The organism is Sporosarcina sp. G11-34, assembly GCF_026931025.1.
This window is the reverse complement of record NZ_JAHNZW010000007.1, coordinates 230,687-285,494: the sequence shown is the minus strand read 5'-3', so window position 1 is coordinate 285,494 and position 54,808 is coordinate 230,687. Positions and strand designations below refer to the sequence as shown.

The 54,808-nt window shown below is 41.7% G+C and carries 73 protein-coding genes, 5 tRNA genes and 1 pseudogene (2 of these 79 cut by a window edge); 16 read left to right on the top strand and 63 right to left on the bottom strand.

The genetic code is table 11. The features are described from left to right. Positions 1 to 634 carry the 5' portion of a phosphoribosylaminoimidazolesuccinocarboxamide synthase gene (locus KSU66_RS12595; protein ID WP_269051797.1) on the bottom strand. It extends 50 nt beyond the left edge of the window, so 634 of the gene's 684 nt are visible here — the first part of the coding sequence; it begins with the start codon at positions 632 to 634; its stop codon lies beyond the left edge, outside the window. Positions 635 to 810: 176 nt separating this feature from the next. Here KSU66_RS12595 and KSU66_RS12590 point away from each other — a divergent pair, with 176 nt between their 5' ends. From KSU66_RS12590 to KSU66_RS12575, 4 genes are all read left to right on the top strand, one after another. Beyond that, the gene (locus KSU66_RS12590; protein ID WP_269051796.1) at positions 811 to 1,032 is read left to right on the top strand and encodes a heavy-metal-associated domain-containing protein; all 222 of its coding nucleotides are present in this window, start codon (positions 811 to 813) and stop codon (positions 1,030 to 1,032) included. Positions 1,033 to 1,059: 27 nt separating this feature from the next. Then, the gene (locus KSU66_RS12585; protein ID WP_269051795.1) at positions 1,060 to 2,946 is read left to right on the top strand and encodes a heavy metal translocating P-type ATPase; all 1,887 of its coding nucleotides are present in this window, start codon (positions 1,060 to 1,062) and stop codon (positions 2,944 to 2,946) included. 6 nt (positions 2,947 to 2,952) lie between these two features. Further along, positions 2,953 to 3,666, top strand: a complete 714-nt coding sequence (locus tag KSU66_RS12580) for a Crp/Fnr family transcriptional regulator (RefSeq protein WP_443028970.1) — start codon at positions 2,953 to 2,955, stop codon at positions 3,664 to 3,666. Positions 3,667 to 4,013: 347 nt separating this feature from the next. After that, a complete protein-coding gene (locus KSU66_RS12575) occupies positions 4,014 to 4,880 on the top strand; it encodes a YitT family protein (RefSeq protein ID WP_269051793.1) in 867 nt (288 codons plus the stop codon). Between the two features lie 36 nt (positions 4,881 to 4,916). Here the strand turns inward: KSU66_RS12575 and KSU66_RS12570 are convergent, their stop codons facing one another. After that, entirely contained in the window at positions 4,917 to 5,285 is a 369-nt protein-coding gene (locus tag KSU66_RS12570) for a DUF4181 domain-containing protein (protein WP_269051792.1), read from the bottom strand. A gap of 199 nt (positions 5,286 to 5,484) precedes the next feature. On the opposite strand from KSU66_RS12570, the gene KSU66_RS12565 reads away from it, so the two are divergent. The 4 genes from KSU66_RS12565 to KSU66_RS12550 all read left to right on the top strand — a co-directional run bounded on the left by KSU66_RS12565 (position 5,485) and on the right by KSU66_RS12550 (position 7,890). Continuing rightward, the gene (locus KSU66_RS12565) at positions 5,485 to 6,204 is read left to right on the top strand and encodes an ABC transporter ATP-binding protein (RefSeq protein WP_269051791.1); all 720 of its coding nucleotides are present in this window, start codon (positions 5,485 to 5,487) and stop codon (positions 6,202 to 6,204) included. 15 nt (positions 6,205 to 6,219) lie between these two features. Next, positions 6,220 to 6,963, top strand: a complete 744-nt coding sequence (locus KSU66_RS12560; RefSeq protein WP_269051790.1) for an ABC transporter permease — start codon at positions 6,220 to 6,222, stop codon at positions 6,961 to 6,963. Positions 6,964 to 7,024: 61 nt separating this feature from the next. Beyond that, positions 7,025 to 7,483: a LytTR family DNA-binding domain-containing protein gene (locus tag KSU66_RS12555; RefSeq protein WP_269051789.1), complete on the top strand. Its 459-nt coding sequence runs from the start codon at positions 7,025 to 7,027 to the stop codon at positions 7,481 to 7,483. After that, complete coding sequence (locus tag KSU66_RS12550; protein ID WP_269051788.1) at positions 7,480 to 7,890, top strand: DUF3021 domain-containing protein; 411 nt, start codon at positions 7,480 to 7,482, stop codon at positions 7,888 to 7,890. Before KSU66_RS12555 ends, KSU66_RS12550 begins: the two co-directional genes overlap by 4 nt. A gap of 57 nt (positions 7,891 to 7,947) precedes the next feature. Here the strand turns inward: KSU66_RS12550 and KSU66_RS12545 are convergent, their stop codons facing one another. The 8 genes from KSU66_RS12545 to KSU66_RS12510 all read right to left on the bottom strand — a co-directional run bounded on the left by KSU66_RS12545 (position 7,948) and on the right by KSU66_RS12510 (position 15,268). Then, positions 7,948 to 9,144 carry a class I SAM-dependent rRNA methyltransferase gene (locus tag KSU66_RS12545; protein ID WP_269051827.1) on the bottom strand — a complete coding sequence of 399 codons (1,197 nt, stop codon included), beginning with the start codon at positions 9,142 to 9,144 and terminating at the stop codon, positions 7,948 to 7,950. A gap of 81 nt (positions 9,145 to 9,225) precedes the next feature. Further along, positions 9,226 to 9,825, bottom strand: a complete 600-nt coding sequence (locus KSU66_RS12540; protein ID WP_269051787.1) for a hypothetical protein — start codon at positions 9,823 to 9,825, stop codon at positions 9,226 to 9,228. A gap of 421 nt (positions 9,826 to 10,246) precedes the next feature. After that, on the bottom strand, positions 10,247 to 10,690 hold the full coding sequence (locus KSU66_RS12535) for a hypothetical protein (protein WP_269051786.1): 444 nt from the start codon (positions 10,688 to 10,690) through the stop codon (positions 10,247 to 10,249). Further along, positions 10,690 to 10,890, bottom strand: a complete 201-nt coding sequence (locus KSU66_RS12530; protein WP_269051785.1) for a helix-turn-helix transcriptional regulator — start codon at positions 10,888 to 10,890, stop codon at positions 10,690 to 10,692. The genes KSU66_RS12535 and KSU66_RS12530 overlap by 1 nt, the downstream gene beginning before the upstream one ends. Positions 10,891 to 11,140: 250 nt before the next feature. Beyond that, on the bottom strand, positions 11,141 to 11,659 hold the full coding sequence (locus tag KSU66_RS12525; RefSeq protein WP_269051784.1) for an MgtC/SapB family protein: 519 nt from the start codon (positions 11,657 to 11,659) through the stop codon (positions 11,141 to 11,143). Positions 11,660 to 11,903: 244 nt separating this feature from the next. After that, positions 11,904 to 13,157, bottom strand: coding sequence for an NAD(P)/FAD-dependent oxidoreductase (locus KSU66_RS12520; RefSeq protein WP_269051783.1), 1,254 nt, complete (start codon positions 13,155 to 13,157; stop codon positions 11,904 to 11,906). Positions 13,158 to 13,356: 199 nt separating this feature from the next. Then, on the bottom strand, positions 13,357 to 14,076 hold the full coding sequence (locus KSU66_RS12515; RefSeq protein ID WP_269051782.1) for a MerR family transcriptional regulator: 720 nt from the start codon (positions 14,074 to 14,076) through the stop codon (positions 13,357 to 13,359). Positions 14,077 to 14,650: 574 nt separating this feature from the next. Further along, on the bottom strand, positions 14,651 to 15,268 hold the full coding sequence (locus KSU66_RS12510) for an NAD(P)-dependent oxidoreductase (RefSeq protein WP_269051781.1): 618 nt from the start codon (positions 15,266 to 15,268) through the stop codon (positions 14,651 to 14,653). A gap of 270 nt (positions 15,269 to 15,538) precedes the next feature. On the opposite strand from KSU66_RS12510, the pseudogene KSU66_RS12505 reads away from it, so the two are divergent. Next, positions 15,539 to 15,820: pseudogene (locus tag KSU66_RS12505) on the top strand (putative sulfate exporter family transporter); the annotation flags it as partial. A gap of 17 nt (positions 15,821 to 15,837) precedes the next feature. Here the strand turns inward: KSU66_RS12505 and KSU66_RS12500 are convergent. From KSU66_RS12500 to KSU66_RS12480, 5 genes are all read right to left on the bottom strand, one after another. Next, entirely contained in the window at positions 15,838 to 16,719 is an 882-nt protein-coding gene (locus KSU66_RS12500) for a DMT family transporter (protein WP_269051826.1), read from the bottom strand. A gap of 41 nt (positions 16,720 to 16,760) precedes the next feature. Continuing rightward, a complete protein-coding gene (locus tag KSU66_RS12495; RefSeq protein WP_269051780.1) occupies positions 16,761 to 17,801 on the bottom strand; it encodes an NAD(P)H-dependent flavin oxidoreductase in 1,041 nt (346 codons plus the stop codon). A 142-nt stretch (positions 17,802 to 17,943) separates the two neighbouring features. Continuing rightward, positions 17,944 to 18,138, bottom strand: coding sequence for a YwbE family protein (locus KSU66_RS12490; protein WP_269051779.1), 195 nt, complete (start codon positions 18,136 to 18,138; stop codon positions 17,944 to 17,946). Positions 18,139 to 18,141: 3 nt separating this feature from the next. Beyond that, positions 18,142 to 18,747 carry a class I SAM-dependent methyltransferase gene (locus KSU66_RS12485; RefSeq protein WP_269051778.1) on the bottom strand — a complete coding sequence of 202 codons (606 nt, stop codon included), beginning with the start codon at positions 18,745 to 18,747 and terminating at the stop codon, positions 18,142 to 18,144. Between the two features lie 137 nt (positions 18,748 to 18,884). Continuing rightward, on the bottom strand, positions 18,885 to 20,453 hold the full coding sequence (locus tag KSU66_RS12480) for an amidohydrolase (protein WP_269051777.1): 1,569 nt from the start codon (positions 20,451 to 20,453) through the stop codon (positions 18,885 to 18,887). 86 nt (positions 20,454 to 20,539) lie between these two features. Here KSU66_RS12480 and KSU66_RS12475 point away from each other — a divergent pair, with 86 nt between their 5' ends. The 5 genes from KSU66_RS12475 to pstA all read left to right on the top strand — a co-directional run bounded on the left by KSU66_RS12475 (position 20,540) and on the right by pstA (position 24,987). Next, entirely contained in the window at positions 20,540 to 20,980 is a 441-nt protein-coding gene (locus KSU66_RS12475) for a YtoQ family protein (protein ID WP_269051776.1), read from the top strand. Positions 20,981 to 21,207: 227 nt separating this feature from the next. Beyond that, a complete protein-coding gene (pstB, locus tag KSU66_RS12470) occupies positions 21,208 to 21,981 on the top strand; it encodes a phosphate ABC transporter ATP-binding protein PstB (protein WP_269051825.1) in 774 nt (257 codons plus the stop codon). A gap of 117 nt (positions 21,982 to 22,098) precedes the next feature. Then, positions 22,099 to 23,076, top strand: a complete 978-nt coding sequence (locus tag KSU66_RS12465; protein ID WP_269051775.1) for a PstS family phosphate ABC transporter substrate-binding protein — start codon at positions 22,099 to 22,101, stop codon at positions 23,074 to 23,076. A gap of 85 nt (positions 23,077 to 23,161) precedes the next feature. After that, positions 23,162 to 24,100, top strand: coding sequence for a phosphate ABC transporter permease subunit PstC (gene pstC / locus KSU66_RS12460; protein ID WP_269051774.1), 939 nt, complete (start codon positions 23,162 to 23,164; stop codon positions 24,098 to 24,100). A gap of 2 nt (positions 24,101 to 24,102) precedes the next feature. Continuing rightward, the gene (pstA, locus tag KSU66_RS12455; protein ID WP_269051773.1) at positions 24,103 to 24,987 is read left to right on the top strand and encodes a phosphate ABC transporter permease PstA; all 885 of its coding nucleotides are present in this window, start codon (positions 24,103 to 24,105) and stop codon (positions 24,985 to 24,987) included. Positions 24,988 to 25,123: 136 nt separating this feature from the next. Here pstA and glmM read toward each other — a convergent pair whose 3' ends face one another. The 11 genes from glmM to KSU66_RS12400 form a co-directional block, all read right to left on the bottom strand. Further along, positions 25,124 to 26,473, bottom strand: a complete 1,350-nt coding sequence (gene glmM / locus KSU66_RS12450; protein WP_269051772.1) for a phosphoglucosamine mutase — start codon at positions 26,471 to 26,473, stop codon at positions 25,124 to 25,126. Between the two features lie 41 nt (positions 26,474 to 26,514). Continuing rightward, a complete protein-coding gene (locus KSU66_RS12445; RefSeq protein WP_269051771.1) occupies positions 26,515 to 27,837 on the bottom strand; it encodes a CdaR family protein in 1,323 nt (440 codons plus the stop codon). Continuing rightward, complete coding sequence (gene cdaA / locus KSU66_RS12440) at positions 27,830 to 28,669, bottom strand: diadenylate cyclase CdaA (protein WP_269051770.1); 840 nt, start codon at positions 28,667 to 28,669, stop codon at positions 27,830 to 27,832. The genes KSU66_RS12445 and cdaA overlap by 8 nt, the downstream gene beginning before the upstream one ends. A gap of 126 nt (positions 28,670 to 28,795) precedes the next feature. After that, positions 28,796 to 29,428 (bottom strand): anti-sigma factor family protein, encoded by a 633-nt coding sequence (locus KSU66_RS12435; protein WP_269051769.1) that lies wholly within the window; start codon positions 29,426 to 29,428, stop codon positions 28,796 to 28,798. 12 nt (positions 29,429 to 29,440) lie between these two features. After that, positions 29,441 to 30,004, bottom strand: coding sequence for an RNA polymerase sigma factor SigW (gene sigW, locus KSU66_RS12430; RefSeq protein ID WP_269051824.1), 564 nt, complete (start codon positions 30,002 to 30,004; stop codon positions 29,441 to 29,443). A gap of 466 nt (positions 30,005 to 30,470) precedes the next feature. Beyond that, positions 30,471 to 31,376: an arginase gene (gene rocF, locus KSU66_RS12425; RefSeq protein ID WP_269051768.1), complete on the bottom strand. Its 906-nt coding sequence runs from the start codon at positions 31,374 to 31,376 to the stop codon at positions 30,471 to 30,473. A gap of 189 nt (positions 31,377 to 31,565) precedes the next feature. Further along, positions 31,566 to 31,636: transfer RNA gene (locus tag KSU66_RS12420), tRNA-Gln, on the bottom strand. Between the two features lie 162 nt (positions 31,637 to 31,798). Continuing rightward, a tRNA-Tyr gene (locus tag KSU66_RS12415) sits at positions 31,799 to 31,880 on the bottom strand. A gap of 126 nt (positions 31,881 to 32,006) precedes the next feature. Then, positions 32,007 to 32,078 (bottom strand) — tRNA-Glu (locus KSU66_RS12410). A 61-nt stretch (positions 32,079 to 32,139) separates the two neighbouring features. Then, positions 32,140 to 32,215: transfer RNA gene (locus KSU66_RS12405), tRNA-Thr, on the bottom strand. 3 nt (positions 32,216 to 32,218) lie between these two features. Then, positions 32,219 to 32,293: transfer RNA gene (locus KSU66_RS12400), tRNA-Asn, on the bottom strand. Positions 32,294 to 32,509: 216 nt separating this feature from the next. Between KSU66_RS12400 and KSU66_RS12395 the strand changes: the two genes are divergently transcribed. After that, positions 32,510 to 33,172: a hypothetical protein gene (locus tag KSU66_RS12395; RefSeq protein WP_269051767.1), complete on the top strand. Its 663-nt coding sequence runs from the start codon at positions 32,510 to 32,512 to the stop codon at positions 33,170 to 33,172. A gap of 44 nt (positions 33,173 to 33,216) precedes the next feature. On the opposite strand, the gene KSU66_RS12390 is transcribed toward KSU66_RS12395, so the two are convergent. Continuing rightward, the gene (locus KSU66_RS12390; protein WP_269051766.1) at positions 33,217 to 33,900 is read right to left on the bottom strand and encodes a KinB-signaling pathway activation protein; all 684 of its coding nucleotides are present in this window, start codon (positions 33,898 to 33,900) and stop codon (positions 33,217 to 33,219) included. Positions 33,901 to 34,043: 143 nt separating this feature from the next. On the opposite strand from KSU66_RS12390, the gene gerD reads away from it, so the two are divergent. Next, entirely contained in the window at positions 34,044 to 34,646 is a 603-nt protein-coding gene (gene gerD / locus KSU66_RS12385; protein WP_269051765.1) for a spore germination lipoprotein GerD, read from the top strand. Positions 34,647 to 34,669: 23 nt separating this feature from the next. Here the strand turns inward: gerD and KSU66_RS12380 are convergent, their stop codons facing one another. From KSU66_RS12380 to rplW, 36 genes are all read right to left on the bottom strand, one after another. Continuing rightward, positions 34,670 to 35,728, bottom strand: coding sequence for an Mrp/NBP35 family ATP-binding protein (locus KSU66_RS12380; protein ID WP_269051764.1), 1,059 nt, complete (start codon positions 35,726 to 35,728; stop codon positions 34,670 to 34,672). A 79-nt stretch (positions 35,729 to 35,807) separates the two neighbouring features. Further along, positions 35,808 to 36,521, bottom strand: a complete 714-nt coding sequence (locus KSU66_RS12375) for an N-acetylmuramoyl-L-alanine amidase (RefSeq protein ID WP_269051763.1) — start codon at positions 36,519 to 36,521, stop codon at positions 35,808 to 35,810. Positions 36,522 to 36,641: 120 nt separating this feature from the next. After that, positions 36,642 to 36,938, bottom strand: a complete 297-nt coding sequence (locus tag KSU66_RS12370; RefSeq protein ID WP_269051762.1) for a rhodanese-like domain-containing protein — start codon at positions 36,936 to 36,938, stop codon at positions 36,642 to 36,644. 60 nt (positions 36,939 to 36,998) lie between these two features. Continuing rightward, positions 36,999 to 37,706: a YetF domain-containing protein gene (locus tag KSU66_RS12365; RefSeq protein WP_443028972.1), complete on the bottom strand. Its 708-nt coding sequence runs from the start codon at positions 37,704 to 37,706 to the stop codon at positions 36,999 to 37,001. A gap of 197 nt (positions 37,707 to 37,903) precedes the next feature. Then, a complete protein-coding gene (gene rpsI, locus KSU66_RS12360) occupies positions 37,904 to 38,296 on the bottom strand; it encodes a 30S ribosomal protein S9 (protein WP_269051761.1) in 393 nt (130 codons plus the stop codon). Between the two features lie 19 nt (positions 38,297 to 38,315). Beyond that, complete coding sequence (gene rplM, locus KSU66_RS12355) at positions 38,316 to 38,753, bottom strand: 50S ribosomal protein L13 (RefSeq protein ID WP_269051760.1); 438 nt, start codon at positions 38,751 to 38,753, stop codon at positions 38,316 to 38,318. Between the two features lie 169 nt (positions 38,754 to 38,922). Continuing rightward, positions 38,923 to 39,669 carry a tRNA pseudouridine(38-40) synthase TruA gene (gene truA / locus KSU66_RS12350; protein WP_269051759.1) on the bottom strand — a complete coding sequence of 249 codons (747 nt, stop codon included), beginning with the start codon at positions 39,667 to 39,669 and terminating at the stop codon, positions 38,923 to 38,925. 10 nt (positions 39,670 to 39,679) lie between these two features. Continuing rightward, the gene (locus KSU66_RS12345; protein WP_269051758.1) at positions 39,680 to 40,477 is read right to left on the bottom strand and encodes an energy-coupling factor transporter transmembrane component T family protein; all 798 of its coding nucleotides are present in this window, start codon (positions 40,475 to 40,477) and stop codon (positions 39,680 to 39,682) included. Further along, positions 40,477 to 41,346 carry an energy-coupling factor ABC transporter ATP-binding protein gene (locus KSU66_RS12340; protein WP_269051757.1) on the bottom strand — a complete coding sequence of 290 codons (870 nt, stop codon included), beginning with the start codon at positions 41,344 to 41,346 and terminating at the stop codon, positions 40,477 to 40,479. Before KSU66_RS12340 ends, KSU66_RS12345 begins: the two co-directional genes overlap by 1 nt. Beyond that, complete coding sequence (locus tag KSU66_RS12335; RefSeq protein ID WP_269051756.1) at positions 41,322 to 42,167, bottom strand: energy-coupling factor ABC transporter ATP-binding protein; 846 nt, start codon at positions 42,165 to 42,167, stop codon at positions 41,322 to 41,324. The genes KSU66_RS12340 and KSU66_RS12335 overlap by 25 nt, the downstream gene beginning before the upstream one ends. 280 nt (positions 42,168 to 42,447) lie before the next feature. Then, positions 42,448 to 42,828 carry a 50S ribosomal protein L17 gene (gene rplQ / locus KSU66_RS12330; RefSeq protein ID WP_269051755.1) on the bottom strand — a complete coding sequence of 127 codons (381 nt, stop codon included), beginning with the start codon at positions 42,826 to 42,828 and terminating at the stop codon, positions 42,448 to 42,450. Positions 42,829 to 42,860: 32 nt separating this feature from the next. After that, entirely contained in the window at positions 42,861 to 43,805 is a 945-nt protein-coding gene (locus KSU66_RS12325) for a DNA-directed RNA polymerase subunit alpha (RefSeq protein WP_269051754.1), read from the bottom strand. Between the two features lie 134 nt (positions 43,806 to 43,939). Next, the gene (gene rpsK / locus KSU66_RS12320) at positions 43,940 to 44,329 is read right to left on the bottom strand and encodes a 30S ribosomal protein S11 (RefSeq protein WP_269051753.1); all 390 of its coding nucleotides are present in this window, start codon (positions 44,327 to 44,329) and stop codon (positions 43,940 to 43,942) included. Between the two features lie 25 nt (positions 44,330 to 44,354). Further along, complete coding sequence (gene rpsM / locus KSU66_RS12315; RefSeq protein WP_269051752.1) at positions 44,355 to 44,720, bottom strand: 30S ribosomal protein S13; 366 nt, start codon at positions 44,718 to 44,720, stop codon at positions 44,355 to 44,357. A 24-nt stretch (positions 44,721 to 44,744) separates the two neighbouring features. Next, the gene (gene rpmJ / locus KSU66_RS12310) at positions 44,745 to 44,858 is read right to left on the bottom strand and encodes a 50S ribosomal protein L36 (RefSeq protein WP_075526647.1); all 114 of its coding nucleotides are present in this window, start codon (positions 44,856 to 44,858) and stop codon (positions 44,745 to 44,747) included. A gap of 37 nt (positions 44,859 to 44,895) precedes the next feature. Further along, complete coding sequence (gene infA, locus KSU66_RS12305; RefSeq protein ID WP_060203457.1) at positions 44,896 to 45,114, bottom strand: translation initiation factor IF-1; 219 nt, start codon at positions 45,112 to 45,114, stop codon at positions 44,896 to 44,898. Positions 45,115 to 45,497: 383 nt separating this feature from the next. Beyond that, entirely contained in the window at positions 45,498 to 46,148 is a 651-nt protein-coding gene (locus KSU66_RS12300; protein ID WP_269051751.1) for an adenylate kinase, read from the bottom strand. A 56-nt stretch (positions 46,149 to 46,204) separates the two neighbouring features. After that, positions 46,205 to 47,497 (bottom strand): preprotein translocase subunit SecY, encoded by a 1,293-nt coding sequence (gene secY / locus KSU66_RS12295; protein WP_269051750.1) that lies wholly within the window; start codon positions 47,495 to 47,497, stop codon positions 46,205 to 46,207. Next, positions 47,497 to 47,937, bottom strand: a complete 441-nt coding sequence (rplO, locus tag KSU66_RS12290) for a 50S ribosomal protein L15 (RefSeq protein WP_269051749.1) — start codon at positions 47,935 to 47,937, stop codon at positions 47,497 to 47,499. The genes secY and rplO overlap by 1 nt, the downstream gene beginning before the upstream one ends. Positions 47,938 to 47,971: 34 nt before the next feature. After that, a complete protein-coding gene (rpmD, locus tag KSU66_RS12285) occupies positions 47,972 to 48,154 on the bottom strand; it encodes a 50S ribosomal protein L30 (RefSeq protein WP_269051748.1) in 183 nt (60 codons plus the stop codon). A 13-nt stretch (positions 48,155 to 48,167) separates the two neighbouring features. Then, positions 48,168 to 48,668 carry a 30S ribosomal protein S5 gene (rpsE, locus tag KSU66_RS12280; RefSeq protein WP_269051747.1) on the bottom strand — a complete coding sequence of 167 codons (501 nt, stop codon included), beginning with the start codon at positions 48,666 to 48,668 and terminating at the stop codon, positions 48,168 to 48,170. 23 nt (positions 48,669 to 48,691) lie between these two features. Further along, the gene (gene rplR, locus KSU66_RS12275) at positions 48,692 to 49,054 is read right to left on the bottom strand and encodes a 50S ribosomal protein L18 (protein ID WP_269051746.1); all 363 of its coding nucleotides are present in this window, start codon (positions 49,052 to 49,054) and stop codon (positions 48,692 to 48,694) included. A gap of 34 nt (positions 49,055 to 49,088) precedes the next feature. Further along, positions 49,089 to 49,628 (bottom strand): 50S ribosomal protein L6, encoded by a 540-nt coding sequence (gene rplF / locus KSU66_RS12270; protein ID WP_269051745.1) that lies wholly within the window; start codon positions 49,626 to 49,628, stop codon positions 49,089 to 49,091. A 30-nt stretch (positions 49,629 to 49,658) separates the two neighbouring features. Then, entirely contained in the window at positions 49,659 to 50,057 is a 399-nt protein-coding gene (gene rpsH / locus KSU66_RS12265) for a 30S ribosomal protein S8 (RefSeq protein ID WP_269051744.1), read from the bottom strand. A gap of 30 nt (positions 50,058 to 50,087) precedes the next feature. Next, a complete protein-coding gene (locus tag KSU66_RS12260) occupies positions 50,088 to 50,273 on the bottom strand; it encodes a type Z 30S ribosomal protein S14 (RefSeq protein WP_269051743.1) in 186 nt (61 codons plus the stop codon). Between the two features lie 19 nt (positions 50,274 to 50,292). Continuing rightward, positions 50,293 to 50,832, bottom strand: a complete 540-nt coding sequence (gene rplE, locus KSU66_RS12255; protein ID WP_269051742.1) for a 50S ribosomal protein L5 — start codon at positions 50,830 to 50,832, stop codon at positions 50,293 to 50,295. A gap of 26 nt (positions 50,833 to 50,858) precedes the next feature. Continuing rightward, complete coding sequence (gene rplX, locus KSU66_RS12250; protein ID WP_269051741.1) at positions 50,859 to 51,170, bottom strand: 50S ribosomal protein L24; 312 nt, start codon at positions 51,168 to 51,170, stop codon at positions 50,859 to 50,861. Between the two features lie 36 nt (positions 51,171 to 51,206). Further along, complete coding sequence (gene rplN / locus KSU66_RS12245) at positions 51,207 to 51,575, bottom strand: 50S ribosomal protein L14 (RefSeq protein ID WP_269051740.1); 369 nt, start codon at positions 51,573 to 51,575, stop codon at positions 51,207 to 51,209. A gap of 40 nt (positions 51,576 to 51,615) precedes the next feature. Further along, positions 51,616 to 51,879 (bottom strand): 30S ribosomal protein S17, encoded by a 264-nt coding sequence (gene rpsQ, locus KSU66_RS12240; protein WP_269051739.1) that lies wholly within the window; start codon positions 51,877 to 51,879, stop codon positions 51,616 to 51,618. Positions 51,880 to 51,896: 17 nt separating this feature from the next. Then, positions 51,897 to 52,097, bottom strand: coding sequence for a 50S ribosomal protein L29 (gene rpmC / locus KSU66_RS12235; protein ID WP_172370534.1), 201 nt, complete (start codon positions 52,095 to 52,097; stop codon positions 51,897 to 51,899). Next, positions 52,087 to 52,521, bottom strand: a complete 435-nt coding sequence (gene rplP, locus KSU66_RS12230; protein ID WP_269051738.1) for a 50S ribosomal protein L16 — start codon at positions 52,519 to 52,521, stop codon at positions 52,087 to 52,089. Before rplP ends, rpmC begins: the two co-directional genes overlap by 11 nt. Before the next feature lies 1 nt (position 52,522). Beyond that, positions 52,523 to 53,182 (bottom strand): 30S ribosomal protein S3, encoded by a 660-nt coding sequence (gene rpsC / locus KSU66_RS12225; protein ID WP_269051737.1) that lies wholly within the window; start codon positions 53,180 to 53,182, stop codon positions 52,523 to 52,525. A 3-nt stretch (positions 53,183 to 53,185) separates the two neighbouring features. Then, on the bottom strand, positions 53,186 to 53,530 hold the full coding sequence (rplV, locus tag KSU66_RS12220) for a 50S ribosomal protein L22 (RefSeq protein WP_269051736.1): 345 nt from the start codon (positions 53,528 to 53,530) through the stop codon (positions 53,186 to 53,188). A gap of 19 nt (positions 53,531 to 53,549) precedes the next feature. Beyond that, positions 53,550 to 53,828: a 30S ribosomal protein S19 gene (gene rpsS / locus KSU66_RS12215; protein ID WP_269051735.1), complete on the bottom strand. Its 279-nt coding sequence runs from the start codon at positions 53,826 to 53,828 to the stop codon at positions 53,550 to 53,552. Between the two features lie 60 nt (positions 53,829 to 53,888). Next, on the bottom strand, positions 53,889 to 54,719 hold the full coding sequence (gene rplB / locus KSU66_RS12210; RefSeq protein WP_269051734.1) for a 50S ribosomal protein L2: 831 nt from the start codon (positions 54,717 to 54,719) through the stop codon (positions 53,889 to 53,891). 39 nt (positions 54,720 to 54,758) lie between these two features. Continuing rightward, on the bottom strand, positions 54,759 to 54,808 hold the end of the coding sequence (rplW, locus tag KSU66_RS12205; RefSeq protein WP_269051733.1) for a 50S ribosomal protein L23. The gene runs 235 nt beyond the window's last position; only the last 50 of its 285 coding nucleotides appear in the window; its start codon lies off the right edge, out of view; the stop codon is at positions 54,759 to 54,761.

Genomic DNA, 54,808 nt, shown 5'->3' with positions numbered 1-54,808 from the left:
TTTGATATACACGCATATTTCCACCAGATATTTCATCGATAAGCATGATTTCCCCTGATTCTCCGTCTCGGCCGAACTCAAGTTTAATGTCGTACAGTTCCAGTCCTTTCGCAGCGAGTTCGTCTTTTACGAAGCCTGACACTTCTTTTGTTAGCGCTTCAAGTATATTGAACTCTTCAGCCGACAACAGACCTAGTTGTGCAAGCGCGTCTTGATTGATTGGCGGGTCGTTTCGGTCATCGTCTTTAAGTGTTACTTCAACGAATGCGTCCAACGCTTGTCCTTCTTCACAATACGCGCCGTATCTACGCAAGAAACTTCCTACTGCGCGGTATCTACAAATTACTTCTAACCCTTTACCGAACATTTCTGCCGCTCGTACCGTCATCGTCGCTTCTTCAACATTCGCATCAACGAAATGCGTTGGAACTTTTTTCTCCGCCAATTTCTCAAAGAAATACGTCGTCATTCGAAGCCCTGATTGTCCAGCACCTTCAATTGTAAGTCCGACTGTATTGGCACCTGGATCGAAAACGCCATCTTCTCCAGTTACATCATCTTTAAACTTCAGCAGCACATTGCCGCCGGTTGCTTTGTATACATCTTTCGTCTTTCCTTTATATATAAGTTCCATGTCACATTTCCTTTCCGACCAAAATTAGTATCTTACTTACAGTATAAAGTACTTTTGCAAGAAGAAAAAGGATTGAAGCAAAGTTTTTTGAATTACTTGATACACGTCAAGGTTTCATTTTCACATCCATCCTATACTAAAGACAGAAGCAAAACATACTTAGGAGGATGAGGAAAATGAAAAAAGCAGTATTCGGTTTAGAGCCACTTAGTTGCCCGACATGTATTAAGAAGATTGAATCGACGGTATCAAAAATGAACGGTGTGGAAGATGTAAAAGTATTATTTAACTCAAACAAAGTACGTACACAGTTTAATAGTGATGTTGTCAATGCAGATCAAATCCAAGAGTCAATCGTCAAACTGGGCTATCCAGTTATTTCACAAAAAGTTTCGTAAGTTCATCCTAGGAAAGGCGTGAAAAAAATGAATGCGAAAAGAACTTCTCAAATCACTGCGCTAACCGGATTACTTTTAGCTGTAGCGATTGGACTTCACTTCTTAGGTTTCCATGAATGGCGACAAATCGTACTAATTACCGCTACTGTAATCGCCGGCATTCCAATTGCATGGAAAGCAATTCAAGCACTGCGGATGAAAGCCTTTAGCATCGAACTTCTTGTGACAATTGCCGTTATCGGCGCACTCTTCATAGGCGAATATGTAGAGTCCGCCGCTGTAACATTCCTTTTCTTATTCGGTGCCTATCTTGAAGTACGCACATTAGAAAAAACACGTTCTTCACTCAAATCACTTATTGACATGGCTCCCCTCGAAGCAACAGTTATTCGTGACGGGGAAACAATAACAATTTCTGTGGATGATGTGGAAAGTGGCGATCGAGTCATTATCCGTTCTGGAGAAAAAGTAGCGATTGACGGTGCAATTGTTTCCGGTCGGGCTACATTGAACGAATCCGCCATTACTGGCGAGTCCGTTCCGGCAGCAAAAACAATTGAAGACCGCGTATTTAGCGGAACGATTGTTGATAATGGATTCATTGAAGTCATTGCGGACCGCGTTGGCGATGACACGACATTCTCAAAAATTATCGAACTTGTGGAAGACGCACAAGAAGCGAAATCCAAAACACAAAAGTTTCTTGATCGCTTCGCCAATGTGTACACACCTTCAATTGTCATTTTATCAATCGTTGTCTACATCTTCACACGCAATATCGAAATGACACTTACATTCCTAGTTGTCGCTTGTCCGGGTGCCCTCGTTATTTCCGCTCCTGTGTCAATTGTTGCGGGTATCGGAAACGGCGCACGAAATGGTGTCCTTGTTAAGGGCGGAGAGATTATGGAAAGCCTCGCCAAAATCGACACAGTTGTTTTCGATAAAACAGGTACACTCACACGTGGACGCCCTGAAGTGACCGACATTCATACGTTTTCAGGAAACGAAGAAGAACTTTTACGGCTCGTTGCAGAAGCTGAAATGATTTCCGAACATCATCTCGGCCAAACAATTGTAAGAGAAGCGAACCTTCGAGAAATTCCTTTAGTGAATGATCCAGAAGAAGCGGAAATCATTGAAGGCAACGGAATTCGTGCGAAAATTGAAGGTAAACTACTAACAGTTGGCAATCGCAAATTGATGGCGGCAAACGGCATCACTATTGAAGACAAGGTAGAAAGATACGCAGTGGATCGTGAAAAGGCTGGTAATACAGCAATCTTCGCAGCAATTGACGGCGTCATCGAAGGAATTGTCTCAATTGCAGACCAGATTCGTCCTGAAGCAATGGGGGCTATCGAAGAACTTCGCAGCAATGGTGTCAAACAAATTATTATGTTAACAGGTGACAACCGCCACACTGCGGAACTCGTCGGAAAACAACTCGGACTCGACCAAATCCACGCAGAGCTTCTTCCGGAAGACAAAGTGGCATGGATTCAGAAACTAAAAGACGCGGGCCACATAGTTTCCATGGCCGGTGATGGCATTAATGACGCACCTGCGATTGCCACGGCTGATATTGGCCTTGCGATGGGTGAAGGCGGTACGGACGTTTCAATGGAAACTGCGGACGTTGTCTTAATGGCGGACCGATTGGATCAGTTCTCCCATGCACATGCGCTCGCAAAAGCAACAATTCGGAACATGAAACAAAACACATACTTCGCAGTCGGCACAGTCTTTCTTCTGCTTGCAGGTGTTCTGTTTGGAAAAGTGTTTCTTGCATCCGGTATGCTCATCCATGAATTGAGCGTTCTACTCGTTATCCTCAACGCTGTCAGGTTAATTCGGTATACTAAGAAAGAAGTCAAAATAAACGAACCGAATGCCATATTACAAACTGACTAAGGTGGGATGAACTTGTCGGAAAATAAATCTTGTGAACATCATACAGAAGGTGCTGTGGAGATGCAGAAAATGTGCATCTCCATCGTGCCGATTTTTAATCACTTAGATCCTGATGAAATGAGCGAAATTGTAAAAACAACGAACTCCGTAACACATCCGCGTGGGGATACAATTTATCATGCCGGTGATGAATCCGACGGGCTTTACATTGTCCATAAAGGTCGAGTTAAGATTTACAGATTATCGGAAACAGGAAAAGAACAACTCGTCCGAATTCTGGAACCTGGTGATTTTACAGGTGAACTTTCATTATTTAGCGAATCATTTCACGATGCGTATGCGGTAGCGATGGAACCTGTAGAGCTATGCGTCATGAGTCGAGATCATTTCCAAACATTCCTATTGAAATATCCGTCTATTTCACTTAAAGTGCTTTCCGAGTTTTCTAAAAGGCTTAGCAAAACTGAAAAACAAGCCGCGAGTATTGCAATGGAGTCTACGGAAACGCGCGTAGCTATGTATTTAGCCAACCAAGTGGAGGCGCATAAAAGTCATTCCATAACGTTACCAATGAGTCGAAAAGATATTGCCTCCCATCTAGGTACGACACCCGAAACGGTAAGCCGTAAACTGACCGAGTTTGAAGACGCCGGCTGGATTAGGCAAAAAACGCAGCGGGATATTGAGATTTTAGACTTGGATGCATTATTGTTGGCCTGATGGAAAAACCAGGTGATTATTATTCCAAGTAAAGATTTACACAATAAAAGGAGAATCCATTGAATTTGGATTCTCCTTTTTCGTTTGCTTATTGCCATTGTTCACTTAAGTAATGAATAAAGATACCATTACCTGAATGAATTAGGTACAATTAGACCCTAACACAGTTCGTAATATATGTTGAATTAAAGATTCTAACTTGAATAAGTCTAATGATGATCGCTTTACCGAGCCGTTGATTTCCACGTAATCTCCAGCGAAGGCATCCCCTAGCGCCCCGCGTTGTGAGAAAAGTTGTTTAGTTTAGCTTACCTAATATATTTAACACCATATAAAGGAGGGCCTTCATGTTCTTTTTAGAAGCAAAACGGATTATTGTTGTTATTCTTGGTTCATTATTAGTTGCCATTTCTTTAAACTTCTTTTTAATCAATGCAAATGTCTATGCCGGTGGTTTTGCGGGTGCCGCACAGCTTGTATCCAGTGTCTTTAAAGATTTTCTAGACATTGAAATCAGTACAGGTATTTTATTACTCTTATTCAATATTCCAGTCATTATATTAGGTTGGTACAAAGTAGGGAAAGGTTTTACCATCTATAGCATCGTTTCCGTTATTTTTGCAACAATTTTTTTGGAACTCTTGCCTGTTATCTCCTTGTCGGATGATATTATTCTAAATGCTGTAGTTGGCGGCGTAATTGCCGGGGTGGGTGTTGGTATGTCATTGAAACTAGGTGCCTCAACTGGCGGTATGGATATTGTCGCGATGGTCTTATCGCGCCTACAAGATAAACCCATCGGAACATATTTTTTACTACTGAACGGAGTTATTATCGTCATGGCGGGCATCGTGTATAAACCCGAAAACGCCTTATACACGATGTTGGCACTGTACGTTACTACGGCGGTTATCGATACAATTCATACGCGCCATGAAAAGGTAACCGCAATGATTATTACACGCAAAGCGGATGAATTACAACACGCCATTCATCAAAAAATGGTGCGAGGAATAACAATACTACCCGCAAAAGGTGCTTATTCGAAAGAAGACCAAAATATGATGTACTTAGTAATCACCCGCTATGAATTATATGACTTGGAAAAAGTAATTAACGAAACAGACCCAAGGGCCTTTACAAATATCGTTCAAACCGTAGGGGTTTTTGGATTCTTTAGGCGCGAAGGCGAAGTAATCGATAAAGAAAATTAAAATGAGGAGAATCCGATTTACTTGGATTCTCCTTTTTCATCGTATAGGAAACAGTAAAACAATGACTAAAAAAACGACAAGAAGAAGCAGACCAAAAAGATCCGTTATCCATATCTTTGCGCTTCGATTATAATTCCATTGCATGAATGCGCGGAGTAACGAATTTGCCAAAATAAAAGGAAGTAGCGTATACACTATATTAAATTCTTCATCTTTGGAAGCAACCACGAGGGAAGCGACCATATAAACAATGAAAATAACAGTCAAGGCAATAAACTGAACGCGCTTATTCACCTTACTCATCTCATTTATTTCCCTATTAATCTTGAATTTTCTTTTCAAAATTTGTTCGCTAATAATCATAATGACAACGAATATAAGGCCAATAATAATAAGATGTTTCATAATTAAACCCGCTTTCCTTTACACCTTCTATGGACAATTCGTTCTTGTACACTTTTTCCCCTTCGAAAGTGGATGGATTTCACTTTGGGATTTCTGCAAGTCACCTATCTTTTCATGCGCGTTACTGGAATAGCAAGGACAGTGGATGGAATAACTCATATACTTTGATTACAAAGAACAACTAATTGGAGGGGTTACAATGACAGTCGTCAACGTTCACAATTTGCATAAAGCGTATGGAACGAACGTCGTTTTAAAAGGGTTGAACTTTCAAGCATGCGAGGGAGAAGTTATTGGAGTCATTGGAAAAAACGGAGCAGGTAAATCAACATTTCTTGAAATTATTATGACACTTAAACAATACGATACCGGAACTGTCGTTGTTTTTGATGAAGACATTAAATCGCTTTCGACAAATCAGCTTGAACATATACGAAAACAAATCTCCATCGTTTTACAACCAACCCAATTTTACGCAACGCTAAAAGTCGAAGAGTTACTTCGGTTATTCAAAGCTTATTACAAATCACCAATTGACGTCAAAAAAATTATTGCCGATTTCAAATTAGAAGCACATCGCAAAAAGTATTTCGATAAGCTGTCTGGTGGATGGAAACAAATTGTCAGTTTGGCAATTGCTTTTTTATCCCAACCCAAACTTCTTATTTTGGATGAACCGACGACCGGATTAGATCCGCATATGCGTAATATTTTGTGGTCCTACATTACAAACTACAACAAAACGGTTGGCGGTACTGTTATTTTAACGACGCATAATATGGATGAAATCGAAATGTACTGCGACAAAGTGATGCTTATCGATAACGGCATAAATAAACGATTCGATACGACTAAGGATATTTTAGATTCAGGCTATACATCAATCAACGAATTTTATCTTGCAAAAGTAACGATCTAAAAGGGAGGAAATAATATGTTAGCAACTCAGTTGAAATACGATTTACTTATGTTTTCTAGAGAATTATTTTACTTGATTTTCACGATTGTCATACCGCCTGCCACGTATATTTTTATGGGCCGATTATTCGGGGATCACACATATGCAGGAAACTTAGATTATGCACAAACCTATACACCTTCGTTCATTTTACTTATTACGTTTACGACCGTCTTTTTCGCTTTCGGTTTCGACCAAGTGACGCATCGGTCAACGGGCGTAGAGAAAAGAATTAGCCTTTCACCCGTTTCCAAAAACACGCTTCTATTGTCTAGTATCATCCGCTCTACTATCATTACAAGCTTTGGCTATCTATTCATATATGGAATTGGCATCGCTATATACGACTTACAATTCCAGGCCCTTAACTTTCTAAGTTCTTACGGTTTTTTCATCATACTCAACGCAGTTCTGCTTGTCATTGCTTCTGCTATCTACTCATTTTTTAACGAGATGAAAAGCGCTTTAGTATTCTCCATCGTCATTTTTCAAGTTGTGATCTTTACAGGTGGTTTTGCATTGCCAGTCAACATGATGCCAAAATTCCTTCAAGTCATTGCCGAATTCAATCCGCTTTATCATATGAATAATTTGTTCATCGCTGTTTGGAACGACCAACTCACTTTTAGTAATAGTACGCTCATTTCCATCACTTATATTTCTTGCTTAGTCATCGTAGCATTGTTCATTCTCCGCTTTTCATATAAAAGACGCATTTGACTGACTACTTGCAGACAATGAGAAATGAAACGTATAAACTATTGTCAGGGGGTGTCTCGCAATGAAAGTATTATTAAATATTGATCGTGATTATGAAGAAACGAAAGTAATAATTGAATGTCCGGAATTGGATGATTCCGTACAAGGGGTTCTGGATTTTATCAAAGGGCAAGAAACAGAGTTTCTCGTTGGAAAAGATGGCGATATGCAGCATATTCTAAAACCGGGCGATATCCATTACTTCCATACTGAAAAAGAAGGCGTTGTCGCCGTAACAGCCGCAGGTTCATTTAGATTAAAAGAGAAGTTATACGAACTTGAAAAGATTCTTCCTACAAATAAATTCATACGGCTCTCAAAATCGGTCATTGCCAACCTTCATGAAATGAGCCGCTTTGAGGCCTCATTTAACGGAACACTTTGCGTGTATTTTAAATCGGGCGCGAAAGAATACGTTTCCCGAACGTACGTCAATAGTATTAAGGAAGCACTAAAGATGAATAGGAGGAAAAGCGAATGAAAGTGTTTTTATTCAGAAGCATGATTGGCATCTTTTTTGGCGCATTTATAGCTGTCGTCTTGACGAATTCGCTTGTTTATTTTGGTAGCCAAGAAGTGCTCGATGGAGAATTATTTATGAAAAATTCGCTTGGTTCCATCTTTTGTGGATGGTTTTTCACAGTCGGCCCACTCTATTTCGAAAATACAAATTTACGCCTATCCCAACAGACCGGACTCCATTTCATAACGGTTGTTGTTCTCTATTTCATTTTAGCGTTCGGCATTGGTTGGGTTCCGTTTACAGTGAAAAGCTTCTTGCTTGCTTTAGGATTATTCGTAATGACTTATTTAATATTTTGGACTTCGTTCTACCTCTATTTCAGAAACCAAGCGAAGAAATTAAATGCAGAACTTCAGGAACTTTGATTACACGCGAAAAATCCGCGCCCATTGCAAACTGGGCGCGGATTTTATAGTTCTATCTTATTTCGTTTTCTGTAAAACAACGACTTTCAAATAGTTAAACTCTTGGAAATCACGGTTCGTACGGAAATCCCTTGGCAATGTGGACTCTTCAAGTATTTTGTATCTTGATCCTGCATCTTTAAATGCAGTCTCTATGAATGTTTTGAATCGCTTCATGCCAAAACTCGCGTTGTTTGTAGAGGCAACAATGATCCCGTTTTTCTCTGTGATTGCGATTGCATCCATTAGAAGTGCCGGATAATCTTTTGCCGTGCTGAACGTATACTTTTTCGAACGTGCGAAACTCGGTGGATCAAGAATGACAAGGTCGAATTTCAACTCATTACGTTTTGCGTATCTGAAATAATCGAACACGTCCATCACTTTAATATCTTGTTGTTCATAATCAATATTATTGACACTAAACTGTTCAATCGTCTTCGCAAGGCTACGTTGCGCAAGGTCTACACTTGTTGTTTTGGCAGCTCCACCAAGCATCGCAGCGACAGAGAATGCACCTGTATACGAAAACGTATTCAGCACATTTCTTCCTTCTGAATACTTATCGCGAATTGCTTTACGCATATCACGCTGGTCCAAGAAAATACCCGTCATTGCACCATCATTTAAGTTAACCGCAAAATTCATGCCGCTTTCTTTCACGATAATCGGGAAATCACCTTGTTCTCCTTGAACGAAATCGTCTTGATCAATATATTGACCTTTCGTATCAAACCGCTTCTTCTCGTAAATCCCTTTGTAATTCATAATTTTATCGAACACACTATACACATAATGCTTCATCGAATAAATTCCTTCACTGTACCAGCTTACTAAAAAGAAACCATCGAAATAATCGATTGTTAACCCGCCGATACCGTCGCCTTCCCCGTTAAACACACGGAAAGCAGTCGTATTCGGGTTATCAAAAAGTTCCTGACGGCGAGCAAGTGCCGCTGCAATTCTTGACTCGAAAAAGTCGAAGTCGATTTCCTCGTCTTCTTTTCTCGTCAACACCCAGCCAAGCCCTTTGTTCTGCAAACCGTAATAGCCTTTTGCAACGAATCTACGATCCCTGTCGATTAGTCGTACAATGCTTCCCTCAACTTGCAGCACTTCTGGATTCAGAATCGCTTCTTTTAAAATTAAAGGATAGCCCTTTTTCATATCAGATATATTTCTTGCATTTACTTGTAAATCAATTGTTTTTGTCATATTGTCATCCATTCCATCGTTTTCTCCATTATCGCACGTTTCGCACTGAATAGCGAAAAGAACAAAACAAAAACGTTCCGTTTACGCAAGCAAACGGAACGCTAATGACTTCCATATACTCATAGGTACTGGACGACTTTCTTGCTTTCCTCTTTTCAAAAGCAAGTATGTTTGAAGATCACCTTCGTATATTTCACTTAAACATTCCACGTCGAAAAAGTGACGCGGTTGAACTAAGCTTGGCGAAATCGTAAACATTTGCAAATCACCTTCATTCATCACTGTTGCAACGAATTGAGAACAGAAAAATGCATGCTCCCGCTTAATAATATCTCTATTAACCGCAATACCAAATAACCCAATGAAATTATACCTATATTGCTCTTTATGTTTTTCAATATGTCGGATTTTATTTCGAATTCGATCAAATTCTTCTGCACTCACTTTGCAACTCAATATCGCGCATTGTGCTCCTTGAAAAATACCGTCCGCCGCATTCTCTTTCACAAAACCTGCTATGAATGGATTGCTTTGATATTTTCTACCGAAACTGTACATCTCTGTTAACTCTTTGTCAAAAGCAATTGACGCGTGATTCAAATCATTACGCGTATACATACCAATCATTTTTGAAAGTAGTGTACCAGTATTCGTCAATACAATATATATTGTTTTATCCATGGCAACCCCCTGCTTTCCCTTCGCGGGAGCCGGTGCCCCCTCATTCGCTATATTCTAAGTATGACTTCTACAATTAAATTGTAAACGTACCGTAGATGGAAACTGTCTAAGACCTTAGTTCGACTTTCCAAAAATATCGATAACGAATTTCTCTATACTGTATTATACGTTTTACCTTAGTTGTAAGTTTCATATTTTTATATAATTTGTCTACCGAATAAAAAAGCAGAGAGAATTTTGTAGTTCTCCCTGCACAACTGTTTGTATTTTTTGATTGTGTGATTCGCATTCGGCGATTAAGAAAGTTACATTATTTTACTCATTATCTCATATCCGATCAGAAATAGCTTTAGTTTCTTTCTTAAGGTTTTGTGACTTTTTGGGTTTTCGAATAAAGTACCCCCTTATAATAACGATGAATTCATTCTTCCTTTTCCAGCATCCGCCGATTAGCAGCCCTACGAATAAGCAATGCTACTGATATTCCTCCAGAAATAATTGCTACCAACAAGCCCATAATCCGATCGCTAAGTTGACCATTTTCAATGAGAGGAAAATCTTTATCTATAATGAATGGAACGGTTGAAAATAGGCCCATCAATGCAGCTAATGCTAATAAGACAATAAATGGACCCCGGTAATCGTTCCCATTAAAATAGGAATTCTTTGCAATTGACATGACAGCAAAATACATACCAGGAATCCAAACTAATACAAATGATTCCAGAAGAGGTGATGCCCATATTCCATAACTTGCTTTGAAATAACCGTTAAGGCCTATTAGCGACATTACCAAAATAAGTGTTTGAAACCCAACTCGATGCCTGTTTGCCAATTGAAATTCATCATACCGAGCATTTGTCATCATTCATTCCCCCAAAATAAATCATTCAATGTTACGTCCAACGCTTTGCAAATCGCTATGCAAAGATTCAACGACGGATTGTAATCGCCATTTTCAATCGCATTCATCGTCTGCCTCGTTACCCCGACTGCTTCCGCCAACTTAGCTTGTGATAAATCCTTTGTGGCACGTGCAACTTTTAAACGCATATTTTTCGCCATCGCACAACCCCCCCTGTTACTTACACCTTAATAAACACATTCTTATATGTCAAATATACATGACACATAGAATGTTATAAATGACAATGAAAACCCTTTAATGGAGCCGATAGCTACAGCGCTTATATTCTTGAGTTTTAAAATTGACAAAATAAAATCCCTTCAAGTCTTTTTTAGACTTAAAGGAATAACATCAACTTTCATAACCCCAATCTACCCGACTTAGCGTTATGAAATGGATTCACATAATTTAACCCGAACCTTTTTTAATTTCTTTTTTTAACACCATCCTCTTTTTTGATTTCTTTTCCCTCTCTTCAATTATATTGCTAATTTTCGTTAACGTAAACGTAATGATTACCGCAAAAAACACAATTCCATAAAAGCCGGCCCCTATCCCAATGCCTATACCTCCAGCAAAAAAAATCATCGCCGCACTCGTTAGTCCTTTCACGTGAAAGCCATCTTTCATAATCAAACCGGCCCCTAAAAAACCGAGTCCCGTTACGATTTGGGCAGCTAGACGCATTGGGTCCATTCTATTGTTTGCGTGCAATCCTCCGAAAAACTCCGCGCTATAAATAGACACTAAAGTTATTAAAGTACATGACACGGATACATAAGTGAATGTTTTTAATCCCGCAGGCTTGTTTTTAGCCTGTCTGTCCCACCCAATAAGCATTCCAAGAAGGGCACTAATAAGTAACCTTGCATATACCTCAAGGTTCTGGATTATTTGTTCTTCATAGATAAGTCCCAAATAGTCCATTCGCAATTCCTCCTAATAAGTTAATAGATAATATCAAACATCCTTCGGCGCTTTCTGGATACCTTCGCAATTGAATACACCCTCATAATAATGGGTAAACATATGAACGTCAATAATAGTTTCAGAGTTTTCGTAATAAATAAAAGCCCTATTATGGTGTGTCTTTTTCCATTTTTTGAAGACACAAAAAGCGGGAAGCTGACTACCGCTTTTCCCACTTTGTTTTGTAGCACTCCATAGCAAGTTATTGAGCCTTAAAACGCTCTACCCGAAATGGTGTAATATCAACATCCGTCTTTCCTAAGCCAATAATATCCGTCATAATTTTCCCCGTTGCCAGTGCCAAAACGACACCTTCCATACCATGCCCCGATGCGATTGTCACATTTTCCAGACCCGGAAGCTGGCCAAGTACGGGCAAACCATCAGGCGTCATTGGACGCATCCCCGCCCACTCAACCTCTGTATCGCCAGTTAATTCCTGGGACAAATACTGCGGAACTGAGCTTCGAATCCCATTAATTCTTCGGGTATCTAAATCGTCGCTAATGCCGGATAACTCCATTGTTCCACCAATACGAGCCGCTCCGCTAAAAGGAGTGATTGCTGTGCTACTGTCTCCTAAATACATTGGGTAGGGAAATTGAATGGATGGGTTCGTCATCGTCACACTGTAGCCTTTACCAGCTTGGATTGGAATTTGATACCCTAACTTTTTCGCCAATGAAGCCGACCATACACCCGCCGCTATTAAGAATTTATCACCTTCGATGCGCCCGTGGTTCGTAGTGACTGCAACTACTTTTCCATCTTTGCGTTCAAAACCCGTCACTTCCGTCCGTGGCTTCATTTCGACACCGGAACTTTCCAAACGATCACTTAATGACTTCCACAGTGTTTCCGGTCGAATATGGTATTGGTCACTTAGAAATATTCCACCTGACACTTTTGAGGATACACTCGGAAGAATCTCCTTCACTTCGTCAGCGGATAACATCTTAGGACTGTTAAGGTTCAGTTTTTCTGCTCTAAATTGTAGTTGCTCCTGCTTTTTTCCAAGTGCTTCTTCGTTAATAAATAAGAATAAAAATCCTTCTTTGTCCATCTCAAACACGAGTCCATCTTCTTCTAATTCGTCAAAATAAGTAAGGGTATTTTTTTGTAATTCAAGAAGAGCCGCCTGTCCCTTTTCATAGTTTGTTGCATTGCAACTTCTCCAGAATTGAATTAACCAACTTGACATTTTTGGTATTTGAAGCGGTTTAATATATAAAGGGCTATCTCTTTTCAACATCCACTTAAACGAAGTTCCGACAAGACCAGGAGAAGGAACGGGCTCTGTCAGTAAAGGGCAAACCCACCCCATATTCCCTTTTGAACAGGCATCTCCGAATTCTCCTTTGTCTATAAGAGTGATTGACTTATTATTTTTTTCCAAATAATATGCGCTTGCTAAACCAATAGCTCCTCCACCAATAATGACAACCTTTTCTTTCACATCAATCAACCTCCTTTGAAGTATAGTGATTCCCACTATTCCTTCTTTTAGTTCATATTTTCTCTTCCAATTATGTATATACCCTAAATAATAAAAAGTCACTGCCTACTTTTAGAACATATGAAAACACCACAATCTTGCTTCCAAAATAAAAAACAGCCCCTATTATGGCTGTTTTTTATTGTCCATGCCGACATTTTTATTTCCTCGCATAAATCCCCATCGCATCCCGCATAAACACCGAAAGCCCTTCGCCAAATTGATCGATATTCTTCGTAAATCGTTCGTCATCTACATACATTTGTCCAAGTCCAGCGAAAGCTTCTAGTGAGTAGGTGCCTATTTTATTTAGAAAGTTGAACCATTCTTCAATTCCTGCTTGTGCTTCGGCTGATTTTGGATCCAGATGACGAATCTTCGCAAGTTTAAAGTAAATGCGGTTCATTTCCTCTCCGAATGCCGGTCCAAACTGCGCGGCTTTCTTATTTGATTCATCCACTGCTTTGTCACCCCACCGGCCTCTTGCTTCTTCCTCATAAGGATTCTGGCTAAAGTCGAAGCCTTTAAACTTCTCTTCGTTTGTCATTAAGTATTCTCCCTTTCCATGTTGAATTGTTTTCTCAATCGTTTGAATCATGCTGTCTAGTTGCTTTCGCTTTTCTATGAGCATGTTTCGTTGCATTTCAAACGCTTCTTGCCTGTCAAATGAAGGACTGTCGAGTAGTTCCTTGATTTTTTGCAAAGAGAAGCCGAGTTCGCGAAAGAACAATATTTGCTGCAATGTCGCTAAATTGTCGTCGGAATAAAGCCGGTATCCCGCCTCTGTCGTCTGATCCGGTGCAAGTAATCCGATGGCATCATAATGGTGGAGCGTGCGCACACTCACACCAGTTAACTTCGATACTTCTTTTACTTTCATCGCTTCCGTCCTCCCTTCAATTACTAACTATAAAGTATGACGTAACGTGAGAGTCAACAAAGAAAAAAGGTACGAATTGGTTCTTAAGAGCGATTCTCCACTCCATCCGGGGATGTCCACTCTTTCACCCAGAATGTCAGCTCTTTCCGTCAGAATCTCATCTCTTTTGCACCGAATGTCCACTCCATCCGGGGATGTCCACTCTTTCACCCGGAATGTCATCCCTTTCCGTCAGAATGTCAGCTCTTTTGCACCGAATGTCCACTCCATCCGGGGATGTCCACTCTTTCACCCAAAATGTCAGCCCTTTCCGTAAGAATGTCATCCCTTTTGCACGGAATATCCACTCTAGCCGGAGATCTCCACTCTTTCACCCGGAATGTCAGCTCTTTCCGTAAGAATGTCATCCCTTTTGCATGGTATGTCCACTCTAGCCATCAATATCCTATATCCTTTTCTCCAATCTAAAAATGCCGCAACCATATCGATTACGGCATTTCCAAAACTTATTTATTCAACAATGACATCTTAAGTTAAGCAGAAAAAAAGAGAGGATCAACATCCTCTCTTTTGGTTAATAGGAAATACCTACACGAAATCCCGTATTATAACCTTCCATTAATTCATCATAAGCGAAGTTGGCTGTGTCACCGACAGATATTTGTTTCCCTTCTTCCGGCAATAAATCACGTTCCGTTCTGTAATCACCTACCGCGGCACCGTCAGGTAAATACGTAGGACAAACAATTGTCCAATCAAGTCCAGATTGATGAAGCATGTCATATACTTTATGGTGTTCTTCCGCCGCAAACGTCAATCGTCGATTCGAATCCCCCGCTTCGTAGCGCAACTTTTCGGATTCCGTTCGACTTTGCAAAATGCCAGCTGTGCCAATTGTAACAATTCGACTGACACCTGTTTCTTCCATTGCTCGAATCATATGCGGCACCGCTTCAGTCAGTGTGTTTGTCTTGTCCGTGCCAAGTGCACTGAACACAACGTCTGCTTGGGATATAGCCCGCGCAACCGCTTTAGCGTCGCATACATCTCCTTGAATGATTGTTAATTGACCATGTGACGTCAACTTCTCCGGTGAACGAACGAGCGCAGTTACTTCATGCCCGGCTGCAAGCGCCAGTTTCAGTACTTCCCCGCCCACACGGCCTGTTGCTCCAAATAATGCGATTTTCATCAAAACCGCCTCCATTCTTTAATTTCTTACTACATTGTAACATTGTCTCGCTTATTCAAGTGACAACTGATCTTAGTCCCTAAGCGATTTATAACAGCTAGAAACGATGAACAATAGCCTTCTAGACATCCACGTTCAACATAACACTTTCCCACTTCTATCCAAACTATATTATCCACGAGCACTTTCATCATTTTTTCGTCTGTACTAAAGATATACGTCGTCGGAAATGCCAGGACTCTGTACATATCCATTATTTCGCCATCTTTATCCATGGCAATTTCCTTGCTTGCAAAATTAGGGCGAGTGTTCTTACTCGGATTTATTCTATTAAGTATTTTAGGAAGTTATGTATTTGGCCATTCAATTCCAGTATCTGACGGAGTGATGAACGGTGTTTCTATCCTTACAGCGTGGTTGTTAACTGCCGCGATGGTTGGACTTGGTCTTAATGTAAGTTTACAAGATTTACGAACACGGGCATTAAAACCGCTTATAGCGATGACAATAACATCTGTCTGTCTTGCGGTTTTAGCTTATTTTATTGTCTAAAACAGTAGAAGGCCCTTTTAGATTAGTTCCTTAATCTTATTCTTTCGTAAAAAACCGACCTTCGTTTCAGAAACAACGATTGCACTTAGTATAAGGACGGCACCGATCGTCATTTTAAATGTTAGGATTTCACTTAAAATGACGATTGAAAATGCCATGCCCCAAAACGATTCTGTCGATAAAATAATGGCGGCCTTTGTTTCCGTAATATATTTCTGGGCAACTGTTTGCAGTAAAAATGCAAGTGTTGTAGAAAATACTCCCAAGTAAATAAGTGGCATCAATCCGGCCGCTTCTACTGAAAAAGAAGTTTCACCTTTCAATACTACGACAATTAATCCAATGACCGTCGCTGTCATCATTTGAATGACTGTGATCAGAACGGGATCTTCATCTTTCACAAACTTTGATGTGTAGAAAATATGGAACGCAAATGCAAATGCACAGCATAACGTAAGCAAATCTCCTATATTAATTTCAGAAGACAGTTTTAGCGATAGAACCGCAACTCCAGTGATTGCCATAACGGCCCCAATCAGTTCGAAGAGATCGATTTTCTTTTTATAGATTACAAATCCTATAAATGGAACGATCACGACATTGACCGCGGTTAAGAAGGCATTTTTCGAAGGCGTTGTATATTGAAGCCCTACTGTTTGAAGGGCAAAAGCTATGTAAAGGATGATTCCTAAGATGGCCCCCGAAATCATTGTACGTTTTTTTACTTTCTTCAATCTTTTATGAAACACAATGGTCAAAATGAGAATACCAATTAAAAATCTTCCAGCCAAAATCTGATAAGGCGTGTAATACTCCAAGGATACTGCACTTGCAACGAATCCACTACCCCATATAATTGCAGTGATGAGAAGCCCTATTTCGCCAATATATTTTCGTATTTTATCCACCGCCGTTTTTCATCAATATAGTTAGTAAGTTCTTATATAAACCGTCCAATAACCTCTTTAAGTTTACCATCTGTACTCATGGAAACTTTTTCACCCGCCCATAGCGACATAAATTCACTTTTCCCACGCTTCGCGGCTTCTTTTCTAATTTCTTTTGTAAGATCATTTTGATAGGGGTAAGGCGCAATTTCCGCGTCTTTCATTTCCTTTATGAACCGATTGCAAATCCCACGTGCCGTTTTTCCGGAGAAAGCCCTTGTTAACACTGTGCATCCTTCTCCCGCTTCCAAAACTGCCCGTTTGTACAATGAATGCGCGCCGCTTTCATCTGTCGCAAGAAGCGCGGTCCCGATTTGTACAGCTTGTGCACCGGCAGATCTTGCTTGTTCCTTCATTTCTTTATTCGCAATGCCGCCCGCTGCGATAACCGGGATTTCAACCGATGGGACCACTTCTGAAAGTAGTTCATTGAGTGGAATGAATGTTAAGTCCCCAGAAAAAGAACCCCGGTGCCCGCCCGCTTCACTTCCTTGTGCAACAACCGCATCCATTCCCGCTTTTTCAGCAAGTACCGCTTCTTCTACTGTTGTCGCGGTCCCGATGAGAAACAGACCATTTTCTTTCAATGTCCGGATGGTCAATTCATCTGGAAGTCCGAATGTGAATGAACACACTTTCACGCCTTCTTCAATCAACAAACGAACTTGTCCATCAAAATCTGGTTCGGATAATGGCGCATTCCAAAAAGGTATCCCAATTTCTCTTCCAATCGGCTGAAGTGCTTCATAGGCCCTCCTTAAAGCCTTTTGGTTCACTTCAACTTGTTCCGGAACAAACAAATTCACCGCAAATGGTCGCTCCGTTAGCACCATTACTTTTCGAATGAACGTCCGTGTATCTTCCACTGATAAATAGCCTGCACCAATCGATCCAAGAATACCTGCTTCCGCAGATGCTGCCACAAACTCAGGTGTTGTCACCCCCGCCATAGGGGCTTGAATAATCGGGAATTCGATTCCCAACATCGCCGTCAGTTTCACTTTGACTTCCTCCAATTGTATACGTCTTTTCATAACAGTTCCCTAGTAGTTTTAATTATCTATTAACTAGTATATCGGATAACGTAAGGGCTTGTTACTTTTATTAAAGTATTTTTGATAATGGGCACCCTTCGTCCAATATTTCCAACAAAAAAAGACCCCAAAGGGCCTTTTCTTATTCCAATATTTCGCAAACGCGTCCAACTTGTCCGTCTTCTAAGCGTACTTTAATACCGTGCGGGTGAAACTTCGAGTTCGTTAATAAGTCTTTAACGACCCCTTCCGTCTTCACACCGGAGCGTTGGTCTTTCTTCAAGATGACCGCAACTTTCAAGCCTGGTTTTACATTTTCACGATTCTTGCCGTCCATTTTTCATGCCTCTTTTCTTTTTTGAAACATACATTGTACAACATGTGCGGTACCCGTATGAAGTTGACCTTCTTCACAATTCACTTCGCCAATATGGAAATGTTTAATGAAATACGCATCGAAGTCTGTAAGTATCTGTTTCGGATCACTAAGCATCGCTTCGTCACGCGGTCCACCTGTTCCATAGCGGAGTTGTTCTTTCGTATACAGTTCACTTACATAATACCCACCTGGTTTCAATGCTTTCTTTATTCCCGAAAAGGTCCGTTCCATAACTTCTGCTGGAAGGTGGCCAAAGATATGGACGATTGCATCCCACTGCTCCGCTTCCCATGTCACTTCTGCTAAGTCCCGAAGTTCGGTCTTTACCTTGACCCCTTTTTCATCCGCCAACCGTTGGGTTTTCTCCAATCCTGCCGGCGCATAATCCCACGCGGTCACGTCGAACCCAAGTGAAGCTAAATAGACTGAATTACGGCCTTCGCCTTCTGCAATGCAAAGTACGTTTCCTTTTGGTAACATTTTTGCCGCTTCCACGACAAATCCATTCGGTTCTTTCCCATAAATATATTCCTCAGTGGAAAATCGTTCATGCCAACTATTCGTCATGCACCAATTCATCCCCTTAGTATAGAGTGTTTCTAGTTTACCATAACGGGCTATAGCCGGTTCGCAATTTACATACCGAGACAACTTACCTATACCAATTGTATATGAACTAAGAACCTGTATTCAACTTATGTCGTTCATCCTTTGTACATGACATCCCCTGCAATAACCGTCATGACCACTTTAGCATCTATGATTTCTCCATCTTCAACTGTAAATAAATCTCGGTCGAGCACAGTGAAATCCGCGTCATATCCGATTGAAAGCTTGCCACGAACATCTTCTTTCCCGAGAGTCGCCGCACTTCCCGTCGTAAACAGGCCGACTGCTTCAAAGCGACTAAGTTTTTCATCCGGTAAATAGCCTTCATGTGTTTCACCTGGCTTGCGCCGCGTCGTCGCCGCGTAAATACCTAGTAAAGGATCCGCCTCCTCAACCGGTGCATCTGAACCCCCACCGCATATAAATCCGCGGTCAAGCAAGCTTTTCCATGCGTATGCCCAATCAAGACGGTCTTCTCCTAAACGATCCATAGCCCACGGGAAATCCGAGGAGACAAATATCGGTTGTAGATCAAGAATTACCGGTAACTTTTCCATCCGGTCGACAAGGTCGTCACGCAAGACATTGACATGGATTAACCGATCTTTTTTCCCTGCTGGTACGGGGTTCTTTTCAATCGCATCGAGCGCCTTCTCCAATGCAGCATCCCCAATCACATGAACCGCAATCGCTTCACCGTGTGTTCGCGCAAGAGCTACGAGTTCACCAATTTCTTCATCCGTATGAACTGCCACACCCGAGGTTTCGGGTGCATCCGAATAAGGTTTGCTTAGTAATGCGGTTTGTCCTCCCAATGCGCCGTCTAGAAAGAATTTCATACCGCCCGGCTCAATCCACGGTTCGTGATACGTCGCTTCTTCTTCCATTAACTGCGCAAATACCGAGGACCTACGCAATAGATGGGCACGGAATTTATTTCTCTCACCAATAACATTTTTAAATGCTTGCAATGGATTTCGGTAATGACCGTAATAACCGAGATCATCCGTTACCGCACCCGTCAATCCAAGGGAAAGCAAATCATCGACCGATTTCTGCAAGGCGCGTGTCAGCATTTCTTCTGTCGGTTCTGGAATGAGCGCAAGTACGAGATCTTGCGCGCCTTCATGAAGATAGCCCGTTGGTTCACCATGTTCATCCCGTACAATAACACCATCCACTGGATCTTTTGTATCTTTCGTAATGCCCGCTAGTTCAAGAGCTTTTGAATTTGCAAGCAACGCATGTCTACATGTTCGTTTCAAAATCATTGGCGAATCGGTCACCTTATCCAATTCCTGAAGGGTAAGAATTTTTTTATCTGAAAAGTTGTTTTCATTCCACCCTTCACCAATGAACCACTCATCTGCTCCTAATCCTTTATATCCACCAAGTAACATGTCCATCATTTCATCCGCAGAGGTCGCTTTTGACAAATCGAGGCTTAGTAACTTTTCTCCATGCCCGATCATATGCATATGACTATCGACAAAACCTGGATAGAGAACTGCCCCGTTTAAATTGACTTCATGATTTGCGACTTTACGCAACTCCTCAAATGTCCCCGTTGCGGTAATCATTCCATCTTCCGTTAGCAGCGCTTCAACTTGGTCCCCTTCGTGTTCCATCGTATAGATTATCCCGTTATGCCAAATCGTCTTCATGTCAATTCCCCCTGTCTATACTCTTATTCTAAACCTTCTTACAATAAATGCTATAATTAGTTTATTACTGAATGGAGGGAACCCACATGAAATTAACCGTTTACCTTGCTGGAGAAATTCATAGTTCATGGCGCGATGAAATTAAACAGAAAGTTGCTGCACTTAATTTGCCCATCGATTTTGTCGGACCTATGGAAAACCATGATCGATCAGACAATATCGGAGAAGAAATTTTAGGCAAACAACCCGATACTATTTTTAAAGATGCCGCAGCATCCAACTTTAATAATTTACGGACCGAAGTTTTATTAAAAAAGTCCGATCTTGTCATTGCCCTTTTTGGTGAAAAATACAAACAGTGGAACACTGCAATGGACGCAAGTGCCGCCATCGCTTTCGGCAAACCGCTCATCCTTATTCGCCAAGAAGAACATCATCATGCACTAAAAGAACTATCTCGTAAAGCACACGCTACCGTCGAAACCGTTGACCAAGCCATTAAAGCATTACATTATATTTTCGAATGAACGACCAAGTGAGCCTTGCTGATTAGTAAATCAGCAAGGCTTTTTTATTGCTCCACAAGAACAACCCGTCTGAATTTACAAAACCTTTACACGGCCTTAATATTCCCTCAACAATCGTCCCTTACAATAGGAATCAGTTACACAGTTTAAAAGTAATCCAAACACCGATTGGAGGATTCCCATTGACATTAACAAAAGAACGTAAAGAGAGCTTACCATTTCGCGTAATGGAAAATACAAATTGGAAAAAACCCGTCTACGAAACGAATGGCTTGAACCTTTGGTACGGAACATCCCATGCGTTAAAAAATATCGATCTTTCCATTAACGAAAAAGAAGTTACCGCAATCATCGGTCCTTCTGGCTGTGGAAAATCAACTTATCTAAAAACACTTAACCGAATGGTCGAAATGGTACCGGACGTAAATATTTCCGGCAACGTTACATTCAAAGGGGACAATATACTCGGTAAGTCGATGCCCGTTGAAATGCTTCGCTCCAAAGTAGGAATGGTATTTCAAAAACCAAATCCATTCCCGAAATCGATTTATGAAAACGTCGCATTCGGTCTCAAAATACATGGCATTCGAAACAAAACGCTGCTCGATCAAATTGTCGAAGAAAGCTTGAGAAAAGCGGCACTTTGGGACGAAGTAAAAGACCGACTTCACAAAAGTGCATATAGCCTTTCTGGTGGTCAACAGCAACGACTTTGCATCGCTCGTTGTCTTGCCGTGGATCCCGAAGTGATTTTAATGGATGAACCGACATCGGCGCTTGACCCCGTATCAACGCATAAAGTGGAAGAGCTAATTGACTCCATTAAGAACGACGTCACAATTGCAATCGTGACACACAATATGCAACAAGCAGCCAGAATTTCAGATCGTACTGCATTTTTCCTAAATGGAGAAATTATTGAGTGCGATCGTACAAACACCATTTTCAACAACCCAACCGACCAACTGACGAATGACTATATTAACGGTCGCTTCGGTTAATTTACAAAACCTTTACAGGATATTCATACGCCCTTTACATTCGGTGTTTATACTTACATTTGAAAGCGAATATTTTTCGATTAAAAATAGAAACTATTTTAAGGGAGGACAATTCAAATGAATTTTAAAAAGTATCTTTTATTCCTAGTAATCGCAGCACTTGCCGCTATGGTGGCAGCATGTGGAGCAAATGCACAACCTAAAGATGAGGGAACTCCGAAAGAAAAGGACGAGGAAACAGCCTTAGAAGGCAGCGTAGTTATTGATGGGTCTGGAACTGTTTATCCGTTAATGGCAAGAGTTGCTGAAGAATATATGACCAATGAACAAGAAAACGTTTCGGTCGAAGTAAGCCGTGCCGGGACGAGCGCTGGTTTCAAGAAGTTCTTAGTGAAAGACGGGACAGACTTTAACGATGCTTCCCGCCAAATCAAAGACGAAGAAACAGCTGAAGCACATACACTTGGCATTGAAGTGAAAGAATTAAAAGTAGCATTAGACGGGTTAACATTCGTTATTAATAAAGACAATGACTGGGCGAAAGAAATGACACCCGAACAACTCATTAATATTTTTAAAGCAGATAGCGGTATTGAAAAATGGTCAGACATTAACCCCGCTTGGCCGGATGAAGCAATTAAACCAATGGGTCCAAACGAAAACCATGGAACATACGAATTCTTCTATGAAAACGTGCTTGATAAACAAGACCTAGTCGACAGCGTCAACCTTCAGCAAGACTATTCAACATTAGTTAGCTTGGTATCTGAAGACAAAAATGGCATTGCGTTCTTCGGATTCGGTTACTACGTCAACAACAAAGACAAACTGGAAGCTGTAAACGTAGACTTTGGTAAAGGTGCAGTCGAACCGTCACTCGATACGATTGCAGAAGACGGTGACTATGCAGACTTCACACGCCCTGTCTTCACTTATTTGAACGTAGGCCTTGCAAAAGAGAAACCACAAGTACTCGATTATGCCATTTACGCAATGAACAATGTGAACACATTCGCGGGTGAAACAGGATTCGCACCTATTCCTGAAGACGAAGCGAAAGAGAATATCGAGTTCTTGAACGGATTGAAAAAATAACGGCTTTGCAAAATCGGAGGATGAGCGCTTTTTGTAGCCCTCATCCTTTTGTATCTTATTTTAGATAAAAGGAGTGCTCCGTACAATGTCCATTAAGACAGAGCCTGGCGTAAGGGAGTTAATCGAACAAAAAAGGCAATCAAAAAACATCAAAGAGCTCTTTGAAAAAGCGATTCCCTTCTTTCTTTTTTCAATTGCCGCTGTATCCATTTTGACAACCGCTGGCATCATTTACACCCTATTGTCCGAAACAATTGAGTTTTTCAAGCGTGTTCCCATAGCTGACTTTTTCACTGGAACCGTTTTGAAACCGCTGAGCCAGACACCTGAATTCGGTGTACTCCCGCTCATCATGGGGACAATCACATCATCACTCATCGCTATGCTAGTAGCTGTTCCGATTGGTTTGATGTCCGCAATCTATTTGAGTGAATACGCATCTGACAGAGTAAGAAAGATTTTTAAACCACTTCTCGAATTACTCGCAGGCATACCAACAATCGTCTATGGCTTTTTCGCATTCACCTTTGTTACACCGCTATTACGGGAATTGATCCCCGGGATTCAAGCGACAAATATTCTAAGTCCTGGAATCGTCATGGGTGTCATGATCATTCCGATGATTGCATCGCTGTCAGAAGATGCCATGAGTGCTGTACCAAACTCCATGCGTGAAGGGGCATTAGCGCTTGGTTCGACAAAGTTGGAAGTGACCAAAAAAGTTGTAATTCCTGCCGCCTTATCCGGAATCATCGCTTCTTTTGTACTCGGTATTTCACGTGCAATTGGTGAAACGATGATTGTTACTATCGCAAGCGGAAGCACTAAAAATTTCACCTTCGACATTACCCAATCGATGCAAACGATGACGGCTTACATTGTTGAAGTGACTGGTGGAGATGCACCTGCCGGCTCAACAATCTACTACAGCCTTTATGCAGTTGCTATGACACTATTCATTTTCACACTAATCATGAATGTACTAGCTAGATACGTTTCTCGTAAATTTAGGGAGGAATACTAATTATGCAACAAGTGAATGAGCGAACCGTCACAAGAAGAATGAATTTACGGTTGCTATTGAATACCATATCCAAATACATTTTTCTTCTTGCCACTCTTTTTGGTCTTGTTGTACTTTCAATCTTGATCTATCGTGTTGTGTCCCAAGGGGTTGGTTGGATCAATATCGACTTCCTCACAGGGAAATTGTCTACACGACCCGAACGTGCAGGCATTATGGGAGCGATTCTCGGTACGTTTTGGCTCATGCTCGTCGTTGCTCCTGTCACCATGTTTTTGGGCGTTGGAACGGCAATCTATTTGGAACTGTATGCAAAAAAAGGACGTCTGCAAGCGTTCATTCAAACAAATATCGCAAACTTGGCAGGGGTTCCATCAATTGTCTATGGAATTTTAGGATTAACTGTTTTTGCTAGGGCTATGAACTTCGGAAATATTGTTTTGGCGGGTGGACTGACAATGTCGCTCCTCATCCTTCCGATCGTCATTGTAGCAAGTCAAGAGGCGATTCGCGCCGTACCGAACCCTTTAAGCGAAGCATCTTACGGAATGGGCTCAACGAAGTGGCAAACGATTAAACATATCATTCTACCTGTAGCACTACCCGGAATATTGACAGGTGCTATTTTATCGCTTTCACGTGCAATTGGAGAGACCGCGCCATTAGTTGTCATTGGAATTCCCGCGTTACTCATGCCATTTCCAGGAGGCATTTTCGACAAATTCACAGTGCTTCCGATGCAAATCTATTACTGGACGCTCGATTCCTCACTTACCGCGGAATATGCGAACTTAGCAGCTGCGACAATCATCGTATTACTTGTAGCATTATTGATCCTAAACACTACTGCCATAGTCATTCGAAATAAATTCCAGAAAAGACATTGATAGTCGATTTCGGTAGTTTCGATTCCACGACTACATTTGACGTTTACGGTGTTTATGATGAACATAAAAAGGGTATCCCAATTAGTGAATTTCACTAACTTACGGATACCCTTTTTTGATTTAGAAACGCTGTACTTTACTCGAGACCCATCTCAGCTTGAACAACGTCAACAATTTGTTCAACGTAACGCGCACACGCTTCTTCTGTAGATGCTTCAACCATAACGCGCACAAGCGGTTCGGTTCCAGATGGACGAACAAGCACACGGCCGTCGCCTCCCATTTCCTTTTCTACTTCTGCAATGATAGCTGCGACACGTTCATTTGCAGTTACTGCATTTTTATCTGTGACACGCACATTAATTAGTTTTTGCGGGAAAACTTTCATTTCACTAGCTAAGTCAGAAAGTGTACGCCCTGTCGCCTTCATGATATTGACAAGTTGAAGTCCAGTCAACAAACCGTCACCTGTCGTATTATAGTCGAGGAAAATAATATGACCCGATTGTTCTCCACCGAGATTATAATTGCCTTTTCTCATTTCTTCAACGACGTATTTATCGCCAACAGCCGTTTTCATACTCGTCATGCCATGCTCAGCAAGCGCCTTGTAAAATCCGAGATTACTCATAATTGTCGATACGATTGTATCAGACTTTAAGCGGCCTTCTGATTTTAAATAACGTCCGATAATGAACATAATTTGGTCACCGTCCACAATTTTCCCGTTCTCATCGACAGCGATCAGACGATCTCCATCGCCGTCAAATGCAAGGCCGATATGAGCTTCTTTTTCTACAACAAGAGCTGCCAGCTTTTCAGGATGCGTTGAACCGACACCTTCGTTAATGTTAAGGCCATTTGGTGATGCGCCCATTGTAGATATATCTGCGTCCAGATCTGCGAATACATGGGTCGCCAATGTCGATGTCGCACCATGTGCACAGTCAATTGCCACATGTACGCCCGTGAAGTCCTCATCGACTGTCTGTTTCAAGAACTGAATATATTTATGACCGCCTTCAAAGTATTCCATGATTGAACCTACGCCGGCTCCTGTTGGACGTGGGAGTATATCTTCGGATTCATTCAACAACGCTTCAATTTCTTTTTCTTGTTCGTCGGTTAATTTAAATCCGTCTGCTCCAAAAAACTTAATGCCGTTGTCTGCGACAGGGTTATGCGAAGCGGAAATCATCACACCGGCATCCGCGTTCATGACTCGCGTCAAATAAGAAACTCCTGGCGTACTAATAACCCCAAGTGTCATCACTTCTACCCCAGTCGATAAAAGACCAGCTATGAGCGCACTTTCAAGCATATGACCCGAGATACGGGTATCCCGTCCGACAAGCACTTGTGACTTACCTTCTGTTGCTTTCGTCAACACATGCCCACCGACTCTACCTAATTTAAAAGCAAGCTCGGGTGTCAATTCCTTATTTGCCACTCCACGAATACCATCTGTACCGAAATATTTTTTCATTTCCATTCTCCTTTTCAATCCTGTGCATTCAACGAACATCATCAGGCGAGTTCAATCTTTATAGTCACTTTATCTTCCGTGAGTTCCCAGCTTACTTCTTCTGGGCCTTCAACCGAAACTGAAAAAACTTGCTCACCTTCTTGCGCAATTTCAGCTGCATTTACATAAACAACAAAGTCGGTTTTTTCTAGTTTTTCGATTATCTTACTATCTGCTGTCGCCTTCAGTGTAAGTGCCCCGTTGACTGGTTTTAGAAACATACTAGTAAACTCCGTATCTAAACCTTTTACAGCTATTTGAATATCGTCAAACGTTTTTGTCTCTATTGTTGGTTTGGGGACATCAGTTGAAGCTATATCGTCTTCACTATCGGGGGCCGGGCTTGTGTCTTCGTCTACATCTATATCTGGCTCAGTCTCCGTTTCCGATACAGTTCCTTCTATTTTCACCTTCACCTTTTCCAGAGACATCGAGGAAACACCTATCGGCATTTTCAATTCCACATCTACGGTTCCTAGTTCCTTCACTTTTGAAACGTCTACGTCAACGATCAATTCCCCGATTTCATCTAACACTTTACGTGGTCCATATAACGTAACAATCTTCTCCGCCGCCGTAAGCGAACCGACATCGACGCCCGGAGGTGGATCCCCGATTTTTCTCAATGTAATAGGTACTTCTTTATGGTATTCGGAAACTCCGACTTTGACGGTTACTTCCTCAGGAGAAATAACGACGTTCAATTTATTTAAGTCTTTATCCAATACACGTACCCTAGCTTTTTGTTCGAATGATTTATTGATACCTTCCTCGCCCGTAACAGTTGCCTTTACAAAGCTGATTGCTTCCACAACACTTTTAGCACCCGTCACCTCGATGACTTTAGGTTCAACTTCCATATTTGTAATGTAGAAGTTTTCCTTAAGTAATCGGTCATTTAACTCGGGGTCTACACGAAACGTTTGTGTAATCTTTTCTTCAATCAAAATATCAATCGTTTCCGGCTCAAACTTGACCTTTAGTTTGTCGGATATATTTTCATGTTGTATTTCAACGCGGTGTTCACCCATTGTTAACTCATTTAAATCTACAAACAATGTAAAGTCTTTTAATAACTTTGTTGTTTCTACGATATTTGCCGGGCCTTCAATCGTCATTTGGACCGTTTCAGGAACCCCGGTAACAATTAGGTTTTCATTGTCATAATAAACTTTAACCGGAATATCAGCGATCATGTCAATCTGGTCACCCGGTGATTTCCCGTTAATTTTTCCTTCTTCCCCTTGGATTGAAACGAAAAGAATAACAGCAAGGACTAGGGCAGTAAGACGGAGAAACCATGGGCTATCCATTAACTTATCCATTTTTTCTTCCCCCCCACTTCCACTTGAAGGTCTCCGGTTTCTCAGGTGTTGAACCGAACCATACTTTTTTCAAGCGGACTTCAAATTCCTCCATGCTCATATCCCTGTTTAAATCACCATCGGAAGCAATACTAACCGCTCCTGTTTCTTCGGACACGATAACTGTAATTGCATCGGTCACTTCACTTAAGCCAAGAGCAGCCCTGTGCCGAGTTCCAAGCTCTTTCGAAATAAAAGGACTTTCCGAAAGCGGTAAGTAACAACCTGCAGCAGCAATTTTGTTACGCTGAATAATAACTGCCCCGTCATGAAGAGGTGCGTTTGGTATGAATATATTAATAAGTAATTCAGTAGTCACTTCCGCATTCAACGGGATGCCCGTTTCTATATATTCACTTAAACCCGTTTCTTTTTCTATTGAAATAAGTGCACCTATACGCCGCTTAGCCATATAACTAACAGATTTGGACAGTGCGTCAATAAGCTTGTCTCTTTGTTCTTCTTCTTGCATCATCGTTCGGGCAAACAAACGACCCCGACCTAATTGTTCGAGAGCTCTACGCAATTCCGGTTGGAAAATAATAATAATCGCCAAGAAACCCCATTTGATCACTTGGTCCATCATTGCCCCAAGCGTATCGAGGTGAAATGTCTCTGTCAAAATACGGGCAATCACAATGACAAATATGCCTTTTAATAATTGGACTGCTTTTGTACCTTTTATAATCTTAATCAATTGATAAATAACGAGCCAAACAAGAAGCACATCCACGATATTTATGAAAATGGAAGTAACAGGGCTAGATTCAATTAATTTATCTACAAACGGCATGTGCTTCACCTACCTTCATTCACGGTTTTCTATTTTTATAGTATATCATAATTGAATCGATTTCTCCTCTTTAGGAACAACGAAAAAAGCGTCCTTGTCCGCTTTTGGCGGACAAAGTCGCTTCATTCACTCATCGCCGTCCTTATTTTTTGATGATGGTATAATTTCTTTAGCTGCTGTTTTTATTTTATACCAAAGCCAATCGAATGCTTTTACAATTTCTTCACTTGAGCCCGTGACAACTCCTGTTGATGCCATATATTTAGATCCTTTAATAACCGTCACATTGCCTTCAACTTCCCCTTCAATTCGAAGGTTTCCATTTTTGACAACGATATCTCCTTTTACGATTTCCCCTTTAGGAACGAGAACCGTTTCCCCTTCAATAATTAAGTTTGGCTGTTTGGTCACTGAAAAGTTCTGATCGTTTCCAAAGCTTGAAAACATAGATGCACTCATCAGTACTAAAAACATTACAGCGGCGGCTAATAGTGGGTGGCCTCGTAACCAGCGTTGGAAACCAGCCCGTGGCTTCTCTTTTGGTAGACGAACCATAACGCCATCTACAAAACCACTCGGCGCCTGTATTAAGTTGGCATTTTGAATAAATGAAATCGGCTCGCTTAACTCATCCATCAGTTCTTTACAATTCGTGCATGTATCCAGATGCTCATTCAATTGACGTTCTTCATCGAGACTTATGTCACCGTCTAAATACGAGTGCATATAGTCAATGATTTTTTCCGGACACGTATTCATATCGTTTCCCTCCTACAAATTACCCATCTGTTTTCGAAGAGCAGCTCGGCCTCGATGGACCCGGGTCTTTACGGTCCCTAATGGCAATTCCAAAATGTCACCAATTTCTTGCAGCGGTAGTTCTTCGATATACCGCAAAATGATGACTGAACGATATTTATCGGGAAGTTTACTAATTTCATATTGAATTCTTTTTTGTGTCTCCATTCGTTCTACTTCCTCTTCGGGAAGATCACCATCCGCGGCTATTTGCGAGTACATATCTAACCCTTCTGTACCAGGCACGTTTGCATCGAGATAATAATCCGGTTTTTTCTTCCGAATTCGGTCAATGCATAAGTTCGTGGCAATTCGGAACAGCCATGTTGAAAACTTTCGCTTTTGATCAAACGTGTGAATGTTAATATATGCCCGAACAAAAGCCTCTTGTGCAATATCTTCTGCTTCCTGTGCATTGCTAAGCATCCGGTAGCAAACATGATAAAGTCGATGCTGAAATAAGGTCACAATTTCCTCGAAGGCATCTTGATTCCCTTTCAATACTTCATTTATTCGTTTATTCACCAAGTCATCCATCGCATTTTCCCCTCCGCTCCGTGCGGCTGTTCCTTCTATACGAATGAAGGCATCAACAAGTTTCATTTTTTCGCATTATATTTTATTATCTACGTTGAATTACAGATTCTAACCTGAATAAGTCCAATGATAATCGCTTTACCGAGCCGTTGATGTTCGTTCCAAGCGGACGCTTTCCACGGGGTCTCGCCTGGACAAAGAGAGAGAGTGAACTTTCTCTCCCCATCTTTGCCTTGCTTTTCCCGCTGGAGTCGCTGCTTTTACTACACTCAACTAGGTGTCTTATTCATAAGTTCAATTTATACAGTTTATCAGAAAACGGAGACCATTTCCACAATATTCCTAAACTAGACGGATTAGTTTATGCAAAAAAGATTCATCCCATTTATATGAATGAACCCTTTTAGTAATATGTCGGTTGAAATAAAGAATTTCTTCTAACATGCCTCATTTCAACGTATACAAATTATATGAGCGTTTCTCCAAACAACGAACCCATTAGACCGACTGCGACGTCTGCCGTTTTGTTTTTTTCGTCAAGAATTGGATTCACTTCAACAAATTCAACTGAAGTAATAACTCCCGCGGCATCCAACATTTCCATTGCGAGATGACTTTCCCTATAACTAATTCCACCTGGTACAGGAGTTCCAACACCCGGTGTATATAAAGGATCTAGTCCATCTAAATCAAGCGATAAGTGAACGCCATCCACTTCTTTTGAACGTAAATAAGCAAGTGCCTCATCCATAACAGCCGACATACCGTATCGATCGATTTCGTGCATCGAAAATACTTTAACCCCTTTTTCCTTAATCAATAGGCGTTCGCCTGGATCAACAGAGCGCGCACCAATGATTACAATGTTTTCGGGTTTAACTTTCTGCCCTTCACTATGTAAGTTAACAAGGCTGCTATGTCCAAGCCCCATACTAACAGCAAGCGGCATCCCATGAATATTTCCCGATGGTGACGTTTCCGCAGTATTCATATCTGCATGTGCGTCATACCAAATAACCCCAAGATTATTATACTTTTTCGCAAGTCCTGCAAGTGTTCCAATTGCAATACTATGGTCTCCGCCAAGAACGAGTGGGAAATTCCCACTATCCACAACTTCTTCAACCTTTTGCGCAAGCCTCTTATTCGCTTTAATCACTTCATCTAAATTTTTAAGCCCTGAATTGTTATCTTCAACAAGTTCTGTAACATCGACATCGATATCGCCTTCATCTATCACTTCATGACCAATTGCTTCGAGTCTAGCCACAGCACCTGCATAACGAATTGCACTCGGTCCCATGTTAACCCCGCGGCGACTTTGTCCGAGATCTAGCGGTACACCAATTATTGAAATCGTTTCCTTATTCACGTTATACTACCTCCTAAAAGTCATTACTTCTATTGTAAGTCCTGAGTAGTCATTGGCTCAACCCAACACAAAGGTGAATAATTATTCGTTGTGCTACCCGATTATAAATGCATACAAAAAAACCTTTCTATTTTAATAAGAAAGGTTTTTTGTTCTTATTTTAAGTATTAAGAAACTTGTTGAAATTGACTGGGGTAGCTGGATTCGAACCAACGATGACGGAGTCAAAGTCCGATGCCTTACCGCTTGGCTATACCCCACTAATAGAAATGAATAGTGACTGCTTTTCATAAGTTCACACTGGATTTATGCAACATAAGTGCCTGTTGCAAAATTTCAAAAAAGTTCTTTAGGCATGTTTCACATGCGTGGATAGATTGGATAGCTATTTTCGAATGCAAAGCATTCTGCAAAAGCTTTAATGGTGGGGGGCAGATTCGAACTGCCGAACCCAGAGGGAGCGGATTTACAGTCCGCCGCGTTTAGCCACTTCGCTACCCCACCAAGATAAAATAGTCTTTATACATTATGTAACTTTTTTGGACATGCTATGCATCATGGAAAGATATTTTTGAATGCTGTGCATTCAAGGTAAACTCTTTTCAATACTTCGTATTGAAAAAGTTCTAATGACCCCTACGGGATTCGAACCCGTGATACCGCCGTGAAAGGGCGGTGTCTTAACCGCTTGACCAAGGGGCCTTAGTTAAAATTCTGCTTCGTTGTTCTACTTGCTTCTCCAACCTTTAACGAGAAGTTTCTCTGGAGCTTCCAGCCGGAATCGAACCGACGACCTCTTCCTTACCATGGAAGCACTCTACCTACTGAGCTATGGAAGCATATGGCTCCGCAGGTAGGATTCGAACCTACGACCGATCGGTTAACAGCCGATTGCTCTACCACTGAGCTACTGCGGAATAATCTTATTTTGTTGCAAGTAGGAATTCATGACACAATTCATTATACCAATTAAAATAATTATTTCAAGCCCAACATACATTTCACTAAGTAAATCTTTTTAATGCGCTACCTATATTCCCCGACAGCAACTTTTATACAATAACACACTTTTATCATATCTGTCAACCCTACAACATAAAGTATATATAGATTGTAACTAAGGGGGACAACATATGCGTAAAAAATTATTCATTATTTTTCTTATGTGCTTTGGACTTATTGTATTATTTCCCCCGTCGCCCAAAAATACACCGCTCACTTCCGTCTTTCGTCTAACCGACAAACCTATCACCATCACACACGGTACGTACGGATCTGCTCTTACTGTCAATATTTCATTTGGCAACGAAGAAATTGGGCAATGGATTCAAGAGCTTGAAAAACCTTACCCTTTTCTTTTTATTGATATGGATTGGGCGGGTCGTTATCCCGAGATTATCCGACTCATTAACGAAAAAAATATACCAACTGGACTTCTAGGAAATGAAGGAACCGCATACGAGAAAGATGCAACAATCCTTCTTAACCAGCTAGAACAATACGAAGACTTTTTTTCCATGAAACCTCTTTGGTTTAGAACTGCGGATGAGGTATTCCCTTTTTTCTTACGCAGTCTGCTAGTGGAAGTCGAAGTGAACGCACTTAGTTCTTCATTTAAATGGCAAGGTGGTCATATTCCCCCAATGACTGAGGGAGAAATCATCTCTGTTTCACATCAGCGTGATGACCGCGTATCTTTAATCGAACTAAACAAACTGTTTGAAAGCCGCGATTTCCATTCAGTCGAGGATGTCATCTTTGGATTATCTGTGAAGACGAAGAAAATTCCTAAATGAAAAAACCAGCACAGTCGGCCAAAGTAACGGCTACTGTGCTGGTTTTATTTTGCCGAAGCAGTGTTTTTATCCGCTTTTCTGCGGGCTTTTTTACGTTCGTCAAGTCTGGCTTTGTCTTTGTCTGACATTGTATTGTATTTTGGAAGTGCCAATAACTGATACGCATTCACCGCAAGTAGTGGGAATAAAAGAATCGTTACCCATGTGTCAATATTACCTGAGCGCACCATAAGTGCTGGTAACCATTCAAGCGTTGTAATGACAATCATGAAAAATAATGCCGAAATTAGTGTATGTTTTTTCGTCCATTTTGCTTTGAAATAAGCAGTGACAGACGCCGTAAGTACAAGTGCCGCAAGAAGCCCTAAGTACAAGAGCGTTCGCCCTGTCTCCCCCGATGTCAGACGGAACCTGAAAAAGATAAGATCGAATAACACAATTGCGATAATGAGAAGTTGTACCCAATTCCACAACGTCAGTGATTTAAACATGTTGACGCCAAATTGGTGAACCGTCAAATAGGCAAAGAAGCCCATTTGTGCAACGACACTCATCGTAAATCCAAGAAAAACCATCCATAGAAGCGCTAAAGTAAATTGCCCTATTTCTCCTGCTGCTAAATATTCTGAAAAGAATTCCCAGCGAACAATTAATCCTAAAACCGCTGTAACGAATCCTCCAATTAGTAATCCATTAAAAAAGAACTTAACCCAATTTCGTATGGTCACGACTGTAATCCTCCATTTTTCATTGCTCCCAATAGTGTAACAACATTTTCTTGGAAAATCTATTTCCTTTCATCGGTTCATGCATATAATACGCCATTATGTGAACAATAAATGAAAATGCTACTCGAAGGGAATGGAATCCCGTGAAAAATAAACTTATTCAACTCGTTGTTATTGTCTTTCTACTCGTTGGTTGTAGCGCACAACAGACCCAACCGTCCTACGATGAAATGAAAAAAATGATGACCGATGCATTACAAACAGAAGACGGCAAAAAAGCGCTTCGTCAAACACTTGCTGACCCAGAATTTCGTGAACTTATCGTTTTGGAACATCCCGAAGTAAAGAAATCGATTGAAGAAACATTACTCTCCGAAAAAGGTGAGAAGTTTTGGAAGAAGACGTTTGAAGATCCAAAGTTCACTGAAACAATCGCTAAAAGTATGAAAGGACAACAACAAGACGTGATGAAAGAGCTGATGAATGATGCTTCGTTCCAAAAAGAAATGGAGGAGTTCTTTGGACAACCCGATATGCAAAAACAATTGGAAACCGTGATGCAATCCGCAAATATGAAAGAACATCTCGAAAAGGTTGTCGAAGAAACGATTAATAGCCCATTACTTCAAATAAAGTGGCAAGAACTCATTATGGCGGCGGATAAAGCTTCGGAAAAAGATAGTTCATCTGGTGGTAAAAAAGAAGAAAAAAAACCTGAAGAAAATAAAAACGGAGGGGGCAAATAGCCTCCTTCGCTTTTACTTCACGCTTATTTTTTTAATTTTTTGGAAATGTTTTTTGCAATATCCGTGTAAATTTGTCCAATTGGATGATCCTCTGCGTAAACAGATGGCGCAAAGTCCTCTTCATTCCAATCCGGTTGTCCAAGTGGAATTTGACCAAGCAAGTCCGTGCGAAGTTCCTCGGCAAGTCGGACACCGCCACCTTGACCGAATACAAATTCACGTTCGCTTGAATGTTTTGATTCGAACCAAGACATATTTTCAATAACGCCAAGCAATGCATGTTCTGTTTGCAATGCCATTGCTCCCGCACGTGCAGCAACGAATGCAGCTGTAGGATGCGGAGTCGTTACAATAATTTCTTTCGAAGTAGGAATCATCTGGTGAATATCAAGCGCGATGTCCCCTGTGCCCGGTGGCAAGTCAAGAAGTAAGTAATCAAGATCTCCCCACTCGACATCACGGAAAAATTGATCTAGCGCTTTTCCAAGCATCGGACCACGCCATACAACAGGCGCATTGTCTTCAACGAAAAAGCCCATCGAAATTACTTTTACGCCGAAACGTTCCACTGGAATAATTCGATTTTCTTTAACGACAGGTAAAGCTGTAACACCCATCATATCCGGTACACTAAAACCATAAATATCGGCATCGATTAAGCCGACTTTCTTTCCAAGACGAGCAAGCGCAACAGCAAGGTTAACCGATACCGTCGACTTACCGACGCCGCCTTTACCCGATGCAATCGAAATAAATTCAACATTGCTCATCGGTGATAAAAGATCTTGAGCTTCTGATGCAGTCACATCGCCACGGAACTGTTCAAGCACTTCTTTTGGTAATTCTTCAAAGCGAATCCCAACCGAATCTGCGCCCGCACCTTTTATAATTTCAACAACTTTCATTTGGAACGGTAGCTGTTCTGCTGTGTTGATTTTGGCAAGCGCTAGTTTAACGCTTACGTGATTCTTCTCTTCCCTAATTGAAACTTCTGAAATACCATTTGTTTCAGCAAGCGTTTTATGTAGAAACGGGTCTTTCAGCTGGCCTACCAACTCTCGAACTGTTTGTTCATTTATCAAATTAAACACCCCTTGGAGGATTAGTCGTTTACCCTCCAAGTATACCATAGTGCATAACGACTATCGGTTATACACGCTCTCACTTCTCCTCCGCTTCCATAAATGCAATAATTCCATCCATAATTGCATCGGCCAGTTTGTCTTGGTATTTCGAGTCCGTTAGAAGGGCGCGCTCTTCGTCGTTTGACAAGAAACCTGTCTCAACGAGGACAGATGGCATTGGTGCTTTCTTCAGTAGATATACGCCGCTTATCGCCATCGCTTCACGTTCCGTATTTTGTAACGTGTCTATAAAAGACTGTTGAATGGCCTTTGCCAAAAATTCACCGTTCGGATGACCGCCTTCGTGATAAAAAACTTGTGCGCCACGCCATCTTTCCTCGGGTATTGAATTCACATGCACACTAATAAAGACATCCGGATTTTCATTGATTGCGATACTTTCACGCAGTTTCAAATCGGCTAGTTTTCGGGAACGAGTTGAACCAAACTTATCTGCCGGTGCATGTTCTGCGAGTGCATCGCCTTCTTTCTCGCGCGTCATAATAACCGTCGCACCTTTCTTTTCAAGACGTTTTGCCAACTTATGCCCAATACTCAGGGTAATGTCACGTTCTACAATTTCACCCGAAGAAGCCCCTCCGTCCAGTCCACCATGTCCAGGATCAATAACGATCTTGACTCCCCCCAGCTCAGCAGGCATAAAAAACTTCTTTTCTGACGCTTTTGCACCATAAAGGACGACTCCAAGTGAACAAGCAAATATAATTCCAATGATTATCCATCGCCTCATACTGACACCGCCTTTTTCCTTAACTATACGCAAATGCTAAGGAATTTATGTCGGGAAGCGTTGGTGAAATCCATGCTGAAATAAAAAAAGGAACCATCCAGGGCTCCTTTTCACACTTTATTATTCAGTTTGACCTTCCCACTCAAGCATTCCGCCTACCATATTCGTAGCGTCATACCCTTCTTCCGTTAGGAACTCTGTTGCGCGCCCACTACGGCCACCTGATCGACAGATGACAACATAGGCTTTCGACTTGTCGAACTCGCTAATACGCGCCGCTACGTCACCGAGAGGGATGTGAATCGCACCGGGAATAATCCCTTCCGCCACTTCATCGGCTTCCCGAACATCCACCAAATTGAGCTGTTCACCCTTATTTAGTAATTCTTGAACTTCTGTCGTTGTAATTTCTTTCATGATAAATCCCCCTCGTTTCATTATGCATTTATCATACCGAATTTCTCATGAAATAGAAAATCAACTGTCCTCTTTTTTCAAATCTGTAAACAACGAACCATCCGTTTGGATTTGTGCGTAAAACACCTTCTCAACGGAATCAATTCCTTTTTTCCGTAACTTCTTCAAGACCCATTCTTCTGTTATCTTTAGTTCTACTAAGTTTTTCTGTACAAACTTGCCATCAGAAATAACTTCGGAAGGCATATACTTTGGCAATGTCACAGGCGCCTGCACATCTTGCTTCGTAGCTCCTTGTTGCGCAGTTTTTTTCATGACACTTAGTTCGCCGTTCGTTTCCATTACTGCATAATGGACGTCTTGAATCGAGAAGATTGACTGCTCCCTTAGCAACATCAACAAATCATCCACATGTAAACGCATTTTTTTCATGGCCTTTTCCATAATAACCCCGTCTTTTATTATAATTGACGGCTCATCATCAACAATGACTCGGAATTTAGCAGATTTTAGTGACAGATAACTCATCAATAGCGTTAGGACAGCCCACCAAATTAAAGCGATTAACCCATCTACAAAAGGGACGTCTGTTTGTCCCGCCATTTCTGCCGCAATCGAGCCAAACGCTATACCCGTTATATAGTGGAAAAAGGTTAACTGACTCAATTGTTTCTTTCCCAGAATCCTCGCTAGTATTAGAAGTGCTGCAAAAGCCAACGTTGTTCGGATAATCATTTCCCAAAAGTTGAAATCCATCAATTCCTTAATTGACACGTTTTCACTGCTCCTCACTATAAAATATATAGTCAGCCGTAGTGTGGACTTCATTTCGTTTTGTATTCAAAGAAAAAGGTCTCTAGAGACAATTAGACAACCCTAACATTATGACAGCGTTCTTTTATCTTACTTTTCATAATAAAAAACCCTCCCCCGACAATGTCGAGAAAGGGCTGTAATAAATGATATTAACGTTTTGAGAATTGTGGTGCACGACGTGCGCCTTTAAGACCGTATTTTTTACGTTCTTTCATGCGTGAATCACGTGTTAAGAATCCTGCTGATTTAAGTGCTGCACGGAAATCAGGGTCTACGTTTAATAGTGCACGTGCAACGCCGTGGCGAATTGCGCCTGCTTGTCCTGTGTATCCGCCACCGTGGACGTTTACAAGGATATCGTAGCTTCCTAGAGTTTCTGTAGTAACAAGTGGTTGCTTAATAACTTCACGCAATGTTTCAAATGGTACGTAGTCTTCTACGTCACGGTTGTTGATGATGATTTGTCCATCACCAGGAACTAGACGTACGCGAGCTACTGAACTTTTACGACGGCCAGTGCCGAGATATTGTACTTGTGCCAAAGGTGTTTCCTCCTCTTAATTATCCGCGAAGTTCGAATACTTCCGGTTTTTGTGCTGTATGCGGATGATCCGGTCCAGCGTATACGTTTAGTTTCTTGAATGTTTGACGACCTAGAGGACCTTTTGGAAGCATTCCTTTAATCGCAAGTTCAAGCATTTTTGTTGGGTAATTTGTACGCATTTCAAGAGCCGTACGTTGTTTCATATTACCCGTGTAACCTGAGTGACGGTAATAAATTTTGTCTTTCAATTTGTTACCTGTTAGTTCGATTTTCTCAGCGTTGATGATGATTACGTGATCACCTGTGTCAACGTTTGGTGTGAAAGTCGGTTTATGTTTACCACGCAAAAGCTGTGCCACTTCAGAAGCAAGACGACCGAGCGTCTGTCCTTCAGCGTCGACAACGAGCCATTTACGCTCTACTTCGTGACCTTTAGCCATGAATGTTGTACGCATGTTTTTGTCCTCCTAAATAAATACAATGTCTGTTTCATTTTCTCTATCCCTAAACACAAATAACCTTCCGGGGCTTGTTTGTGGGGTTTTAGAATTACCATTATTCATCATATAACGGATTTCACATTAAGTCAAGCATATCTGTCAATATACACGTGGTGAAGTTGCTTTAGTTATCATACGTCACGTTGTTCAAGTATAAACCGTGTGCTGGCGCGGTTTTCCCTGCTGCTGTACGGTCTTTTAATTCAAGTATTCGTTTCACATCAGACGGGGAATCCCATCCCTTGCCAACCGCCAGTAACATACCTGCAATCGTGCGTACCATGTTATACAAAAAACCATTGCCTTCGATTGTCATAATGAGCAAATCGCCTTGTTCTTCAACGGTTAACACGTTCACCGTACGCACTTTATTACTCGTTGCGGTTTTCGATGAACAAAAACTTGTGAAGTCATGCGTTCCGATTAAGTAGACAGCCGCTTCTTGCATTTTCTTAACATCCAATTTCCAGTTTTCGAGATGAACCGAATAGTTTCGTTCAAAAGGAGAGTGAACCTCACTGAACGACCATTTGTAAATATACGTTTTACCCGTAGCAGAGTAACGGGCATGAAAACTTTCGTCCACATACTCCGCACCAACAATCCGAATATCCGTTGGAAGGAGTACATTTAGTGCCATTTGCCATTTATCAGGCGGCAGTGAGAGTGCCGTATCGAAGTGAATAACTTGACCATTCGCATGCACACCCGCATCTGTCCTACCGCTTGCTACGGAGTGTGCTTGTTTGTTTTTGTGGATCTTTACTAATGCTTTATCGATTTCAGACTGAACGGTTCGCATACCCGGTTGTGATTGATAACCCGCGAAATTTGTACCGTCATAAGAAACAACTGCTTTTACGCGATTCATCGAAATCCTCCTAACCTCTTAAGAAATAGAGGCCAATAACTAAAACGCCAAGTATGATCATTGCAACGTTGTCACGAAAGCCCCATGCCAACTTCCGATACCGGGTTCTTCCTTCGCCTCCACGGTAGCCACGGACCTCCATAGCGACCGCCAAATCCTCAGCGCGTTTGAATGCACTGACAAACAAAGGTACGAGCAGTGGAATGACTGCACGCACTCGCTGCTTCATCGAACCCGTACTGATATCCGATCCACGTGCCAATTGTGCTTTCAAAATCTTATCGGTTTCGTCCATAAGAGTGGGGATGAAACGAAGAGAAATTGACATCATCAAGGCCAGTTCATGGACGGGTAATTTAAATCGTTTGAACGGATTCAAAAGATCCTCCATACCGTCCGTAATTGAAATCGGAGATGTCGTAAGCGTAAGAATCGATGTCATTAACACGAGAATAAGAAAGCGAGTCGAAATGAATATCCCTTGCCGCAAACCTTCCTCGTAAATCTTAATGAATTTCCAATCGACTAAAAGAGCCCCTTCTTTCGTAAAGAAAATATGCATAAGCAACGTAAATATAATGAGGATCAAAATCGGTTTCAGCCCATTAAGAAGAAAATACAAACGGATTCTCGAAACAAATATAACGAGTAACGTAAACGCTACTAACAGCCCGTATGTCCACCCATTATTCGCAATAAAAACGGCAATAATAAACAGGAATACAAATGACAACTTGGAACGAGGATCCAGCTTATGAATAAACGACGTTCCTGGGATAAAGCGACCAAAAATCATCTTTTCCAACATTAACGGTCACCTACTTCCCCAATCGCTTCCGCAATTGCTTCTGCAAGTTTTTCTTCAGTCAATGCCAAGATCGGTAAACTTCGTCCAATCAATTGTTCAAACTTGCGTTGAAACTTTACCGAACGAGGTAAACCAAGCCTGTATGTAGCAAGCTTCAAGTCATCACTGAAAACTTCTTCTGGTGTACCGCTCATCACCGAAGTTCCATCATGCATGACAAGAATATTATCTGCATAACGCGCTGCATCTTCCATGCTATGTGTGACTAAAATTGTCGTTAAACTTTCTTGTTTGTGAAGTATATTAAATAACTCCATAATTTCTTTACGCCCTCGCGGATCAAGCCCCGCCGTCGGTTCATCCAGCACAAGGACAGACGGTTTGAATGCGAGAACACCGGCAATTGCAACTCGTCGCATCTGCCCCCCCGATAAGTCAAAAGGGGATTTTTCTGCAACATCTTCAGGTAGTCCTAGGAGAGTGATTAGTTCATATGCTCGTCTTTTGGCTTCCGCTTCATCGACCCCAAAATTCATCGGCCCAAACATAATATCTTTGACGACCGTCTCCTCAAAAAGCTGATGCTCTGGAAACTGAAAAACAATCCCCACATGTCGGCGAATTTCTTTCAATCCTTTTGCCTTTGTCCCAGCAGTAATTGTCCGGTCACCAATTTTAACGACACCTTCAGAAGGTTTTAGCAAGCCGTTTAGATGCATGAGCAACGTCGACTTGCCCGAACCTGTATGCCCAATAATTGCCGTATATGAGCCTGAATGTATTGTGGCATCCACTCCTTGCAATGCCCTTTTTTCAAAGGGGGAATCTTTACCGTATAAATAACCTACTTGCTGAAGTGAGATGTCCATAATTCATTCACCAACTCTTCTTCTGTCATATGTTCCCCTTGAAGCTCAATTCCCAATTTACGCAACAGGTCGGATACTTTCATAGCGAACGGTAAATCCAATCCGATTTCCTCAAGTTCCTTACCGTTAGTAAATAGTTGTTTGGGCGTTCCCGTTGTGAAAATCTGCCCTTTATTCATCACAATAATTCGGTCTGCGAGCAATGCCTCTTCAAGATCATGTGTAATTGAAACGACTGTAAGGCCTGTTTTTTTTTGTAATTCCTGAACGATTTGGATCACTTCATCTCGCCCTTGCGGATCAAGCATTGAAGTGGCCTCGTCCATAATTAGCAAATTCGGTTTCATGGCAAGCGCCCCGGCTATTGCGACCCGTTGTTTTTGACCACCAGAAAGATGATGCGGCTCATGATTGAGGAATTCTGCCATATTCACTTGGGCAAGCGACTCGTGAACACGGGTTACCATTTCTTCAAAAGGAACCCCATTGTTTTCGAGCGCAAATGCGACATCATCTTGGACCGTAGAACCGACAAACTGGTTATCCGGATTTTGAAATACAATACCCATCTTCGAACGGGTATCCCATATGCTCTCGGCTGTTAGTTTTTCCGTAAAAACATGTACATCGCCAGCATCGGGGAATATAAGTCCTATCATCAACTTAGCGAGAGTCGATTTACCAGATCCATTATGCCCAACAATCGCAATCCATTCACCGTCATTTACGGCGAATGAGACCCCTTCAACCGCCGTTCTCGTGTTCTCGTCTTCAGATGGATACGAATACGTTATATTTTCCATCGATAATATTTCTTTCATTGCCGTCACCTCTGGATTACTGCATTTTATGTATACAAATGAGGGTTCTCAACATAATGCAAAGAACCCTCATTTTGGGTAAAAAAAAGCGCGCACCTCATCCGAAGAAATGCGCTCACATCTATTACTAGTGCCGGGTGCTCAATCCGGTACCGCGGATGAGGTGCGTAGAGCTAGACCAGACGAATTAATCGACGATCATAACACTCAGCTTTTAAATTTGTCATATAAATCATAGTACAAAAGGGGTGCAACTTCGGCACCCCTTTTAACAATAAAATTAAACGAGTTCGATTACGACGACAGGTGCACCGTCACCGCGGCGAGGTCCCATTTTCATGATGCGCGTGTATCCACCTTGACGCTCTGCGTAACGCGGAGCAACATCATCAAACAACTTTTGGATTGCAAAGATTTCTCTTTCCTCGCCATCGTCATTTGTTGTTGTAACGAGTTCACGTCGAATGTATTGTGCAGCTTGACGACGTGCATGCAAATCTCCACGTTTTCCAAGTGTAATCATTTTTTCAACAACCGAACGCAATTCTTTTGCGCGGGCTTCTGTTGTTTGAATACGCTCGTGTACGATTAGATCAGTTGTCAGGTCGCGAAGCATTGCTTTACGTTGTGAACTTGTACGTCCAAGTTTTCTGTATCCCATAAAAGTTTCCCTCCTTCAAACTATAAGGTTACTCAATCCTCTGTTCGTAACTCGAGATTGAGATCCACTAGCTTCGCTTTCACTTCTTCAAGTGATTTACGACCTAGATTTCGTACTTTCATCATTTCGTCTTCAGACTTGTTTGCAAGTTCGAGAACGGTATTAATTCCTGCACGTTTCAGGCAGTTATAAGATCTCACGGAAAGGTCAAGTTCTTCAATCGTCATCTCTAGAACTTTCTCTATCTGATCTTCCTCTTTTTCTACCATGATTTCTGCAGTTTGTGCCTCGTCTGTCATGCCAACAAATATATTTAAATGCTCAGTTAGAATTTTCGCCCCGAGTGAAACAGCTTCTTTAGGACCAATACTTCCATCTGTCCAAACATCAAGTGTTAGTTTGTCGAAGTTTGCCATTTGACCAACTCGAGTATTTTCCACTTGAAAGTTAACCCGCGAGACTGGTGTATACACCGAGTCAATTGGAATTACACCAATTGCAAGATCTTCTCTTTTGTTCATATCAGAAGGAGCATAACCACGACCACGTACAGCATACATACGCATGCGTAAATGTCCGTTTTTCCCAAGAGTTGCGATATGTTGTTCAGGATTCAGAACTTCTACATCACTGTCATGCGTAATATCCGCAGCAGTAACAATTCCTTCACCTTTCACATCTATCTCTATAACTTTTTCTTCATCTGAATAAATTTTAAGAGCTAGCTTTTTCACGTTCAAAACGATTGATGCGACGTCTTCAACGACACCTTCAACAGTTGAAAATTCGTGAAGTACACCGTCAATTTGAATTGACGTTACAGCCGCTCCCGGCAATGAAGAAAGAAGGATGCGACGCAAGGAATTACCTAATGTATTTCCATACCCGCGCTCTAGTGGCTCAATTATAAACTTGCCAAACTTAGAATCTTCGCTGATCTTAACTGCTTCAATTTTTGGTTTCTCAATTTCGATCATTCGTTTACCCTCCTTCAAAACATCTAATGTATCGACCGTTCCATATTGAAATCAACTTTTCTTAGTGCAAAAAGCAATCCCACAATTCATTTTTGACAATAATTGTGTTTCTCAATCAAATGGAGTACAGGCCATTATACACGACGACGTTTTGGTGGGCGGCATCCGTTATGAGGAACCGGTGTTACGTCTCTGATTGCAGTAACTTCAAGACCTGCAGCTTGTAGAGAACGAATTGCAGCTTCACGTCCAGCTCCTGGACCTTTAACTGTAACTTCTAACGTTTTTAGGCCGTGCTCCATTGCAGCTTTCGCAGCTGTTTCAGCAGCCATTTGTGCAGCGAATGGAGTTGATTTACGTGAACCTCTGAAGCCTAGTGCACCAGCACTTGACCATGACAGGGCATTCCCGTGCATATCAGTAATTGTGACAATCGTATTGTTGAACGTCGATCGAATGTGTGCAATACCAGCTTCGATATTCTTTTTCACACGACGTTTACGAGTTACTTGTTTCTTTGCCATGTTAAGAAGATACCTCCTTTACCTATTATTTATTCTTGTTAGCAACAGTGCGTTTTGCACCTTTACGAGTACGGGCGTTGTTCTTAGTGTTTTGCCCACGAACAGGCAATCCACGACGGTGACGGATACCACGGAAACTTCCGATTTCCATCAAGCGTTTGATGTCAAGTGAAGTTTCGCGACGAAGGTCACCTTCAACTTTAAGTCCGTCCATTTGTTCACGGATTTTATCTAGTTCTGCATCAGTAAGATCGCGTACACGTGTTTCTTCTGAAACACCTGATTCTTGCAATACTTTTTGTGCAGTTGTTTTACCAATTCCATAAATGTAAGTCAATGAAATTACAATGCGCTTATCGCGCGGAATGTCTACACCAGCAATACGTGCCATATAGATTGTGCACCTCCTTCTAAATTAGCCTTGTCTTTGTTTGTGTTTTGGATTTTCACAGATTACCATTACTCGGCCTCTTCTGCGAATAACTTTACATTTTTCACAGATCGGCTTTACAGATGCCCTAACTTTCATCTTACACAACCTCCTTCATATTCCGGAGTACAAAAGTTTATTTGAAACGGTAAGTGATACGTCCGCGTGTCAAATCATAAGGCGAAAGTTCCATTGTCACTTTGTCGCCAGGGAGGATGCGGATAAAGTGCATACGAATTTTGCCTGATACATGCGCAAGAATCGTATGGCCGTTTTCCAGCTCCACTTTGAACATCGCGTTTGGTAACGTTTCGACCACGGTTCCTTCAACTTCGATTACATCGTCTTTCGCCATCAATCCTGTCTCCCTTCTATATATCAATAAAGGTTCTCACCATCAATCGGCATCAGTCGCCTTGAAGGCTTCCTCCAACATATGTCTGATTGCAAGAGTGATGTTCGAAAGACGTCAGCCACACTTCGTTTTCCCTCAAACCAGTCCTTCGACGATCTGTTGTGGAAATCGTATCGTAATGGACACGACCGTCCAGATTGCCGTGGATGAGTTCCTAGTTACGTTTTTATAGTTCTATTCGAACTTTTTACGCCTTACAGAACTCCTAAGCAGTTCTTATACCGGGCACCATATGCTTTTGTTACTCGGTGTAACGCACTTTCCAAGTAGTGTCTCCATGTAGACCTATAAGATATACAATTACGAAGGACTAGGAAAGTTTATTAATTATTCTTTTGTAGAATTGCGTCAAGATCTACGAAGACTTTGTCGATGTCTTGTTGCCCATCGATATTTGTCAACACACCTTTTCCGTCGTAATACGAAAGAAGTGGTGCTGTTTGAGTCATATTTACTTCCAGTCGATTTATTACAGTCTCTGGATTGTCATCTGCACGTTGATAAAGTTCTCCGCCGTCTTTATCGCACTTTCCTTCAACCTTTGACGGGTTGAATTGAAGATGATAAGACGTTCCACATTCTTTGCAGATTCGGCGACCTGTCAAGCGTGCGACAAGTTCGTCCTTCTCTACTTCAACATTAAGAACATATTCAATACTGCGCCCCAAATCTGACAAAAGTCCATCAAGTGCTTCTGCCTGTGGAACAGTACGCGGGAAACCATCAAGCAAGAAACCTTTTTCACAATCCGGTTTACTCAATCGTTCACGAACGATACCGATTGTTACTTCATCGGGAACAAGAGCTCCTTGATCCATGTAAGATTTTGCTTTGACTCCAAGTTCCGTACCTTCAGAAATTGCAGCACGGAACATATCGCCTGTAGAAATATGAGGTGTTCCGTACTTTTCGACAATTTTGTCTGCTTGTGTGCCTTTACCAGCACCAGGCAAACCCATTAATACGATATTCATACGTATTGCCCACCACCTTCATATTCGTTTTTCAGGAAGATGAATCCCTGAAGAACTTATTTCATAAAGCCTTTGTAATGCCTTTTCACAAGTTGTGATTCAAGTTGCTTCATCGTTTCAAGGGCAACCCCGACGACGATGATTAAACTTGTTCCACCAATTTGCGCTGATTCGGGTAAATTAGCGAATTTGATGAAAAGCATCGGCATGATTGAAACAGTTGCTAGAAATATTGATCCGACAAACGTCAATCGATACAAAGTACTCGTTAAATAACTTTGAGTGTTCAGACCCGGACGGATTCCCGGTATGTATGCGCCTTGCTTTTTCAAGTTCTCGGCAACATTCTCAGGGTTAACCTGAATGAACGCGTAGAAATAAGTGAATGCAATAATCAGTGCTACATACAAAGTCATTCCGAGTGGATTTGTATAGTCAAAGATATTTTGAATTGTACTTGTTACACTGTTCTGGCCGAAAAATGTAACGATTGATTGTGGTGTCATAAAGAACGCAGCGGCAAAGATTACTGGAATAACTCCCGCAGCATTAAGTTTCAATGGTAGGTGAGTTTGTTGACTAGCATTCGTTTGTCCACGTCCCGAGACACGTTTCGCATATTGAATCGGAATTTTACGCAAAGCTTCTTGTACATAGATGACGCCAACAGTTACTGCAATAATCGCAAGTAATAGCAAAACGGAAATCGCAAGTTTAATAAACAAAGCGTCCCCTGCATCTTGGATTTGTGTTGCGTAATATTGGTTCACCGCAGTTGGGATCCCGGCAACGATACCAGCAAAGATAATGATGGAAATACCATTTCCAACACCCTTTTCTGTAATCTTTTCACCGAGCCACAAAAGAAATGCTGTTCCCGCAGTTAGTACAATTGCAATAACTACATATGTCGAAATGCCTTCTGCTACTATTAGCTGTCCATCAAACATCCGGTTAAAACCAAATGACATGGCCATCGCTTGAATAAAAGCAAGAACGATTGTGAAATACCTTGTGAACTGTGCAAGTTTCCGTCTACCGACATCACCTTGCTTTGCCCACTCAGAAAATTTCGGTACTACATCCATCTGCAATAATTGCACGATGATTGAAGCTGTGATGTAAGGCATGATACCCATTGCTAAAATCGAAAAGTTAGCAAGGGCGCCTCCACCAAACATATTCATAAAGCCGATTAGGCTGTTTGATTCAGTATTAAACGCAGATGCATCGACGCCCGGAACTGTAATAAACGTTCCAAGTCTGAAAACGATAAGCAAAAGCAAAGTGTAAAGGATCTTGGTTCTTATATCTCGAACGCGCATAAAACTGGAGAGCGTTTGAAACATTAAACCACCTCAGTTTGCCCGCCCGCTTTTTCGATAGCTTCCTTTGCGGATGCAGAAAATTTGTTAGCTTTAACATTAAGTTTCTTAGTTAGCGTTCCGTCCCCAAGAATTTTAATACCTGATTTAGCATTGCTTACAACGCCTAGCTCAAGTAGCAATTCCGGTGTTACTTCTGTGCCTTCTTCGAAAACGTTAAGTTTATCAAGGTTTACAACTGCATAATCCTTACGGTTAATGTTCGTGAATCCACGTTTAGGTAAACGTTGGAAAAGTGGGATTTGACCACCTTCGAAACCAAGACGTACGCCTCCACCCGAACGCGCATTTTGACCGTCATGACCTCTACCAGAAGTTTTACCGTGACCTGAACCGATTCCGCGTCCAACACGTTTGCGTTTTTTACGTGAACCTTCAGCTGGTTTCATTTCGTGTAATTTCATCTCTTTGGCACCTCCTTATTCAACAAATTCGAGATTATTGTTCTGTAACTGTAACCAAGTGGCTAACTGTGTTGACCATGCCGCGAATTGCAACATTGTCCTCATGTTCAACCGTCTGATTGAGTTTGCGTAATCCTAATGCTTGAACCGTTTTGCGTTGTGCCGGTTTAGAACCGATTACGCTTTTTGTAAGGGTGATTTCAAGTTTACTTGTCATAGTGTTTCCCCCCTTAACCTAGAAGTTCTTTTACTGTTTTACCACGTAGTTTTGCTACATCTTCAGCGCGTTTCAAGTTTTTCAATCCTTCGACAGTTGCACGAACCATGTTGATAGGTGTACTTGATCCAAGAGATTTTGAAAGGATATCTGTGATACCCGCTAGTTCGAGTACCGCACGAACTGGTCCACCAGCGATAACTCCAGTACCTGGAGCAGCAGGCTTAATAAGGACTTGACCTGCACCAAAACGACCAAGCACTTCGTGAGGAGTAGTGCCTTTGACCATTGGTACAACAACCAAGTTCTTTTTAGCATCTTCAATAGCTTTACGAATCGCGTCCGGAACTTCTTGTGCTTTACCTGTACCGAAACCTACACGGCCATTTTTGTCTCCGACTACGACGAGAGCAGTAAAGCGGAAACGACGTCCACCTTTTACAACTTTCGCAACGCGGTTAATCGTAACTACGCGTTCTTCGAATTCACTTTTATTCTGATCATTACGACGCATGAAATGTGTCCCTCCTTCTTAATTTAAAATTCTAGACCATTTTCACGAGCTGCGTCCGCAAGAGCCTTCACACGGCCGTGAAATAGGTAACCGCCACGGTCGAATACAACCGTCTTGACATCCTTCTCAGCAGCTTTTTTCGCGATTAACTCGCCGACTTTTGCAGCAGCTTCAGCGTTTGCTTTAGAATCAGTTTCGAATCCAGTGTCCATTGTTGAAGCACTAGCAATCGTTACTGCGTTTATATCATCAATCAATTGAGCATAAATATGCTTATTTGAACGGAAAACGTTTAGGCGTGGACGTGCTGCAGTTCCACTGATTTTCGTACGTACGCGTTCATGACGCTTCTTACGAGTAACGTTTTTATCCTTTTTTGTAATCATCGTGGTCACTCCTTCCAAATGCCTTTATGCGGCATTATTTACCTGTTTTACCTTCTTTACGACGTACTACTTCGCCTACGTAGCGAATCCCTTTGCCTTTATAAGGCTCTGGTGGACGCACTTGACGGATGTTTGATGCAAGAGCACCTACGCGCTCTTTATCAATACCGCGAATAGTAATTTTCGTGTTTGCAGGAACTTCAATTTGAATTCCTTCTTCTGGCGTAAACTCAACTGGGTGAGAATAACCGACGTTAAGTACGAGTTTTTGTCCTTGAAGTTGTGCACGGTAACCTACCCCTACAAGTTCAAGTGACTTTTCGAAACCTTTCGAAACGCCCGTCACCATATTATCGAGAAGTGAACGTGTCGTTCCATGAATAGAACGGTGTTCCTTCGATTCAGAAGGACGGATCAAAGTGATCACGTTGTCTTCTTTTTCGATTTTAATTTCTGTATTAAATGTGTTTTTAAGTTCGCCTTTAGGTCCTTTTACAGTAACTGTATTGCCTTCTGCAATTGTAACAGTCACTTGTTCAGGAACTTCAATTGGCTTTTTTCCAATACGGGACATTCAGTTGCACCTCCATTCAATTGTTGCGTATTACCAAACGTAAGCTACGACTTCTCCGCCTACTTGTTTAGCACGTGCATCCTTGTCAGTAAGGACACCTTGTGATGTGGAAACGAGGGCGATACCAAGGCCATTCAAAACTTTAGGAACTTCGTTTGTTGCTGCGTAAACACGAAGACCAGGTTTAGAAATACGTTTAAGACCTGTGATGACACGCTCGTTGTTTTGACCATATTTAAGGAATATGCGGATGATACCTTGTTTGCTATCTTTGACATATTCAACATCGCGTACGAAACCTTCACGTTTCAAGATTTCAGCAATTTCTTTTTTCATGTTTGAAGCAGGTACTTCAAGCTTCTCGTGGCGAACCATGTTCGCGTTACGGATGCGAGTAAGCATATCTGCGATCGGATCACTCATTGTCATTGCATTTACCTCCTTCCCATATTTAGGGGATTACCAGCTTGCTTTTTTAACGCCTGGAATTTGTCCTTTGTATGCCAATTCGCGGAAACAAATACGGCAAAGCTTGAACTTACGATATACAGAATGTGGACGACCACATCGCTCACATCGTGTATACGCCTGAACACTATGCTTTGGCGTACGTTTTTGTTTTGCGATCATTGATTTTTTAGCCACGTTTTCGCCTCCCTCTTATTTACTTTTGGAACGGCATGCCGAACTGCGTTAATAACTCTCGTGCTTCTTCATCGGAGTTTGCAGTCGTAACGATGACGATATCCATACCGCGTATTTTAGAAACTTTGTCGTAGTCGATTTCCGGGAAAATAAGTTGTTCTTTTACGCCTAGCGTATAGTTCCCGCGACCGTCGAATGCTTTCTTTGAAACTCCGCGGAAGTCACGTACACGAGGTAGTGAAACCGAGATTAGCTTATCTAGGAATTCGTACATACGCTCACCGCGTAATGTAACTTTTGTTCCGATAGGCATCCCCTCACGGAGACGGAATCCTGCGATTGACTTCTTCGCTTTTGTGATGACCGGTTTTTGACCAGAAATGATTGTCAGATCTTCCACTGCCGCATCTAGTGCTTTCGTGTTTTGAACTGCGTCACCAACACCCATGTTGATTACGATTTTATCCACTTGTGGTACTTGCATAACCGATGTATATTCAAACTTGCTCATTAGAGCAGGAGTCACTTCATTTTTAAACTTCTCTTTAAAACGGCTCATCTATTGGACCTCCTTTCATCCGTTACTTATTTATCCAAAAGTTCTCCGGATTTTTTAGCAACACGAACTTTTTTGCCATCTTCAATCTTGTATCCTACGCGAGTTGGTTCTCCTGTTTTAGGATCTACTACCATAACGTTGGATACATGGATAGCTGCCTCTTGACTAACGATCCCGCCTTGAGGATTTTCTTGGTTAGGCTTCGTATGTTTTTTGACGATGTTTACACCTTCAACAAGCACACGATCCTTTTTAGGAAAAGCTGCTAAGATCATACCGGTTTTACCTTTATCTTTACCTGTGATGACCATAACTTTATCGCCTTTTTTAACATGCATTCTGTCGCACCTCCTTGATTGGCATTGTCTTGTGAATTAAAGAACTTCCGGAGCTAATGAAATAATTTTCATGAAATTGCTATCGCGAAGTTCGCGAGCAACTGGTCCGAAAATACGTGTACCACGTGGGCTTTGATCGTCACGGATAATTACACATGCGTTTTCATCAAACGTTATGTATGAACCATCTTTACGACGAACTCCACTTTTCGTACGGACGATAACAGCCTTGACGATTTCGCCCTTCTTAACAACGCCACCGGGTGTTGCTTTTTTCACTGTACAGACAACTACATCACCGATATTTGCTACTTTACGGCCTGTACCGCCTAGTACTTTAATTGTTAGAACTTCTCTTGCGCCTGAATTGTCAGCGACTTTCATACGACTTTCCTGTTGGATCATTGAGGCTACCTCCTCCCGGATTTTTAACTCCGAACTTTATTTAGATAATGACCGCTTTTTCGACAACTTCAAGAAGACGAAAACGCTTTGTAGCTGATAACGGACGAGTTTCCATAATGCGGACTACATCACCGATTTTCGCGTCATTTAGTTCATCGTGGGCCTTAAGTTTTTTAGAATATTTTACACGTTTGCCGTATAAAGTATGCTTTTTGTATGTTTCGACCATTACAGTAACTGTCTTATCCATTTTGTCAGATACGACACGGCCTGTGTATACTTTGCGTTGGTTACGCTCAGTCATGGTTGCAACCTCCTCCATCAGTTATTTGCACTGATTTCTCTTTGACGTATTACAGTTTTCATGCGCGCGATCGATTTACGAACTTGACCGATGCGTGCAGTGTTTTCTAATTGACCTGTCGCCAATTGGAAGCGAAGGTTGAAAAGCTCTTCTTTCAGTGATTTCACTTGTTGCTCAATCTCTGCAGTTGTCAAGTCACGGATTTCTTTAGCTTTCATTAGATTCACCACCAATTTCTTCACGTTTTACAAACTTGCTTTTAATAGGAAGTTTGTGTGATGCAAGACGAAACGCTTCACGTGCGACTACTTCATCTACACCCGCGATTTCAAACATAATTCTGCCAGGTTTAACAACCGCTACCCAGCCTTCTACAGCACCTTTACCTGAACCCATTCGTACTTCGAGAGGCTTTTTCGTATAAGGTTTGTGTGGGAAAATGTTGATCCATACTTTACCGCCACGTTTCATGTAACGTGTCATTGCGATACGTGCTGCTTCAATCTGACGGCTTGTAATCCATGCAGGTTCAACTGCTTGTAGTCCAAATTCACCGAATTGTACTGTTGCTCCGCCTTTTGTTGTTCCGCGCATTTTACCACGGAATACACGACGATATTTAACGCGTTTAGGCATTAACATATTAGTTGCCTCCTTCCTCAGAGTTCTTCTTTCTCACTGGAAGGACTTCTCCTCGGTAAATCCATACTTTTACGCCAAGTTTACCAAACGTTGTGTCTGCTTCAGCGTGTGCATAATCAATATCTGCACGCAATGTATGGAGAGGGACAGTACCTTCACTATAATGTTCTGCACGAGCGATGTCGGCACCGCCAAGACGTCCAGAAACTTGTGTTTTAATACCTAGTGCACCAGAACGAATCGTACGTTGAATCGCTTGTTTTTGTACACGGCGGAATGAAACACGGCCTTCTAGTTGACGAGCAATGCTTTCTGCTACTAATTTCGCATCAAGATCTGCACGTTTGATTTCAATGATGTTGATGTGTACACGCTTGCCTGTAATGTCGTTTAGTTGTTTCCGAAGTGTTTCAACTTCAGAACCACCTTTACCGATTACCATACCTGGCTTAGCAGTGTGAATTGTAATATTAACACGTTTAGCAGCACGTTCAATTTCTACTTTAGAAACAGATGCTTCTACTAGACGTTTGTCGATGTATTCACGAATCTTCAAGTCTTCATGCAAGAGAGTTGCATAGTCTTTTTCAGCGTACCATTTCGACTCCCAGTCGCGGATGATACCGACCCGTAAACCGTTAGGATGTACTTTTTGACCCACGAATTATCCCTCCTTTTTTTCTGATACCACGACAGTGATGTGGCTTGTGCGCTTGTTGATTGCACTTGCACGTCCCTGTGCACGTGGACGGAAACGTTTCATTGTTGGACCTTCATCAACGAAAACTTCGCTTACGATGAGGTCTTCGATACCCATTTCGTAGTTATGCTCAGCATTTGCTATCGCTGATTTTAGTACTTTTTCTACAACTGGAGATGCCGCTTTAGGCGTTAGTTGTAGGATTGCGACAGCTTCACCGATTTTCTTGCCCCGGATAAGATCAACGACCAAACGGACTTTGCGAGGAGCAATACGGACTGTGCGGGCAGTAGCTTTTGCTTGTTGCATCAGAATAACCTCCTCTCAATTAACGTCTTGTTTTCTTGTCGTCGCCACCGTGACCTCTATATGTGCGAGTCGGTGCGAATTCACCTAATTTGTGACCAACCATGTCTTCAGTCATGTAGACAGGTACGTGTTTTCGTCCGTCATAGACAGCAATTGTCAATCCGATGAAAGACGGGAATATTGTAGAACGGCGTGACCAAGTTCTAATTACTTGTTTTTTCTCGGAGTTCTTTTGTGCTTCAACTTTGTTTAAAAGATGATCGTCAACAAAAGGTCCTTTTTTCAAGCTGCGTCCCATGTTGGAACCTCCCTCCGTGCATATACTACGGTCCATTCATTGAACCGCAGCGCATTCACATTATTTTTTACGACGACGAACGATAAGTTTGTCGGATGCGTTAGATTTTTTACGAGTTTTGTAACCAAGTGTTGGTTTGCCCCATGGTGTAAGTGGTGATGGCATACCAATTCCTGTTTTACCTTCACCACCACCGTGTGGGTGATCGTTCGGGTTCATTACAGATCCACGTACTGCTGGGCGTTTACCCATCCAACGTGAACGTCCTGCTTTACCAATATTAATAAGTTCGTGTTGTTCGTTACCAACTTGTCCAATTGTTGCACGGCAAGTTGCAAGAATCATACGTACTTCACCAGATTGTAGACGGATGATTACATATTTACCTTCACGTCCAAGTAGTTGTGCAGATGTACCTGCAGAACGAACGAGTTGGCCACCCTTGCCTGGTTTCATTTCGATGTTATGGATTGTAGATCCCATTGGAATGTTTTCAAGTGGTAGTGCGTTACCTGGCTTAATATCAACGCCTGGTCCTGACATTACCGTGTTTCCAACTTCCAAACCTTTTGGAGCGAGAATGTAACGTTTCTCTCCATCTACGTAGTTAATTAGTGCAATGTTCGCTGAACGGTTTGGATCGTATTCGATCGTAGCAACGCGTCCTGGAATGCCATCTTTCATTCGTTGGAAATCGATGACACGGTATTGACGCTTATGGCCTCCACCTTGATGACGAACAGTAGTCCTACCTGTATTGTTACGTCCACCTGTCCGTTTAATCGGAGCTAGTAATGATTTTTCCGGTTTGTTCGTTGTAATTGCTGAGAAATCGGAAGAAGTCATATTACGACGTCCGTTGGAGGTAGGTTTGTATTTCTTAATCGCCATTTGTGTTCCCTCCTTCGTATAATTACGTACTTATTTTTCTTACAGTTCGAATAGCTCGATGTCGTTTGAGTCTTCCGTTAGTGTAACAA

Coding starts and splice junctions, on each gene's coding strand:
- KSU66_RS12590 (WP_269051796.1), top strand. CDS start 811: ATGAAAAAAGCAGTATTCGGTTTAGAGCCACTTAGTTGCCCGACATGT.
- KSU66_RS12585 (WP_269051795.1), top strand. CDS start 1,060: ATGAATGCGAAAAGAACTTCTCAAATCACTGCGCTAACCGGATTACTT.
- KSU66_RS12580 (WP_443028970.1), top strand. CDS start 2,953: ATGAACTTGTCGGAAAATAAATCTTGTGAACATCATACAGAAGGTGCT.
- KSU66_RS12575 (WP_269051793.1), top strand. CDS start 4,014: ATGTTCTTTTTAGAAGCAAAACGGATTATTGTTGTTATTCTTGGTTCA.
- KSU66_RS12570 (WP_269051792.1), bottom strand. CDS start 5,285: ATGAAACATCTTATTATTATTGGCCTTATATTCGTTGTCATTATGATT.
- KSU66_RS12565 (WP_269051791.1), top strand. CDS start 5,485: ATGACAGTCGTCAACGTTCACAATTTGCATAAAGCGTATGGAACGAAC.
- KSU66_RS12560 (WP_269051790.1), top strand. CDS start 6,220: ATGTTAGCAACTCAGTTGAAATACGATTTACTTATGTTTTCTAGAGAA.
- KSU66_RS12555 (WP_269051789.1), top strand. CDS start 7,025: ATGAAAGTATTATTAAATATTGATCGTGATTATGAAGAAACGAAAGTA.
- KSU66_RS12550 (WP_269051788.1), top strand. CDS start 7,480: ATGAAAGTGTTTTTATTCAGAAGCATGATTGGCATCTTTTTTGGCGCA.
- KSU66_RS12545 (WP_269051827.1), bottom strand. CDS start 9,144: ATGACAAAAACAATTGATTTACAAGTAAATGCAAGAAATATATCTGAT.
- KSU66_RS12540 (WP_269051787.1), bottom strand. CDS start 9,825: ATGGATAAAACAATATATATTGTATTGACGAATACTGGTACACTACTT.
- KSU66_RS12535 (WP_269051786.1), bottom strand. CDS start 10,690: ATGACAAATGCTCGGTATGATGAATTTCAATTGGCAAACAGGCATCGA.
- KSU66_RS12530 (WP_269051785.1), bottom strand. CDS start 10,890: ATGGCGAAAAATATGCGTTTAAAAGTTGCACGTGCCACAAAGGATTTA.
- KSU66_RS12525 (WP_269051784.1), bottom strand. CDS start 11,659: ATGGACTATTTGGGACTTATCTATGAAGAACAAATAATCCAGAACCTT.
- KSU66_RS12515 (WP_269051782.1), bottom strand. CDS start 14,076: ATGAAAGTAAAAGAAGTATCGAAGTTAACTGGTGTGAGTGTGCGCACG.
- KSU66_RS12510 (WP_269051781.1), bottom strand. CDS start 15,268: ATGAAAATCGCATTATTTGGAGCAACAGGCCGTGTGGGCGGGGAAGTA.
- KSU66_RS12495 (WP_269051780.1), bottom strand. CDS start 17,801: ATGAAAAGACGTATACAATTGGAGGAAGTCAAAGTGAAACTGACGGCG.
- KSU66_RS12490 (WP_269051779.1), bottom strand. CDS start 18,138: ATGGACGGCAAGAATCGTGAAAATGTAAAACCAGGCTTGAAAGTTGCG.
- KSU66_RS12485 (WP_269051778.1), bottom strand. CDS start 18,747: ATGACGAATAGTTGGCATGAACGATTTTCCACTGAGGAATATATTTAT.
- KSU66_RS12480 (WP_269051777.1), bottom strand. CDS start 20,453: ATGAAGACGATTTGGCATAACGGGATAATCTATACGATGGAACACGAA.
- KSU66_RS12475 (WP_269051776.1), top strand. CDS start 20,540: ATGAAATTAACCGTTTACCTTGCTGGAGAAATTCATAGTTCATGGCGC.
- pstB (WP_269051825.1), top strand. CDS start 21,208: ATGGAAAATACAAATTGGAAAAAACCCGTCTACGAAACGAATGGCTTG.
- KSU66_RS12465 (WP_269051775.1), top strand. CDS start 22,099: ATGAATTTTAAAAAGTATCTTTTATTCCTAGTAATCGCAGCACTTGCC.
- pstC (WP_269051774.1), top strand. CDS start 23,162: ATGTCCATTAAGACAGAGCCTGGCGTAAGGGAGTTAATCGAACAAAAA.
- pstA (WP_269051773.1), top strand. CDS start 24,103: ATGCAACAAGTGAATGAGCGAACCGTCACAAGAAGAATGAATTTACGG.
- glmM (WP_269051772.1), bottom strand. CDS start 26,473: ATGAAAAAATATTTCGGTACAGATGGTATTCGTGGAGTGGCAAATAAG.
- KSU66_RS12445 (WP_269051771.1), bottom strand. CDS start 27,837: ATGGATAAGTTAATGGATAGCCCATGGTTTCTCCGTCTTACTGCCCTA.
- cdaA (WP_269051770.1), bottom strand. CDS start 28,669: ATGCCGTTTGTAGATAAATTAATTGAATCTAGCCCTGTTACTTCCATT.
- KSU66_RS12435 (WP_269051769.1), bottom strand. CDS start 29,428: ATGAATACGTGTCCGGAAAAAATCATTGACTATATGCACTCGTATTTA.
- sigW (WP_269051824.1), bottom strand. CDS start 30,004: ATGGATGACTTGGTGAATAAACGAATAAATGAAGTATTGAAAGGGAAT.
- KSU66_RS12395 (WP_269051767.1), top strand. CDS start 32,510: ATGCGTAAAAAATTATTCATTATTTTTCTTATGTGCTTTGGACTTATT.
- KSU66_RS12375 (WP_269051763.1), bottom strand. CDS start 36,521: ATGAGGCGATGGATAATCATTGGAATTATATTTGCTTGTTCACTTGGA.
- KSU66_RS12370 (WP_269051762.1), bottom strand. CDS start 36,938: ATGAAAGAAATTACAACGACAGAAGTTCAAGAATTACTAAATAAGGGT.
- rplM (WP_269051760.1), bottom strand. CDS start 38,753: ATGCGTACAACATTCATGGCTAAAGGTCACGAAGTAGAGCGTAAATGG.
- truA (WP_269051759.1), bottom strand. CDS start 39,669: ATGAATCGCGTAAAAGCAGTTGTTTCTTATGACGGTACAAATTTCGCG.
- KSU66_RS12345 (WP_269051758.1), bottom strand. CDS start 40,477: ATGTTGGAAAAGATGATTTTTGGTCGCTTTATCCCAGGAACGTCGTTT.
- KSU66_RS12340 (WP_269051757.1), bottom strand. CDS start 41,346: ATGGACATCTCACTTCAGCAAGTAGGTTATTTATACGGTAAAGATTCC.
- KSU66_RS12335 (WP_269051756.1), bottom strand. CDS start 42,167: ATGAAAGAAATATTATCGATGGAAAATATAACGTATTCGTATCCATCT.
- rplQ (WP_269051755.1), bottom strand. CDS start 42,828: ATGGGATACAGAAAACTTGGACGTACAAGTTCACAACGTAAAGCAATG.
- KSU66_RS12325 (WP_269051754.1), bottom strand. CDS start 43,805: ATGATCGAAATTGAGAAACCAAAAATTGAAGCAGTTAAGATCAGCGAA.
- rpsK (WP_269051753.1), bottom strand. CDS start 44,329: ATGGCAAAGAAACAAGTAACTCGTAAACGTCGTGTGAAAAAGAATATC.
- rpsM (WP_269051752.1), bottom strand. CDS start 44,720: ATGGCACGTATTGCTGGTGTAGACATTCCGCGCGATAAGCGCATTGTA.
- rpmJ (WP_075526647.1), bottom strand. CDS start 44,858: ATGAAAGTTAGGGCATCTGTAAAGCCGATCTGTGAAAAATGTAAAGTT.
- infA (WP_060203457.1), bottom strand. CDS start 45,114: ATGGCGAAAGACGATGTAATCGAAGTTGAAGGAACCGTGGTCGAAACG.
- KSU66_RS12300 (WP_269051751.1), bottom strand. CDS start 46,148: ATGAATATCGTATTAATGGGTTTGCCTGGTGCTGGTAAAGGCACACAA.
- secY (WP_269051750.1), bottom strand. CDS start 47,497: ATGTTTCAAACGCTCTCCAGTTTTATGCGCGTTCGAGATATAAGAACC.
- rplO (WP_269051749.1), bottom strand. CDS start 47,937: ATGAAATTACACGAAATGAAACCAGCTGAAGGTTCACGTAAAAAACGC.
- rpmD (WP_269051748.1), bottom strand. CDS start 48,154: ATGACAAGTAAACTTGAAATCACCCTTACAAAAAGCGTAATCGGTTCT.
- rpsE (WP_269051747.1), bottom strand. CDS start 48,668: ATGCGTCGTAATGATCAGAATAAAAGTGAATTCGAAGAACGCGTAGTT.
- rplR (WP_269051746.1), bottom strand. CDS start 49,054: ATGATTACAAAAAAGGATAAAAACGTTACTCGTAAGAAGCGTCATGAA.
- rplF (WP_269051745.1), bottom strand. CDS start 49,628: ATGTCCCGTATTGGAAAAAAGCCAATTGAAGTTCCTGAACAAGTGACT.
- rpsH (WP_269051744.1), bottom strand. CDS start 50,057: ATGACAATGAGTGATCCGATCGCAGATATGCTTACTCGCATCCGTAAC.
- rplE (WP_269051742.1), bottom strand. CDS start 50,832: ATGAGCCGTTTTAAAGAGAAGTTTAAAAATGAAGTGACTCCTGCTCTA.
- rplX (WP_269051741.1), bottom strand. CDS start 51,170: ATGCATGTTAAAAAAGGCGATAAAGTTATGGTCATCACAGGTAAAGAT.
- rplN (WP_269051740.1), bottom strand. CDS start 51,575: ATGATCCAACAGGAAAGTCGTATGAAAGTCGCTGACAATTCAGGCGCA.
- rpsQ (WP_269051739.1), bottom strand. CDS start 51,879: ATGACTGAGCGTAACCAACGCAAAGTATACACAGGCCGTGTCGTATCT.
- rpmC (WP_172370534.1), bottom strand. CDS start 52,097: ATGAAAGCTAAAGAAATCCGTGACTTGACAACTGCAGAGATTGAGCAA.
- rplP (WP_269051738.1), bottom strand. CDS start 52,521: ATGTTAATGCCTAAACGCGTTAAATATCGTCGTGTATTCCGTGGTAAA.
- rplV (WP_269051736.1), bottom strand. CDS start 53,530: ATGCAACAAGCAAAAGCTACTGCCCGCACAGTCCGTATTGCTCCTCGC.
- rpsS (WP_269051735.1), bottom strand. CDS start 53,828: ATGGGACGCAGCTTGAAAAAAGGACCTTTTGTTGACGATCATCTTTTA.
- rplB (WP_269051734.1), bottom strand. CDS start 54,719: ATGGCGATTAAGAAATACAAACCTACCTCCAACGGACGTCGTAATATG.